This window comes from Maribacter chungangensis (genome assembly GCF_042676845.1).
GTDB classification, from domain to species: domain Bacteria; phylum Bacteroidota; class Bacteroidia; order Flavobacteriales; family Flavobacteriaceae; genus Maribacter; species Maribacter chungangensis.
Genome location: NZ_JBHTHY010000012.1, coordinates 115,344 through 173,014 on the forward strand (window position 1 = coordinate 115,344; position 57,671 = coordinate 173,014).

Here is a 57,671-nt window from a genome sequence, read left to right on the forward strand (position 1 = left end):
CTGTCACCGTTGCTAACTTTATATCGCTAGCAGAAGGAACAAGTCCATTTGTAAGCGAAAACTTTAAAGGAAAAAAATATTACGACGGACTCATTTTTCACCGTGTAATGAAAGACTTCATGATACAAGGAGGATGTCCTAACGGAACCGGAATGGGAAACCCGGGCTACCGTTTTATGGACGAGTTTAACGACTCCTTGATCCACGATAGAAAAGGACTTCTTTCCTCTGCAAACAGCGGACCGGCAACCAATGGAAGCCAGTTTTTTATCACGCACAAACCAACACCTTGGTTAGATGGTGTTCATACGATTTTTGGGGAAGTTGTAGAAGGTATCGCAGTGGTAGATTCTATTGCGAACGTACCTGTGGGTACAGGAAATAAACCTGTAGACAGCGTAAGCATGAACACTGTTCAAATAATCAGAAATGGAAAAGAGGCCAAAAAATTTGATGCCGTACAAATAATGACCGATTACTTTGATAACGAAGAAGAACGTTTGGCAGCCTTGGAGAAGGAAAAAGCTGAAAAAATGGCCGCCATGAAGGGTATGATGGCCGATTTTGCAACAGAACTCGAAGCGCAAGCCGGTAGCGCCAAACAGCTCCCTTCCGGTCTAAAAATGCTAGTTTTACAAGAAGGTGACGGTGAAAAACCAAAAATTGGACAACAAGTAGAGGTGATGTATGCCGGATATCTGCCAGATGGTTCCTTATTTGAGAGTAACTTTGAGGAAGTAGCAAAAAAATATGGAAGGTATGATGAAAGAAAAGCGCAAGGGGGAGCCTACATGCCGGCACCGATGACCTACGCAACCAATTCCGGACTCGTAGCAGGTTTTGAAGAAGGCCTGTTATCCATGAAGGTGGGAGATAAGGTTCGTTTGTTCATTCCCGCCCACCTAGGTTGGGGCGCGCAAGGTGCAGGTCCTATTCCGCCAAATTCGGACGTTATTTTTGATGTGGAGCTTACTGGCATCAAATAATAAATAGAGGAAGTATAATTATCGAAAATCTAAAAATCAGCATAGATGCGAAAAAAAACAAATGTTTTCCTGGCAGGTATGCTGATTTTTGTAACTGCATTTTCCTGTAGCGCTTCAGGTGAAGTACAAAACAGCCCAGACGAAGATCCCATATCGGAAATAGACAAGGATTCAGCAGACCCGGAACCTGAGATTTCAGGGCTTGGAGAAACCGTTGTTTCCCTGCACGGACAACTACGAATAGACGGCAACAGAATTGTTGATCAAAACAATGAAACGATCCAACTACGGGGCATGTCCCTGTTCTGGAGCCAATGGATGGGACAATACTACACGCCGGAAGTGGTTTCATGGTTAAAAGAAGATTGGCAGGTAACCATAGTAAGGGCAGCCATGGGAATTGAAGATTATGATGGCTACCTAAGCAATCCGGAAATCGAGAAACAAAAAGTATTTACCATTATTGACGCTGCCATTGAACAAGGCATCTATGTTATAGTAGATTGGCACAGCCACCATGCAGAAGATTATGAGGAAGAAGCAAAAGCGTTTTTTACCGAAATAGCCCAGAAGTATGGGAATGAACCCAATATTATCTACGAACTCTATAATGAGCCTCTAGATGTTTCTTGGACCACAGTGCTTAAACCATATCATGAAGCCGTACTTGCAGAAATACGAAAGCACGATCCAGATAATATTGTGGTATGTGGCACACGAAACTGGTCACAGGAGGTAGATGAAGTTATAGGAAACGAAATTGAGGACGACAATGTTGCTTATACCCTTCACTACTATGCCGCTACCCACAAACAGGAATTAAGGGAAAAGGCACAGCGGGCGTTGGACAACAATATTGCCATATTTGTAACGGAATACGGAACTACGGATTATAGCGGAGATGGATTTATAGATGTCGAAGAAACTGATATTTGGTGGGAATTCTTGGACAACAACAACATTTCTTGGTGCAATTGGTCGGTTGCCGATAAAGAGGAAAATTCGGCTGTTTTAAAACCGAATGCAGCTACCACCGGTCAATGGCCGAACAGCGATATTACCACCAGTGGCCTTATGGTTCGCGAAGAACTACGAAAGAAAAATCCTAAGTTCGAATAGGTGCAACAGGATAAAATTGCATGATCCTGTTCGCCTCTTCTTTTACCGGTTCACGGGTTATCGTGATTCTAATACGCCTTGTTATCGAACGACATCCGTTTATGGCGTATTCTTCAACAGCTCCAACAAAAACCGCCAAAACTTCTGCACCGATGAGATGGAAACCCGTTCATCTGGCGAGTGGGGAGCAACGATGGTAGGACCAAAACTTATCATATCCATTTCAGGATAATTCTGACCCAAAATACCACATTCCAGTCCGGCATGGCACGCCACTACCCTCGCCTCTTCCTTGAACATATCCTTATATAATTCTTTGGCAACTCGTAGTATGGCAGAATTTGGATTTGGATTCCAACCCGGATACGACCCGCTAAAAACCACATCGAACCCGGCTAGTTCAAAGGCCGATTTTAAGGAGTATGCCAAATCCATTTTCCCGGTCTCTACCGAAGAGCGCGTTAGGCATCCAATAACAATATGGCCGTCTTTAACCTGTATCCTAGCAATATTATTTGAGGTTTCTACTAAATCGGGTATTGCAGCACTCATTGCATATACTCCATTATGAGCGGCATAAACACCTTTAATAAATTTTTTTTGCGTCCCAAGACCCATTACTTTTTTAGCGGGCTCTGCCCTGCTAAACGCTATTTCCAAATTTGGCTCTACAAACCTCAATTCCTTTTTTATGGTATCCGCCATTTTGGTCATAGCCACTATGAAGGCATTTTCTTGTTCCTTATCTATATTGATGAGACACGTACTCTCTCTAGGAATTGCATTGCGTAGGCTACCCCCCTCTAAACTTCCAATACGCATGGTAAAAGTGATTCCGGAGTACAACAACCTATTCATAATCTTATTGGCGTTGCCTAGACCTTTGTGAATATCCATTCCGCTGTGGCCGCCTTTTAGACCGTTGACCTTGATCTGATACCCGATATCTCCATGAACCGAATCCTTCTGGTCATAATTCCTTTTAGCGGTTACATCTATACCCCCCGCGCAACCTATGTCTATTTCATCATCTTCCTCGGTATCTAGATTCAACAGCACTTCACCTTTAAGTATACCCCCTTTTAAGCCAAAGGCTCCTGTCATTCCCGTTTCTTCATCAATGGTAAACAAAGCCTCCAAAGGTGGATGTTCAATATCCTTACTTTCAAGAAGCGTCATAATTGCAGCAACGCCCATACCGTTATCTGCACCCAAGGTAGTGCCTTCCGCGGTTACCCAATCACCATCTACGTACATTCGAATTCCTTGAGTATCAAAATCAAAAACCGTATCGGAATTTTTTTGGTGCACCATATCCAAATGGGATTGTAGGGTCACCATTTTCTTATGTTCCATGCCTTTGCTGGCCGGTTTTCGTATAATCACGTTCCCTACATCGTCCCTAAAAGTTTCCAGACCCAGGGCCGTTCCAAAATTTAAGGTAAAAGCGATTACACGTTCCTCTTTTTTAGAAGGTCGTGGAACGGCATTCAGTTTGGAAAAGTTGTTCCAGACACTTGAGGGCTGCAATTGTAATAGTTGTTTGTTCATAGCATTAAAGTTATGGAGCGTAAAAATACTACCAGAAAAAGGATTTCGCTATTTTTGACATAATGAAGATGACCCTAAAGACAGGAATTGCGCTTTCCCTACTCCCACAGATCATATTTGTAAAATGGATAGGTTCACATACAGATTGGATCGAGAGCTATTACAGTAATGGCATCTACCCTTTTATATCCGGCGTTTTTCGATTCTTGTTCGGATGGATTCCTTTTTCAGTCGGAGACCTTTTGTATACTGCTTTAATTATACTTGCCCTTGGCTATTTGTATCGAAATAAACGTAAGATTCTGAGCCATAAAATCAAATTTCTTAGGGACATTGCCATGATCCTTTCCATCGCTTATTTTACTTTTCATTTTATGTGGGGATTTAATTACTACCGAGAGCCTATTGCCACAAAATTAAAACTGGAGGAAACCAAGGACTACAAAGAGCTGATAGATTTTACAAGACAGCTCATCAACAAAACAAACGAGATACAACTGGCAATAAGCAAAGATTCTGCCTTACGGGTGTATATTCCCTATTCGCAAAAAGAACAGTTTAACATGACTTTGTCCGGCTACGAGGACCTGATGAAAAAGCACCCGTTCCTAAGCTACCAACAACCTAGTATTAAAACATCGCTGTTCAGCAAAATGTTGACATATATGGGCTACGCCGGATATTTGAATCCGTTTACGAACGAAGCACAAGTAAACGGACTCTTGCCAAATTTTAGGTTTCCGGTGGTGGCAGGTCATGAAATAGGACATCAATTGGGCTATTCCGCAGAAAATGAAACCAACTTTATTGGATATCTGGTAACGGTTACCAACAAGGATATCTATTTTAAATACGCAGCCTATTCCTATGCGCTAGGTTATTGTTTAAATGATGTAAGAAGAGGTGATGCGGCTGTTTTCGACGAACTGCTATCTGAACTAAACGGCGGTGTAAAATTGAACTTTCAAGAAATGACCGCCTTTTGGAACCAATATGAGAATCCCTTAGAACCTGTTTTTAAATCGATATTCAATTCGTTTTTAAAAGCAAATAATCAAGCCCAGGGAATCCAAAGTTACAACGCTGTAGTGTCATTGCTCGTGGCCTATCACAAGCAGTATCCACTTTAAAACTCAAATACAAAATCAAACTCAAATTCAAACTCAAATTCAAACTCAAATCAAAACCGCTGGCAAAACGTTTCTACGACCTAATGGCGATTAACGAACATCTGCCATCAAAAAGGTGAAGGCATCTCGTTCTGCTTTTCATCATTTTTCAATGGCGTACCACCACGAAATGGTACTCGCTTACTACCTTCACTGTAATACAGATTGTGTTAAACACACCACATACATAAGCTCGAATCTACCCACTGTTGGAAAAATAAAATGTTTCCTAGTTAATTTTATCACTTCAAGCCGGGGAACACCTACATTCCCATAAGCCTTTTCATTTAGTACTTTTCACTTATCAATGTACTAATCGCCAAGACTATCCAAGAAACCTGAAACTAATGCATCCACTAGGCTTCCCCTTGTTAAAAATAACACAAACGATAGCCCATTAGTACAAGAAACTGTATTTTTAAAGCGACTAATATAAACTGACTACCAATGAAAAAAACAATGCTGACCCTATGCCTCTTTTGGTGTAGTGCGTTTTTATTTGCACAGGATTACTTTCCTGAAAACGAAGGCGTAAAGGCCAATAACAACAATTATACCGCCTTTACCAATGCCAAAATTTACGTAACACCTACAGAGGTCATCAACAAGGGCACACTACTCATTCAGAATGACAAAATAGTAAATGTAGGAAGTTCCATAAACCTGCCCTCCAACACCATAACAGTTGATTTGGAAGGAAAATCCATTTATCCATCTTTCATAGATGTGTACTCGAAATTTGGTGTGGAACAAGCTAAGAAACCAAGCGGCGGCGGTCGTTCCGCGCAATATGAGGCGGAGCGCGAGGGCTTTTACTGGAACGATCACATTATGCCGGAAAATGACGCCATCGCTAAATTTAAGTACGATGACAAAGCAGCCAAAGAACTAAGGGATGCCGGTTTCGGTATCGTAAATTCCCATATTCATGACGGTATTGCAAGAGGAACTGGCGTTCTCGTTGCTCTAAATGCTTCGGGCACCGATGCCAATAGAGTACTGGACGATCGTTCAGCGCAATATTTTTCGCTGGAGAGAAGTGTGTTAAAAAAGCAGTCCTACCCCTCTTCATTAATGGGAACACTTGCGTTGCTGCGTCAAATGTACAGCGATGCCGACTGGTACGCCAAGGGCAATTCCAATACCAAAGACCGTTCGCTAGAAGCCTTGATCGCCAATAAAGGAATGGTTCAGATATTTGAAGCAAAAGATAAAGGCCATGCGCTTAGAGCGGATAAGATCGGTGATGCCAACGGTATCCAATATACCATTCTAGGGGGCGGAAACGAGTTTGAACGTATTGCTGAAATAAAAGCAACAAACGCCAAATACATTATTCCCATAGATTTTCCCGAAGCCTACGATGTTTCCGATCCGTACCAAGAAGGATATGTATCCTTGCAGGATATGCGGTTTTGGAACCAAGCACCATCCAATCCTAAGGTATTGGCAGAAAACGGCGTTGTATTTTCACTTACACCCTACGACCTAAAATCAATTTCCAAGTTCAACGACAACCTGATGAAGGCTATTTTATACGGACTGCCAAAAACAAAAGCCCTGGAGGCATTGACTACGGTTCCGGCGCAAATTTTAGGAAAGGAAAATAAAATAGGTTCCTTAAAAGCGGGCACGTACGCTAATTTCCTTATTACCTCCGGAGACATCTTTGACAAGTCTACCACCTTATATGAAAACTGGGTACAAGGAACACAGAACATCATAAACGATAAGGACATCAAGGATATCCGAGGAGATTATTCCATAACCTTAGAAGGTCAAAGCTTTGATGCGTCCATTACCGGAGAAATCGCAAAACCTAAAATAGAGGTAAAACAGGACACGGTCAAACTTACTTCAAAACTAGCCTATGACAATAATTGGATTCAACTATCCTTCGCTACCGACAAGGGAGAGAAAACCTATAGGATGACAGGAGCGGTCACCAAAGACTCTGATAATCTATCGGGAAGACTGATCCTACCTAACGGAACCGAAAGCTTTTTTACAGCGGTGAAAAAATCCACTTTCGAGGAAAAAGATAAAAAAGATGACGAAACAGAGGCACCAAAGGTAATGCCCGTAACCTTTCCAAATGTTGGCTATGGTTATACCTCAATACCAAAACAGGAGAACGTACTCTTTAAAAACGCAACCGTTTGGACCAGTGAGGATGACGGAATTTTAGAGAACACGGATGTTTTGGTAAAAGATGGAAAAATATCCAAAATAGGAAAAGACCTTAATGCAGGTAGGGCAAAGGTTATAGATGCTACCGGAAAACATGTAACGGCCGGAATTATTGATGAGCATTCACATATAGCAGCACTAGCAGTAAACGAAGCAGGACACAATAGTACTGCTGAAGTAAAAATGGAAGATGTGGTAGACCCGGAACACATGGGAATATACCGCTCACTTGCCGGCGGCGTCACCTCCTTACAATTACTGCACGGGTCTGCTAACCCAATTGGCGGTCGTTCTGCCATCTTGAAGCTAAAATGGGGAGAAGAAGCAGACGGACTCATTTACGATAACTCCCCCAAGTTTATCAAATTCGCGTTGGGAGAAAACGTAAAACAATCCAACTGGGGAAGTAGATCTCGCTTTCCGCAGACACGTATGGGTGTGGAACAGGTATTTATGAACTACTTTCAACGCGCTAAGGAATACGACACCAAAAAGAAAAATGGAGAGGCCTACCGTTATGATGAGGAAATGGAAGTATTGGCAGAAATCATTAACGGTGAGCGCTTTATCAGCTGTCACTCTTATGTACAGAGCGAAATTAACATGATGATGAAGGTTGCCGAAAAATTCGGATTCGTAGTAAATACGTTCACACACATCTTGGAAGGATACAAAGTAGCCGATAAAATGGCAAAACACGGTGTGGGTGCCGGAACCTTCAGCGATTGGTGGGCCTACAAGTATGAGGTTAACGATGCCATTCCCTACAACGCTGCCATTATGCAGAAACAAGGCGTAACTGTAGCCATTAACAGTGATGACCGCGAAATGATAAGAAGATTGAACCAAGAGGCGGCAAAAACCATTAAATATGGTGGCATGACCGAGCTAGAGGCTTGGAAAATGGTTACTATCAATCCAGCTAAATTATTGCATTTGGACGATAGGACAGGAAGCATAAAAGTGGGCAAGGACGCCGATTTAGTCCTATGGTCCGGCCACCCCATGTCTATCTACACCAAAGCGGAAAAAACAATGATAGAAGGTGTTACGTATTTTGATTTGGAAATGGACAAGCAGCAACGCGCAGCTATTAACAAAGAACGTAACGAATTGGTGAAAATGATGCTGAACGAAAAAGCGGGCGGTAACAAAATGCAAGCACCAAAGAAAAGTGTAAAACGCGTACTTACATGCGACAGCCTTTAACCATTTCAATCTAAAAAAGTAACAAAATGAAAAAATACATAGTTATACTAACCGCAGCACTGCTCTCCTTTAACGGAAGGTCACAGCAAACCCCGGCAGCCAAACAGACCGAAGCTATTGCCATTGAAGGCGCAACCGCTCATTTGGGAAATGGTGAGGTGATTGAAAATGCCTTGATCATGTTCGAGGACGGGAAACTGACCTTTGTTGGAAGTGCCAATACCAAAATAGCCCGTAAGGGAAACCTGATCGATGCGACGGGCAAACACATTTATCCCGGATTTATAGCACCTGCCAAAACCTTGGGATTGGTAGAAGTTGATGCCGTTAGGGCAACTGATGACACCGACGAAATCGGTGATATCATACCCCATGTTCGTAGCCTAATTGCTTATAATGCAGAATCTAAAGTTGTAGAAAGTATGAGGCCTAACGGTGTGTTGATAGGACAGATCGCTCCTGAAGGCGGACGCATATCCGGTACCTCATCCATTGTGCAATTCGATGCCTGGAACTGGGAAGATGCCGCTATAAAGGTAGATGACGGCGTACACCTCAACTGGCCAAATAGCTTTAAACAAGGCAGATGGTGGGCAGGTGAAGACCCCGGCTACTCACCAAATAAGGACTACGCAAAGCAATCCAAAGCGATAGTTAGTTTTATGGAAAATGCCATTGCCTACGGAAAAGCCAAGTCAAAAGAACTAAATCCGGCATTCTTGGCCATGAAAGGCATTTTCGATGGCTCTCAAAACCTTTATGTATATGCCGATGGAGAGCGTGAAATTATTGATGCGGTTAACACCTTAAAAGCAAACGGCGCCAAAAACATTGTTTTAGTTGGCGGTTACCACGCTTATAAAATAACCGATTTTCTAAAGAAAAATGACATCCCCGTTTTGGTTCAATCCACACATAACCTTCCAGGTTTTGACGATGATGATTACGATTTACCGTACAAGCTTCCTAAATTGTTGCTAGATGCCGGTTTACTTGTAGGACTACAAAATTCAGATGCCGCTAATTTTCAAACGAGGAATTTACCGTTCTATGCAGGGCAAGTAGGTCAACAAGGATTGGACAAAGAGAAAGCATTACAGCTCATCACAGGAAATACGGCTAAAATTCTAGGTATCGATACGGATTATGGCACTCTGGAAACAGGCAAAAGTGCTACCCTATTCGTATCCAAGGGAGATGCTTTGGATATGCGGGGAAATCAATTAACACATGCCTTTATTGATGGCAGAATGATTTCTCTTGAAACGCACCAAACAGAACTTTGGAAACGCTATTCAGAAAAATACGAAGGAAAATAATGTACTTGTTATACCAATTAAAAGCCCGACTTATGTTGGGCTTTTTTTGTAGCCAAAATTTATGTACAAGAACCTCCGGTTAGCAAAAACCCGGATACACTAAATCCAAGCAGACTAAAATCCATTTCCGCTAATCAAAATAAAAGGGTAATTTTAGATGGAGAGTCATTTACACCCACAAAACCGACCTATATGAAACAGTTATTCTTCCTAAGTATCCTAATGCTTTCTTTTTCCTGCAAAAAATCACCCAATACATCAAGCGATGAAACGAAGCTGGAAGGACTCCAAGAACCGGTGGAAATAGTCCGCGACGAATGGGGCATTAATCATATTTATGCCAAAAATCAGCACGATCTTTTCTTTGCACAAGGGTACGCTGCCGCTGAGGATCGCCTCTTTCAATTCGAGATTTGGCGCAGGCAAGCTACCGGCACCGTGGCGGAAATACTAGGGGAAAGCGAACTAAAAAGGGACATCGGAACACGCCTCTTTAAATTTAGAGGGGATATGGAGACCGAAATGAACCATTACCACGATGAAGGCGTTGAGATTATTACCGCCTACACCAATGGCGTAAACGCCTACATAAAAGCGATTCTAAAAACACCGGAGCAACTTCCCATAGAATTTAAACTGTTGGATATCCTACCCCAAAAATGGACACCGGAAGTGATTATTTCCAGACATCAGGGCCTACTAGGAAATATTGATCAAGAGTTACAAATAGGTCGCGCTGTGGCAAAATTGGGCTCCGAGACGGTAAAGGAACTGTACTGGCTCCATCCCAAGGACCCCGATCTTAACATAGACCCTAAAATTAATACCGATCTACTGTCCGGTGATATTCTAGAATTGTACAACGCCTATCGCAAAACGGTTAAATTCAAAAGAGAGGATATTGTTCCGGCCTATCGCAATACGGAGGAAGCCGCAAAGGTCCTCTCACTTTACGAAAGCAAAAATGATTCCTTGTCCATAGGAAGTAATAACTGGGTAGTAAAAGGCGAACTTATGGTAGATGGCAACACGTATATGGCCAATGATCCACATAGGACAATCGCAGTCCCGTCCTTGCGATACATGGCTCACTTGGTTGCACCCGGGTGGAACGTAATCGGTGGAGGTGAACCGGAAATTCCGGGTATTTCAATAGGGCATAATGAATATGGTTCATGGGGACTTACCGTTTTTAGAACCGATGGTGAAGACCTCTATGTCTATGAACTAAATCCAGAAAATCCAAATCAGTATAAGCATAAGGGCGAATGGGTAGACATGACATTTATCACGGAAACCATCAAAGTAAAAGGGAAAGCTGACCATATTGCCAAGCTGTTCTATACCATGCATGGTCCCGTTACCTTAATAGACAAAGAAAACAATGTTGCCTATGCCGTAAGATGTGCTTGGTTGGAGCCCGGCGGATCGCCTTACTTGGCTTCGTTACGTATGGACCAAGCCAAAAACTGGGAAGAGTTCCGAGAGGCATGTACCTATAGTAACATTCCCGGCGAGAATATGATCTGGGCAGATAAAGATGGGAATATAGGATGGCAGTCCGTGGGTATCGCGCCCGTTCGTAAAAATTTTAGCGGACTGGTTCCTGTTCCCGGCGATGGACGGTATGAATGGGATGGCTACCTGCCCATTATCGAAAAACCGAACGATTATAATCCCGTACAGGGTTTCCTTGCGACCGCAAACCAGAACGTTACCCCAGATAATTATGAACATTGGGATGCTATTGGATTCTCATGGGCCGACCCCTATCGCGGAGAACGCGTTAACGAAGTGCTGGGAGCGGGAAAAAAAATGACCATGGAGGATATGAAAAGCCTACAGAACGACTACCTATCCGTTCCGGCGAGAATGCTAGTACCCTTGCTAGACAATATCGTGTTCACCGGTAAAGCTGCGGAAGCAAAAACAACACTAGCCGATTGGGATTACAGATTAGAAGCCAATTCTATACCAGCAGCGGTGTATGTGTCTTGGGAGAACCAAATTAAAGCCTTGGCCAACGAGCGCTTTATTCCCAACGCTGGAAAAGACATTGTTCCCGGCATACAATTAAAACGTATTATGGATTGGATTACCGATCCTAAGACCCGCTTTGGCCCAAACCCGATATTGGATAGAAATGCATTTTTAAGCGAAGCCTTTACTGCAGCGGTGGCGGACTTGGAAAAGAAATTAGGCCCCAATATGGAGAAATGGCACTACGGGCAGGAAAAGAACAAACATACGTACATGGAACATGCTTTGAGTGATGCCGTAAATAAGGAAACAAAGGCTAAACTAAACCTTGGTCCACTTCCTCGCGGCGGTAATTCATATACTCCTGGATCTACAGGAGGCAACTTGAGACAAAGTAGTGGGGCTTCTTTTCGTATGATCATAAATACCGGCGATTGGGATGCCGCCATAGGCACAAATGGCCCAGGACAATCTGGCAATCCGGCAAGTCCGTTTTACGATAATCTCTTTGAACCTTGGGCAAAGGACCAATATTTTCCGGTGTATTATTCCCGTAGTAAAGTTGATTCCGTAGCGGTGAGCAAGAAAATGCTCGTACCATCCAAGTAACTCTGTTCAAATCTTGGTCACGTAACCTATAATGGATACCCATTGTGCATTTTGTATGCATTTTGAAAAGGAATATTAATTCGAATTCTTGATTTTCAATCTTTTCGTTGTAAAATCAATTATAACCGATTCCTTCAGAAATATGAAGATTTCCGAATACAAGTTACTCTCAAGAACAGGTCGCTAAACTAGCTCGCGCCGATATAGGGAAACAGTCTTCCAATTAAAATCCGCAATGAATTTAGGGTTATAAAAATATACGGAAGTTGATAGGTCTGGTTTAGGACCTAATACCCATTTAAATTCTAGATGTCGCGTAACATCAGTTTCTTTTTTGACTTAGGCACTTAATAAATACTTATTATTAAGAATGGGCTAAGCCCAATGTCATTTAGCTGCCCGATTTCTAAGCTCGAGTCCGTTCCATGTTTTCATGGGAAGGACTTTTAAAGGCTCCTCTCTTGAGATCCCTGCCTCCGACGAACGAAGTATGAGTGAGAGGAAGGCACAGGTGTCCGCCAAAGGTGGACGGAGGGTTTGACCCGCAAACTTGCTCACGCCAGCTTGGTTCTTGACACGCATGTCGTTACCGACGCCAAGCTGATAGAAGATACCAAACTTCCACGGATTATGCGGGGACGCCCCATACGTGAGCAATTTTGCGGTCATATCTCCCCGTCAGCAAAGCTGCCGCCCCTCTTTTCTAAAGAGGGGAGCAAAAAAAATATGCATACATGATATAACCGTAAGCCGAAATTTAACAGGTATGACGGTAAAGCAAGCTTAATAAATTACTGAAATCCAATATTGATAGGGCTTAACATTTATTAGCTAAGTGCCTAAGTCAGTTTCTTTTTTACTCATTTGTCGTCATAAAATAGAACCAAAGCTAATGTTATACTTAGAATTCATTCCTAACCAAAGAAAAAAAAAATTCAAATTTTTAATATGGCATTTACAACTTAAATTGGTCTAACATTTTGAAAATACGGCCAGTCTCAAAAAGTTTTAAGTAGTCTTCCTTCCCAACTTGCCGCCTAAATACGCCATTGGAATATAGGCCATAGTAAGATCTAAAGCAGTGAACCATAACGGCCCACCGAGCATAGATATATTGATGCTACCCCCAATAAAAAAGAATATACCAATAATCAAGGCCATGGTCATCTTGCGCGTAGCAGCTAATTTCCCGGCCACAAAAGCTCCTACTAAGGTACCTATTGCGTGCGCCAAAAATGGAAAGATAAAATGTCTGGGTTCAAATAAGTGCATGGTAGCCTTTAAGCCCTCCATGGTGGTAATGTCTCCTCCTTCCGGAGGGGGAATCAAAGAACCACTAAGCATTATAATACCCATATTAACAATACTCCCTACAACAAGACCAGCGATGACTGCTAGTATATTTTTTACAAACGGATTCATTTTTTAGAAATTTAGTTCTTGGTTGCTTATTACAATATACTTATAATCTACTTACTACCAAATAGTTAAATTTAAAACACTTTACCTTCGTTAGGTTTAACCTCACTTACCTACTTTTACACTATGATACTAATCCTTGGTGCTGGCTTATCGGGACTTTTAACAGGCTATCGGCTAAAAAAGGCCGGAATACCATTTAGAATTCTAGAAGCGAGAGACCGCATTGGCGGAAGAATCGATACCGTTTATGAAACTAAACAGGCGCCAGTTGAGATGGGTGCTACGTGGTTCACAAAACAGCACAAACACTTAATAGAACTGCTAAAAGAACTAGAATTAGCGCACTTTGAACAATATATAGACAATAGGGTATTTTACCAAACCTCGGCTAGGGCGCCAACGCAGTTGGTAGAGATTCCAGGTCAAGTGCCAAGCTACAGGATATCCGGTGGTACTTCGCGGCTCATTCATACCCTATACGACAAACTGGATACAGATGAGATCTTATTAAATCAATCTGCGACCAAAATCACTACCCTCAAAGACACGGTGGTAGTGCATGCAAACGAAGTGTTTGAAGCTGCTGCCGTGGTACTATCCATGCCTCCAAAACTTTGGGCAAAGAGAATAGATTTTGAACCTGGTTTACCGTATGAATTAAGAAGCGTCGCAGGACAAACCCATACTTGGATGGAAGATTCGATTAAAATTGGACTCACATACACCCACCCCTTTTGGAAAGACCAAAGAATACCTGCTACCTTATTCAGTACTATAGGGCCTGTAACGGAACTCTATGACCATTGTAATCATCAAAAGACAAAATTCGCATTGTGCGGCTTTATCAATACATCCTTTAAGAGTCAAACATTCAAAGAAAGAAAAGCAAGCGTACTTACCCAACTAAAAAATGTCTTTGGCGTAAAGGCTTTAGATTATGAGACCTATCAAGAATGTGTTTGGAGTACAGAACTTAACACCTTTGAAACTTCTGATACATTTCTGTATCCGCATCAAAATAATGGAAACCCGATATTTGATTCGGTTTTGTTCGATGACAAAATATACATTTCGAGCTCGGAATCTTCCAGAGCTTTTCCCGGGTATATGGAAGGTGCTGTGTATGCGGGAAACCTTACAGCGGAAAAGATTATAAACGCAGTAAGAATTAAAGTATAAGAAGTCATTTAAACTTTTTCCGTTAGCTAAAAAATTGCTCTTTTTAGCCCATTTTTTGTCTTTTTTGAGTTCCATAGCCATACTATGCAACTCAAAAAAGCCTTCAAATGGTCATAAAATTTCTAATTTTCGCTTGAACGCGAAAAGTTTAAACTACTTCTAACAGAAAAAACCAAACTAATCAGAAAAAGCCAAATACATGAACTTAAATCAAGTCACCGTGCCATCCTTAGATGTAAATAAGGCCATCACCTTTTACGAAACCCTTGGGTTAAAACTAATTGTAAAAGCGGAGCCACACTACGCAAGATTTGAATGTCCAGACGGTAATGCTACCTTTTCGATTCATCTCACGGAAACCTTACCAAAAGGAGATGGTATTTATATTTATTTTGAATGTGAGTATTTGGATGCCTATGTAGAGGAGTTAAGGGAAAACGGAATCCAATTTGACCAATTACCTACGGACCAAAACTGGGGGTGGCGGGAGGCCCGCTTGAAAGATTTGGACAATAATCAACTTATTCTGTTTTACGGAGGTGAATATAGATTAAATCCACCTTGGCGCATCAATACTGATCCGAACAAGTAAGTGGCAGCTTGATAAAAGTAAAAAAGAGGGCTCTCACCCTCTTTTTCATTTACAAGTTACCTCGTTTTCTTATGAAAATCGTATCAATTTTAATCCGGTATGTCTTCGGTGATTTCTCCAGCTCGCATGGCGGGTACCTACTTTGGTCGCACTCACCTCGATTTTTGTATGTTGTTTTTTAGTATCTGTCATCATGTATTATTTTATTAATTATTGAACTTTGTGCAAAAACACTCCTATACAGACGTAATAAGGAGTGAAATATTACACTGTTATGACAAGCTTAACAATTCCTTAAGCCCGGTGAAATATGAAGTTTTCAATGATATATAATAAAAATTGAATAACTGGCAAGAAAACTGTTTCCACTAATGGAATGTAACCGTAAAACAATCTTAGATAATATAATATGGAAATTGCACCATACGCGATACAAATGCAAAAAAAATCAAAACGATGACATTACAAACAATAAAACAAGACTTTAAACCATCATAAATAAACTTAAACGATGAGATAACGGCATCACGGGCGCGGCACTTGCTACATCCCTATTTATGTCCTATCTTGGTTTTAAGAATCGTGTCAGGTAACGTAGTCCTTAAACCATAGTAACAGCAAAAAAAAACACCGTTTATTGTTCAGTCTAACATAGAAGCGAAGTACACAATCCGTAGAAAACACAACAGCACAAATGACAGATATAGAAATAGCTCAGAAGGTAAACCCCAAAAATATTAAGGATGTAGCCAAGAAATTGGACATTAAAGAAATGCATTTGGAATACTACGGGAATGAAAAAGCCAAGCTGCCTTTGAACTTGATAAACGAGGAACATATTGATACCAGTAACCTCATCCTGGTTACGGCCATTACCCCTACTCCTGCCGGTGAGGGAAAAACAACAACATCCATAGGTCTGAGCGATGGTTTAAACCACATTGGCAAAAAATCGGTCGTAGTATTACGCGAACCAAGCCTAGGGCCTGTTTTTGGAATGAAAGGTGGTGCTGCGGGAGGAGGATGGAGCCAAGTGATTCCTATGGTAGATATCAACCTCCATTTTACAGGAGATTTTCATGCCATTGCAGCCGCCAATAATTTACTTGCAGCACTTATCGATAATAACATACAGAGCAAGAGCAGGAACTTGGGCATAGACCCGCGTACGGTAATTTGGAAACGCTGTATGGACATGAACGACCGGGCACTGCGTAACATTATTTCGGCATTAGGTGGTAAATCCGGTGGAATTCCCCGGGAAACCGGTTTTAATATTACCGCTGCTTCCGAAATCATGGCCATCTTATGTCTATGCGACTCCTTGGAAAATCTACAAGAAATGTGTGGCAACATCTATATAGGCGATACATTTGAAGGGAAAGCGGTCTACGCCAAGGATTTGAGCGCAGCGGGTGCTATGGCAGTGCTGTTAAAAGATGCCATTAAACCCAACATGGTACAAACCTTAGAAGGAAATCCGGCCCTTATTCATGGAGGTCCTTTTGCAAATATCGCTCAGGGAACAAATTCTATCATCGCTACAAAAATGGGGTTGAGCTTAGGCGAGTATGTCGTTACCGAGGCCGGGTTTGCAGCCGACCTAGGAGCCGAAAAATTCTTGAACATCAAATGTAGAAAAGCGGGACTATCCCCTAAGGCCGTGGTTATCGTTGCAACCATTAGAGCCCTGAAGTATCACGGGGGAAAGCCGCTAAAAACCCTAACGGAGGAGGATTTGGAAGCCTTACGGAAAGGAATGCCAAATCTAGAACGTCATATAGAAAGTATCCAAAGCTTTGGATTGCCAATAGTGGTTTCCGTAAATACCTTCAGTAGCGACACTGAAGCCGAAAAACAACTGATATATGATCATTGTAAAAAGCTAGGTGTCCCCGTTGCCCTAAGCTACGGTTGGGCAGATGGTGGCAAAGGTTGTGTTGAATTGGCCGAAAAAGTAGTTGCCGCAGCACAAACCGGTAAGACAGCGTTCAAGCCTACCTACGGTTTAGAGGACACTCCCTTGGTGAAAATAGAAAAGATTTGTAAAACGATATATGGGGCCGATGCAGTAGAACTAACGGCAAAAGCAAAAAAGCAACTAAAGCGATTTGAAACACTAGGCTATGGGAAACTGCCCATTTGTATGGCAAAAACTCAAAAGAGCTTAAGTGACAATGATAAGCTGTTAGGACGACCGGAAAATTTCAACATCCATATTCGTGAGTTTGAAATCGCTACCGGTGCTGGTTTCATCATTCCCATAGCAGGCAACATGCTCAGAATGCCGGGGCTTCCTTTGGTTCCTTCATCTGAAAATATTCAAATGGACAAAGAAGGAACCATATCAGGGCTGTTTTAGCATGGATGTACTATTTGTTTAAACCGCTTCTAGCGCATCATACGTAATCATCCTCTCTTCATAAATTTCAGAAGAAAAATGCCGATGGGACTAAACACAGGGCAACACCTCGTGTGGTGCACCGGTTTTTTAAAAAAGTTCCAAGCCATTGACCAACAGCACGCGGATACCAACGATGAACACCAAAATGGCCGTGCCCCGCTTAATACCCTTTGCAGAAAGTTTGTTTAGACTGATGCGTATTCCCAACTGGCCTCCCAATAGCACCGCGGTAACCAAACATAAGGTCTCCACAAGTGGCAGTTCCAAGGCATTGGAGGTCACCAATCCAAGCAGTCCGGAAACAGAATTCACAAGTATAAAAAAACTGGCCAAGGCTGCAATTTTTATGGCCTTGTCCCATTGTAAGTGATTGAGCAAGGGTGCTAAAAAAATACCGCCACCGATACCTACCAAACCGGATAAAAAACCAATGGCACCGCCCAATACATAGCTCATATAGGAAGGATACCGCTTTGTTTCATTTTTGGGTGACAACAACGCAAAGGTCTGCCCTAACAAGAAAATGGAAGAGAGGATCAAGGCACCCCCCAATAGCATAAAAAACACGTTTTCCTGTAATCGAAAGGTAGCGCCCAAATAGGCCAAGGGAATACTGGCGATTACAAAAGGCGCAAAGTCGGTTAATTTGGCATGTCCGTTTTTAACGTAGAGATAAGTACTTCCTGAAACCACCACCAGATTACACACCAGGGCAATGGAACGTATGGCAAAGAAACTGACCAAAACAAGGGACAATAGCGCCAAATAACTGGATCCGCCACCAAATCCTACAGCCGAATATAGCGTTGCCACTGCAAAAAACCCTAGGCACAGCAGTACTAAATGATCAATAGGTATTTGCATAGGTATCGATCAAGTTCATACCGCCATCAACATTTATAAATTGGGTTGAAGGATATTTCTGCTGTAGGAGGTAAATCGCCTTTTGGCTTCGAATTCCTACCTGACAAAGGACATGAACCGGCTTGCTCCTGTCTATTTCCCCGTGCCGCCGCTCCAATTCGTCTAGCGGAATGTTTTTGGCGCCTTGTAAATGTTCCTTATCAAACTCCGCTTTTGTACGCACATCCACAACTGCTATTCGTCCGTCAATAAGCATCTTTCGTATAGGCAATCCGGAAGTACTAGGCATGGACGAGACGCAATCAAAATCGTAACCATCGGCAAGTCGGTCAATAATTAAATTCTCGGCCAGTTTAGGGAACCGCATTTTTTGTTGCTCTTGGGAAAGGCCATTATAGAGCAACAGCGTTCCTGAAAGCACCTCCCCTAGCCCACAGATTGCCTTGACCGTTTCCAAGGCCTGAAAGTTCCCAATAATTCCGGGAAGAATCCCTAACACCCCGTTTTCATTACAATCCGGCACCTCATCGGGTTTTGGCATGGTGGGAAACAAACAACGATAAGTAGGTCCGTTTTGAAAGTTGAACACACTTACCTGGCCTTCAAAACCGTGCAAGGCGCCATAAACAAAAGGCTTTTTTTGTATCACGCAGGCGTCGTTTATCAAATAGCGCGTGGGAAAATTATCGGTGGCATCGACTACGATGTCATAACCCCCTATAATGTCCAACGCATTCGAGGTCGTTAAAAATGTTGGATATAAGATGATTTGCGTTTCTGAATTTTGTCTCTGAAGTTGCGCCTTGGCGACTTCTACTTTCTTCTTGCCTACACTATCCTCCGTGTACAATACCTGCCGGTGTAGATTGGAGACCGATACCACATCGGCATCCACTATACCCAGAACACCAATGCCCATGGCGTTCAAATAACTGAGCACGGGAACGCCCAGACCACCGGCCCCCACGACCAACACTTTGGCATTTCTTAGTTTAACCTGACCTTCAGTTCCAAATTCCGATAAGGCCGTCTGCCTGGTATAGCGTTCTATATTCATCTGTTCAGTTTTAAAAGAGCTTCCTCATAGTCCAGTTTGGAGTTGGCATTGAGCAATACCTCCGCTCGGTTTGGAACAACTAAAGTAACATCGGCATCCATAAGAAATTTTCTTGGTCCCGCTTTACGTTCCGCCTTGAGATACAAAACGGAATCGGCCAGTGCCTTGGGCTCCCAAATGGCGCACAAAGGTTCCGGTAGCGCATGCGGGGCATTGGCAAAACATGTAGCCATCTTACTTGGATCCCGTTGCGAAATCAATTCCTGAAGGGTCTCTTTGTCTACAAAAGGCATATCACAGGCCACCACCAACCAAGCAACATTGGGATGGGCTTTATGGGCTGAGAGCAATCCGTTATAGGGCCCGTAAAATGCGTTAGTATCGAGAATAGTCCCATAGTCTGGATCAATTTCCTCTTGTTGGTCCACTCTAATACTTAAATAAGTCCGATCGCAAAGCGTGTCCATTACCCGATACAAGTATTCGCGCTGTGGCATCCCGTGATAGGCAATCAATCCTTTATCCCGACCCATACGCGAGCTTTTACCCCCTGAAAGCACCAGACCGAATAGACCACCTTTTGATATCATGACCTGCCTTTAATTTTATGGTGTGTACTATTCAACTTATTTTTTTTGCGTTGGTAAAAGTAGTGCGGTATTATGAAACCTTTACAACCATTTCCCTTATGGCTCTAAGCCAACCCTATACTACAACCAATCAGAATACCTCGGGTATAAAAATACAAATACTTCCACTAAACCAACGGGATTGTCTCACGTGTTCCATGGAAGTATTTTATTCCGGATTCTTTCTGTTTTTCTTTTACTTTAACGGCTGACTTCTTCCCAACCCTTCCCCGCTAATGGGAACTAGAATCCTTTTTTCAAGGGTGGCAGGAATCCTTAAAAATTGTTCCGTTGAGAACAAATCTTTGTATAGTCTGATCGTATTTTACCCGATTATCTCGGTATCCATCAAATCATTTATAAAAGGCTGTCGGTAGATGCGTTTTCCCGTTGCCTTTCTTAAGGCGTTTGAAACCGCAGCTCCGGCAGGCGGAAGTGTAGGCTCCCCTAGACCGGTGGGACTTAGGGTGTTTTCCACAAAATGGGTCTCCACCTCGGGCGCCTCCCGCATTCTTATGAGCCGGTACGCATCATAGTTCTTGGATTTTGGCGCGCCGTTCTCGAAAGAAAAGTTGCTGTACATGGCATGTCCCACCCCATCTACGACACCTCCTTCTATCTGATTGAGAGCTCCTAATCTATTCACAACGATACCACAATCTACCGCAACGGTTACTTTTTTAACGACAGGCTGATTGTTTTCCATTACCACATCGGCCACCTCCGCCACGTGGGTATTATGGCAATAGTAGGCGGAAAAACCTTGAAAAACACCAGGTTTCGGCGTGCGGTAACCGGATTTTTCCACCACTAAATTGATAACATCTTCCATTCGCTCAGCAGAATATTGAATACGTTCATCCGTTGTACCTTTCACCTTTTGCAACAAGTCCAGACGCATTTGAACGGCATCCACTTCCATGGCCTCCGCTATTTCGTCCAAAAAGCTCTGTTCTGCATAGGAAAGGAAATTGGTATACGGTGCGCGCCACGCCCCGGTAGTAATGTTACTGTTAAAAGAAGCCACATCTACTTGATAATTTTCGAGTGCTCCGGCAGGGAAAAAATTAGGGATTAATCCGTACATATTGCCCCCAACGGCCGCTTCCTTCAATTGATACCCCGTTAGCTGACCATCTTTTATGCTTGCTTTGATTCGGTATTTTATGGCCGGTCTGTATACGCCGGTGGTCATATCATCTTCACGAGAGGAAACCATTTTTACAGGTTTCCGGATGGCATCCGATATTTCTGCCGCTTCCAAAACAAAATCGCTATACAGGCGACGACCAAAACCGCCTCCCATGCGTGTCATTTCACAATGCACCTCATCTAAATCCCGACCTAGCATTTCCGCTACAGCTTCCGCGCTTGATTCCGGGGTCTGAATAGGCCCTACCAAGTGAATTTTTGAATCGGTCACATCGGCAAAGAAATTCATGGGCTCCATACAGCTATGCGGCAGGAACGGAGATTCATAAGTCCGTTCGATAATCTTATCTGCCTGTTTAAAAGCTTTTTCAACATCACCATCCTTGCGTAGGGTATTAAATTCGGTAGCGTTCAACAAGGCCAACAATTCCTTATCATGATTAGCTGTACTTTCCAATGGGGTGCCTTCGCCCCATGTCGCCTTTATAGCTTTTTTTCCCTGCATGGCCGCCCAAGTATTTTTGGCAATAACCACGACCTTATCCGTCTCTCCCAGTTTCACCGTCCAGTTTCGTTGTTCCTTGGTCAATAAGGACCAGCCTTTATCCCCAATACGGATAACATCAAGAACGCCCGGAACGGCTTTTGCCTCAGCATCGTCAAAGGATTCCAACTGTTGTCCAAAAGATGGTGGGCGAACTACACTGGCGTACACCATACCTTCAGCCTTATAGTCCATGCCGTATAGCGGCTTTCCTGTAATGATTTCATCAATATCCACATTACCGATATCCTGGCCAATGATTTTAAAATCCTTTGGATCTTTAAGGATTATTTCTTCTTTTTCTACTTCTGCATCCGTATTTTCCGCGTTTGCAGCCACTTGCGCGGCGCGTTCGGCTTCCAACTTTGCAGCATCGTTCACTACATCACCGTAACCTAAGGTCTCCCCTTTGGCGTTTGTAATGACACCTTGACTGGCAGTACACTCGGAGGCTTGAACACCCCATCTTGCCGCAGCGGCATTAATCAGCATCTGTTTTGCCAAGGCACCGGTTTCCCGTAGGGGTGTCCACCCGAAACGAATAGACTGACTACCGCCCGCAACCTGCCGTTGGTAGTTCTTTGTATCCAAAACGCCCTGCACTACGTTTACATGCTCCCAAGGCACATCCAGTTCCTCTGCAATAAGCATGGGCATGGACGTTTTTACACCTTGTCCTATTTCCGGATTTGGGGAAAATAGGGTTACCATGCCCTCATCCGAAATTTTTATAAACGCGTTGAAGTCGTTGTAATTTAATTGCGAAATATCCGCCGGCATTTTTACCGTGTCCTTGCACGCGGTAAACAGATTAAAACCGATGAGCATCCCACCGCCCGCAAGGGAGGAAGTCCTTAAAAAAGATCGTCTACTAAATTTTGTTGCTATACCCGTTGCCATTTTTTTATTTTTAAGATTAACCCAATTTCTCGGCTGCGACAGCCACGGCCTTATGAATTCTATTATAGGCCGCACAGCGACAGATATTTCCGTGCATGGCATTCTTTATTTCCTGTTCCGTAGGGGTAGGATTCTGCTCCAAAAACGCGGAAGCCGTCATAATCTGACCCGATTGGCAGTAACCGCATTGTGGTACATCTACTTCTTTCCATGCCTGCTGTACAGGATGCGAGCCATCTGGGGAAAGGCCTTCTATGGTGGTGATTTCTTTTCCGTCTAACTGAGAGACCTGTAATTGACAACTGCGGGACGCAGTGCCATCTACATGCACGGTACAGGAGCCGCATTGACCTATTCCACAGCCAAATTTGGTGCCTACCATATCTAAATCGTCGCGAAGGGCCCATAGCAAGGGCATGTCGGGTGTTGCCTCAATTTCTTGGGAAATCCCGTTGATTTTTAGTGTGTACGTTGGCATTGTTCGTAAGTGTTTAGATGTTGTTGAAAACGGGTCAGATGGCGAAAAAAATAGAAATACCCCCCAATTGCCCATCAATTCTCCTAAGTTAACTATTAAAATGAAACAATGCGAATCTTATTAAAGTCATTTAACGTTTTGTTAAGTTAAATTTGGCCAACCGATGCGACCGGATTTCATCTGTTGATCATAAAGACAAGTAACAACTACCCGACCAAAAAGAAGCCAATAGAATTTATCATAGATTAATTACCCTGTTTACTATTACCTTTGAAAGTTGCAAAATAGTAGGAACTAAAATGAAATAGACTCCCGTTTTGTAATGAAACTTGTAGTTTCTGCCCATTCTGCCAAAGTACAAAGGGATATCTATTTCTGAGGCTATTGTTGCTTCTTACCGGGTTCGCGACTAGCTACAATCTAGCGGTAGCACAGAAAACTGTTTAAATGCTAGCGCTTAATTTGTTCCAGAAACAAAAACCCCCTTCTCCGGCTTATCATAAAAACCAGCTGGTTTTTCGACAGTACTCAAAGAAACATTCTCAAAAGCAACTGTATTTCTAGGCTTAACCAAGGTAGTACCCTGGGTAATGTACCACGTTATCGATTTTGGAAGTAGAAGGCCATCAACAGCCATCCAGTCATTATAGCGAATCCATTTTACATTATGGGATTTTTCACCGCTTCTGAATGTTACGGTATATCCTAACCATTCCATTTGAAAGGTCTCGGGGTGGTAATGCAAAAAATATTCATCCTTTGGGGAGTTGCCTATTCCAGCATCATAACTGATCAACATCCCCGGATACGACGTTCCCTCAAATGCCAAGGGGGGCGTTTCTTGGTAATTGATTCCATCATCGGCCAGAACGAAGGGCATCGCATAGAAGTAAAACATCAAATTATGATAGAAAACCGCATCGCCTTCATAAGCACCCTTTTCATCTAGCAGCCAAATCTCGGAGCCGTCAAACCCAGTACTAAAATCAGGAGCGGTAATCCGTTCTTTTCTACTTTTTAAGGCTACAGTATGTGTTTCCGAACTTTCCTCTTTTGATATGGTAAAACTTAGGGTCTTGAAGGATTTCCAAGTGACCAAGCCACCATGCGCATCAAACACTTTTGTAATCGTTTCCGGATAATCGTTTTGAACTGCAGGACTGATTACCGGTACATCCTCGGGCATGGGCTGTTGTTTCGTTTTATCGGTCTTACAAGCAAACAGTACGGCTGCAAGGGCAAAAAGGGAAATTTTCTTCATTTTTAGTTTTGGTTTACTCGTAATACGTCGCCCTAAGGTACAATACTTAACATATTGGTTTATTTTTGCAGATCATGTATGCTACAAAACATATCAGCAGCGTTCAAAATTCTTTGGTAAAAAGGATACTCCTACTTAAGGATAAATCTCGGGAGCGAAAAAAAACAGGCTTGTTTATCTTGGAAGGAAAGCGCGAGCTTGGCTTGGCCGTAAAAGCAGGCTATGCCATAGAGACCCTTTGCTACTGTGAAGACCTGCTAAACGTAGATCAGTTGGAGAACTTAATTCCTTTAGAAGCAACTGTGAATCGGATTGGTCTTTCGCTTGACGTGTATAAAAAAGTAGCCTACAGGGACACTACGGAAGGCGTCATTGCCATTGTTAAGGCAAAATCGCACGAATTGTCCGACTTGAAACTGGAAAAAGAAAAGCCTTTTATTATAGTGGCGGAGGCACCCGAAAAACCGGGAAACATAGGGGCATTGTTACGCACCGCGGATGCCGCCAATTTGGATGCCGTTCTAATCGCCAATCCCAAAACGGACCTATATAACCCCAATATCATTCGGTCAAGTGTGGGTTGTGTTTTTTCCAGAAGGGTAGCCATGGGTTCTACAGCGGAAATCATTGCCTATTTAAAGGAGAACAAGGCTACCATTTATTGCGCGGCCCTAAGCGCATCCGAAAACTACACGAAAGTAGATTACACGAAGACAACCGCTATCGTGGTGGGTACCGAGGCGACCGGACTTAGCGAGGAATGGCTTGCCAATGCGGATAAAAACATTATAATCCCCATGGAAGGGGAAATAGATAGCATGAACGTTTCCGTATCTGCCGCCATACTGATATTCGAAGGAAAGCGACAACGCAACGAAAAATAACAACAAAAACAGCACTACCTCGTTAGTCAAAAGACCAAAATAACAGTTTATGGATACAACGCTTATTTTCTATTGCATTTTGGCTATTTTGATAAGCGAATACGTCCTCGCTACCGTCATCAATTATCTAAACGCAAAACGGTTTAAGGATAGCGTACCAAAAGACTTATCGGATATTTATAGCCCGGAAGAATATGCAAAATCCCAAGCCTATAAATTAATGAATTATCGTTTTGGTGTCCTTACCTCCACCTTTTCTATTCTGCTTATTCTGGGTGTTCTGGTTTTTGGTGGTTTTGGATGGATAGACAAATTTGTTTCTAGCCAAACGAGCAACACCACAATACAGTCATTACTGTTTTTTGGTATCGTTATGCTTGGAAGCGACCTCCTGAACACACCCTTTGGTTACTACCGGACCTTTGTTATAGAAGCGAAGTTCGGCTTCAACAAAACAACCTTAAGAACATTTATTACGGATAAATTAAAAGGATGGTTTATGATCCTTGTTTTGGGTGGAGGAATCCTAACCTTGGTACTTTGGTTCTTTGAGTGGGCCGGCGCCGATTTTTGGCTCTACACCTGGGGCTTGATCACTGTTTTCACCATTTTTATGAATCTGTTCTACAGCAAGCTCATTGTTCCCTTATTCAATAAACAGGAACCTCTGGAAGACGGCAGCCTAAAATCCAAGATAGAATCTTATGCCAAAAATGTAGGTTTTGAACTCCACAACATTTTCGTGATCAATGGGTCTAAAAGGTCCACCAAGGCAAATGCTTATTTCTCCGGATTTGGAAAGGAAAAACGCATTACACTTTACGACACCCTCATTAAGGATCTAGAGGAGGATGAAATTGTTGCCGTCTTGGCACACGAAGTAGGTCATTATAAAAAAAACCATATTATTTTTAATTTGGCGACTTCTGTTATTTTAACGGGTGCCATGTTGTTTATTCTATCCCTCTTTATAAACAACCCCAACATATCTTTGGCAATTGGTGTAGAAAGCCCAAGCTTTCATGCCGCGCTAATAGGTTTTGGCATGCTGTACAGTCCTATTTCCGAGATTACGGGACTGTTAATGAATTATTTTTCCCGCAAATTCGAGTATCAGGCAGATGATTATGCAAAAGAAACGTTTTCCGCTCCCCCTTTAATCTCCTCTTTAAAAAAATTGTCAAAGAATAGCCTTAGCAATCTTACCCCTCACCCCGCCTATGTGTTTATGCACTATTCCCATCCGCCATTAAAAGACAGAATAAGGAACTTAAAGGCATAATTTTTGTTGTCTAACAACTAGGATTATGGTAAATTTATTCTAGTATGACGGAAGCAGACTTAGAAATAGAAAACAAACTTATTGCCAAGCAATATAAAGAGTTGCTTCGCATCAGCTATCAGACCCTTACGGACGATGACAAACAGCTGATCAGAAGTGCTTTTGAGATTGCCGTAGACGCTCACAAGGACCAACGCAGGAAATCGGGCGAAGCCTATATCTTTCACCCTATCGCCGTTGCAAAGATCGTTGCCTCGGAAATTGGTCTGGATGCCGTCTCCATTGCAGCGGCATTGCTGCACGATGTGGTAGAGGATACCAAGTATACCTTAGACGATATAGACCGCATGTTCGGGGAGACCGTTGCCCGAATCGTTGACGGACTCACCAAGATAGCGCATTTAAAAAAGGATATGAATATATCCCAACAAGCGGAAAACTTCCGAAAGATGCTGCTTACCCTAAATGACGACGTTAGGGTAATTATCATTAAAATTGCGGACAGATACCATAACATGCTTACCATGGACTCCATGCCAGAGCATAAACAAGTGAAAATTTCATCGGAAACACTGTATATCTATGCTCCACTAGCGCATAGAATTGGACTTTACAACATTAAGAGCGAGCTAGAGGACTTAAGTCTAAAATACACAGAACCCGAGGTCTATAACGATATAAAAAGCAAAATAGAGGATAGTAAGGAAGAGCAACAAGAATACATAGACGCCTTTGCCGAGATCATACATAACTCCTTAAAGAAGGAAGGACTGGAGTACAGTATAAAAGGAAGAATGAAATCCATTTTTTCGATGCGAAAAAAAATGATGACGCAAAATGTAGGCTTTGACGAAATCTACGATAAGTTCGCCCTTCGCATCATTTACAAATCGGAAAAGCAGAACGAAAAATTCCTGGCCTGGAAAATATACTCGATCGTTACCGATCACTTTACCCCAAATCCGGTTCGGCTTCGCGATTGGATCTCTTCTCCAAAATCTACAGGCTACGAGGCCTTACATATAACCGTAATGGGGCCAAAGGGAAAATGGGTAGAAGTACAGATTCGCAGCGAGCGTATGCACGAGATAGCGGAAAAGGGCTATGCCGCCCATTTTAAATACAAACACGGCAACCAAAAGGAACAAGGCATAGAGGTATGGCTCAACAAACTACAGGAAGCCCTGGAGAATGCCAATACCAATGCAGTAGACTTTGTAGAAGAGTTTAAATTGAACCTGTACTCCAAGGAGATCTTTGTATTTACACCGAACGGGGAACTTAAGTCCTTGCCCAAAGGTGCCACACCCTTGGATTTTGCCTTTAGCATACATACAGAAGTAGGAATGCGCACCCGTGGAGCTAAAGTAAATGGCAAACTGGTACCCCTTAACACCACATTGAACAGTGGGGACCAAGTGGAAATCATTACCTCCGAACAGGCAAAACCTAACCAAAACTGGCTGGATTATGCCACAACGGCAAGGGCTAGGGCAAAAATTAAATCGGTCTTGCGAGAAGAAAAGAAGGAAATAGCCGAGGATGGGAAAGAGATTTTGAGACGGAAATTAAAATCCCAAAAAATTTCGGTAAACGAAGACACCATAAATAAACTGGTGAGCTTCTTTAAGCTAAAGACAAGCTTGGACTTATTTTACAGGGTCGGCGTTGGCTCTATTGACAATCAAATGATCAAGGAGTTTGCCTCTTCCTACAACAATGCATTTATAAGTTTCTTTAAGAACAGGATACGAAAAAATCCTGTTCCCGAAGATATTGGCAAGGACGAGATTACCTCTAAATACGATATGCTGGTGTTCGGAAAGGAGGAAGAAAAATTGGAATACAAACTTTCACAATGCTGCAATCCCATTCCCGGCGATACCGTTTTTGGTTTTGTGAGTGTGTCGGAAGGTATAAAACTGCACAAGAAAAATTGTCCCAATGCCATTTCCCTTCAATCGAACTATGCCTACCGGATCATTAGTGCCAAATGGGTAGACTCCTCACAAGAAGAGTCTAGGGCAGACATACAGTTAACAGGTATAGACAATTTAGGTTTGATCAGTGAAATTACCAACGTTATTTCGGGCAATATGCACGTAAATATGAGAAACCTGAACTTTAATACCGATGGCGGCACGTTCTCCGGAAAGATAACCCTTGTGGTTAAAAATAATGCCATCCTTAAAAAAGTAATTGAAAATTTAAAGCAAATTAACGGAATAGACAAAGTAACCAGAGTTTAGAAAAGGAATTAAAATTTAACTGTACATTTGTAAATTAACCGAAAGGCCATGGCTTTGGATAAAAATCAGGAAATTGTAAAAAACGTATTCACCAAATTCTTGGAGGATAACGGGCATAGAAAAACACCTGAACGTTACGCCATACTCCAGGAAATTTATGAAAGTAAGGATCATTTTGATATAGAATCGCTCTACATCAATATGAAAAATAAAAATTACCGTGTAAGCCGCGCAACCCTATACAACACCATAGAATTATTGCTGGACTGCAAACTGGTGCGCAAACATCAATTTGGCAAAACACAGGCGCAATACGAAAAATCCTATTTTGACCGCCAGCACGATCACGTAATCCTAACGGACACCGGAGAAGTCATGGAGTTTTGCGATCCCCGTATCCAATCCATAAAAAAAACGATCGAAGAGGTATTCAATATTAAAATAAATACGCATTCGCTCTATTTTTACGGCACCAAAAATCCGACCGAAATAGAAACGGAAAAGACAGAATAAACAACTAATTAACCAAGTACAATTATAATGGCAGTAGATTTATTGTTGGGCCTACAATGGGGTGACGAAGGAAAAGGAAAAATCGTTGACGTACTAACGGAAAACTATGATATAATTGCCCGTTTTCAAGGCGGCCCAAATGCGGGGCACACCCTAGAATTCGACGGTATAAAACATGTATTACATACGATTCCCTCTGGTATATTCCATAAAAATGCAATCAATATTGTAGGTAACGGCGTGGTCATAGACCCCGTGATTTTCAAAAAAGAACTAGATGCTTTAAAAAAGTTTGGTCTGGATATCAAATCCAAATTATTGATTTCCAGAAAAGCCCACCTTATATTGCCCACACACCGTCTTTTGGATGCAGCCTCGGAAGCGTCTAAAGGGAAAGCCAAAATCGGTTCCACACTAAAAGGAATTGGACCTACCTATATGGACAAAACCGGCAGGAACGGCATGCGGATAGGGGACTTGGAACTTAGCAACTGGAAAGAAAAATATAGGGCATTGGCCAATAAGCATGAAGCTATGATAGGCTTTTACAATGTGGACATACAATACAATTTGGCCGAATTGGAAGCCGAATTTTTCAAAGCCGTCCAAGAGCTTAAAGAACTAACATTTATAGATAGTGAGGAGTATCTGTACCAAGCACAAAAATCCGGTAAAAAAATATTGGCGGAAGGTGCTCAAGGATCGCTATTGGATATCGATTTTGGAACCTACCCTTTTGTAACATCATCAAATACGACTGCTGCCGGAGCATGCACCGGTTTAGGCGTTGCCCCCAACCAAATTGGGGAGGTAAAGGGAATTTTTAAAGCGTATACGACAAGGGTGGGCAGCGGTCCTTTTCCAACAGAACTTTTTGATGCCGATGGAGAAACGATGGGGCGCGTGGGCAATGAATTTGGAGCCACCACCGGAAGATCTAGACGCTGTGGCTGGTTAGATCTTGTAGCGTTAAAATATGCCGTACGCATCAATGGCGTTACAGAATTAATGATGATGAAGGGCGATGTGCTTAGCGGATTCAAAAAGCTAAAAGTCTGTACCGCATACAACTACAAAGGAGCTAAAATAGAACACTTCCCATTTAATATCGAAGCAAAAAATGTGACTCCGATCTATACCGAAATGGACGGGTGGGCAGAAGATCTAACAAAAATGACCAGTGCGGAGCAATTACCGGAAACACTAAACAACTACATCTCTTTCCTCGAAAAGGAATTAGAGGTGCCCATTAAGATTGTATCGGTAGGACCAGATAGAAAACAAACCATACACAGGTAATCCTATTTCCCCGGTCAGAAGGCAAATGGCGTTAAGCGAAAAAATAAGCTTAACGCCATTTTTTTATGTAAATTCATCCCTTAACAAAAGTTAAAGATGAAACACGCCGGCCTATTACTCATAATTGCTATCCTACTAGTTTCCTGCAAAACGGAGAAAAAAACAGAAACGACCGAACAACAAGAAAAATTATTGCCCGAAAACGAATGGATCGTGCTTTTCGACGGCAGCGGCACCGAAGGTTGGAGGGCCTACAACGGAGAAACGCTACCACCGGGATGGGTCGTTAAAAATGGAGAACTCACCTTCGATACAGAACTTGGCCTAGAACAGGATTATAAAGGAGGCCGGGACATTATTTATGGTGCAGAAGAGTTTGACAACTTTGAACTGTACGTTGAATGGAAATTGCCAAAAGGAGGGAATAGCGGTATTTTCTACCATATTAAAGAAGGTTATGAAAGTATACCACAAATATCACCTGAATATCAACTTATAGATGATGAAAACTACGCTGAAATCCACGACCTTACGGAATACAACCTTAGCTTAGGATACACCGAAAAGCCGGAAGAATTAAAACCCTTGCAGCAAACAGCTTCCGATTACGCCATGCATCCCGCAGATGCCTCCAAGAAAGTGCTTAATCCCGTGGGAGAATGGAATTCTTCCAAAATTGTCTTCACCCCGGAAAAGGTAGAACACTGGCTGAATGGAGAAATGGTATTGTCATTTGTTCCTTGGGACAAAGCATGGGAGGAAAAAAAGAACTCCGATAAGTGGAAAAACAGCAAGGACTATGGCAAATACAAAAAAGGATATATAGGTTTTCAAGACCACTCCAGTCCTATCTGGTTCCGTAATATAAAAATCAAAAAACTATAACCACCATCCCATGAAGAAAAGAGAGTTTTTAAAAAAATCGGCCTTACTGGCATCAACGACCGCGTTAATGCCATCGTTTCTAATGGCATGCAAAGAAGAAAAAATAGCTGCTAAAGCTACTCCGCTGACCCGACTTAGAACGGCGCACGTTGGTGTCGGCAACATGGGGGCAGAGGACTTACGTGATATTTCTTCACACAGCAAGGTAGATGTTGTAGCACTTTGCGATGTTGACTCCAATAATTTGGCAGCGGCTAAAAAACTGCATCCCAACGCAAAAACATATAGCGATTATAGGGTAATGCTCAAAGAAATGGCCGACGGTATAGATGCCGTAATCGTATCTACACCAGACCATACCCATGCCCCAGTGTCTATGATGGCGATGGAGTTGAACAAATCTGTATATTGCCAAAAACCTTTAACACATTACGTATCCGAGGCAAGGGATATGAAAAAACTTGCCGAAGAAAAAGGATTGGTAACGCAAATGGGTATTCAGGTACATTCCTTTTATGACTACAAACTGGCAACCTTATTAATACAGTCAGGCATCATAGGAAAGGTGCATACCGTAAGGGCCTGGTCTCCAAAAAATTGGGGATATGATGGACCGGTTCCCACTGGGGAAGATACTGTACCAGACAGCTTGGACTGGAATCTTTGGTTAGGAACTTCGGCGGAACGCCCATATAAAGAAGGCGTGTACCACCCCGGCAATTGGAGAAAGTTAGTAGATTATGGTTGTGGCACCCTAGGTGATATGGGCGTACATATTTTTGACACACCTTACAATGCACTAGCATTGGATGTACCCCGTACCATAAAAAATGAATGTAGGGCACCCAATGGATTTGGATTTCCTGAGAAGAATACCGTAACCTACGAGTTTCCAGGAACACAGTATACCGCAGATAGCTTAAAATGGATATGGTCCGACGGGCCAGGCGCTCCGGACATGCACGAAGACCTTATACTTCCTGGTGCCACCAAAGTGGCGGAAACAACGACCAAAGAAGCATCCGTAGAAGAAAAAATGTCTTTGGAGACCAAGGCAAGCGGACCGGGTACACTACCGGAGCAAGGTGCTATGTTTATAGGTGACAAAGGGCGTTTGTTATTACCACACTTTATGCAATTACCAACAAAAATAGTAGACGGTGAATACGTTGATATCTCTTCGGAAATTGCGGCAATAGAAAAAGCCAATAACATGGGAAAACCAATTCGAGATTATGGCTCCGAGGGGCCCAAACATTACCATCAGTTTGTAGATGCCTGTTTGGGCACCGATGAATGCACCGCACCGTTTTCTTATTCTGCAAACCTAACGGAAACCATTCTTTTAGGGGTTATAGCAAACCGCTTTCCAAACCAAACACTAAATTGGGACAGTAAGAACGCTAAATTTGCAGAAGAAGAAGCGAATAAATTTCTAGAAGGCGACTATAGGGATTTTTAACGATCGTAACCAGGAGGTAAGAATTGACTTCCACTAAATTTAAGTTTAAGCCACTCTAAAGGTGGCTTTTTTTATGGGTATGTTTAACAGTAAAGCCTTATCGTAAATGCTAATACCAATTTAACTTCTAGATGTCGCATAAAATCAGTTCCTTTTTTACTCATTTGTCGTCATAAAATAGAACCATAGCTAATGCTATGCTTAGATTTCATTCCTAAACTGAGAAAAAAATAATTCAAATTTTCAATACGACTTTCAAAACTTAAATTGGTATAATCCTCCATACAATTTTTCAAAAAACGCATTTCCCTAAACATTCGGGAATTTTTGTCCCTAATACCATTCCCCAATTGAAAATCATCCGCTAAAAAATTGCTGTTTTTCACTGCGCGCTGCAGCTGGGTCCTCATTCAAAAGCCAAATTGCAGGCTTTTGTTTCGGCCCCGTCTTTTTTCCTTACGTAGCCATGCTATGCAACTCAAAAAAGTCTTCAAATGTTCAAAAAAATCGCTAGCTATAGATCCATCAACAAAATTCTTTAGTGAATAGGGAACCGAAATACTCCTTATACCCCCTATCACACTCCGTAATCGAAAGAATGGTTTCCGATACAGGTAGTCCCTAAGAATCGAGGGCAAATTCCTCGGTTTGCCAGTTGTTTCCTATTCCAAGTGCAGAAAATATCAAAATCCGAGTGTGAACCGTTGAATACCGATTCCCAAAACAACAATTTAGATCTAAGTTACGACCCCTTAAAACCATATAAACTTTAAACTTAGACCACATGTACCATATTGGTTAAACTCCAATTCAGGTCTATACATGGTGGTATGCTTTGGATGCGGGTACGAGCACCTACTTGTGGCAAAAAACCCGTGTATAAAAGAAATGGGATATATCACGACACAGCACAATCCTCTTGATTTTAAATACTGCAAAGAAGAAAACCAACAATTTACCGCAAGCATATAATCTTAGGAAAAGAAAATATTTGCAAAGAAAAGGTGTTTGTTCAAGGCTTGATCTCACCCTCAAACCCTACAATTCCGTATATGGCAAGTAGCATCTACCAAACTTAAGATTCATACAGATACCCTAGTCGATTCCTAAAAGAATCCTAATCTTGTAGCGGCCTTGGTTAAAAATCCTATTTTTGAAAAAAAATTACCTTGTATAGGACAGTTTTAGTTATCGTATCCCTTCTTTTTACTATCGCATCGGTTGCTCAGGACGAACCAGTAGAAACCAAACAGATCAACATTGTTTATGGTGCCAATTTCACCAAAAACGAAAAGGAGTATCCAGGAGCGTCCATTTTCAGTAAGGACGACAGACAAGTACAATTTGAACATCAAGGTGCCGACCTGTGGTGTGATGTGGCCATCTATTTTCAAAAGGAAAATAGATTGGAAGCCATTGGCAATGTACTTTTAAAACAAGGCGACTCGGTAGAGATGACCAGTCATAAAATAGACTATCAAGGTGATATCAGATTGGCAAAGGCATGGGGCAATGTTGTCCTGACCAATTCGGATATGACCCTTAAAACCGATACCTTACGTTTAAATCGTGAAACTCAGGAGGCTTATTACCAAGATTATGGCACGGTAATAGACAGCGCCAATGTACTCACCAGTAAAGTTGGGCGGTATTTTATGGAACGTAAAAAATATCAGTTCTTAGATAGTGTTCACATAGACAATCCCGAGTATATTCTGGATTCCGAACAGCTGGACTACTATACGAGCTCCAAAAATGCGTACATGTACGGGCCATCTACCATTGTAGGCGCCACTTACAAAATTTACTGCGAACGTGGTTTTTATGATACCAAGGTCGAAAGTGGCTATGGCATCAAGAATACGCGTATAGATTATAATGACCGTATCATGGAAGGCGATAGCGTTTACTTTAACAAGGCTCGGGAATTCGCATCGGCCACGAATAATATTACCGTAACGGATACCATTAATAATGGCGTTGTAAGAGCTCATTACGCAGAGGTACACAAAGCCAAGGATTCACTTTTTGCAACAAAAAGAGCGGTATCCATTTTGGTACAAGAGCAGGACTCGCTTTATGTTCATGGAGACACCTTAATGATTACAGGTAAAAAGGACGAACGCATTACACGGGCATTTAGGAACGCTAAATTTTTTAAAACAGATTTAAGCGGAAAGTGCGATTCCATCCACTCCGAAGAACGAACTGGTATCACACAACTTATTACCAGACCTATACTCTGGAACGCTGAAAACCAAATGACAGGAGATAGCATCCATTTGATATCCAACAAAAAAACAGAGCAACTAGACTCCTTAAAAGTTTTGAACAACGCTTTTATAATTTCCCTGGACAGTATAAGCATGGAAGGCTATAACCAGGCAAAAGGAAAAGATCTGTTTGGAAAATTCATAGAAAATGAACTGAAGATAATAGATTTGGTGAAAAACACAGAGGTTATTTATTACATGTACAATGACGACGACGAACTTATTGGCATCAATAAGACCATCTGTAGCAAGATCCGTATTACCATGGAGAACAACGATGTAGACGAACTTACTTTTTTCACCAATCCCGATGGTGACATGTTCCCGGAGAAAGACCTCCCTGAAAATAGCAGAATCCTAAAAGGTTTTGTTTGGTACGGTGATGAAAGAATACGCACCAAGGATGATATTTTCGATGAAGATGACAATAATTTAGAACTGGTAGTCATTAAAGGTCTCAATAACCCTATAGACATAGATGCAGAGGAAGAACAACGGAACAAGAACGAAACAGATCCAATAAACGCAGGAAATTCAAAAGCAAGAGACCCAAAAGAGCCTAAAATCCCAAGAAAAGTAAAATAACTACTTCAATGACCTCGGATTTTTTAAAATATCAAGCCCAAACCACGCCTCACCCCTTGGGAATGAAAATCTCCCATGCGAAAGGTAGTTATATTTACGACACGGACGGTAACGCGCACTTAGATTTTGTTGCAGGGGTATCCGCATGTGGTTTGGGACATTGCCATCCTAAGGTGGTAGCAGCCGTGCAAGAACAAGCAGCCAAATACATGCACGTAATGGTCTATGGGGAGTACGAACAAGGGCCCGCGGTGAAATACACTAAACTATTGGCCAAGAACCTACCCAAACAATTAAGCACTACCTACCTCGTAAACTCTGGAACAGAAGCTATAGAAGGAGCGATTAAATTAGCAAGAAGATATACCGGTCGGACCGAAATTATGGCAGCGTACCATGCCTACCATGGCAATACTATGGGAAGTTTAAGCCTTATGGGCTATGAAGAGCGCAAAGCAGCTTTTAGGCCCTTGATACCCGATGTTGCTTTTATACATTTCAATATAACCGCGGAGTTGGACCGTATTACCGAAAAAACCGCCTGTGTTGTTATAGAGACCATACAAGGCGGAGCAGGTTTTCTTCTACCAAAAAACGGGTATCTGGAGAACGTGAGAAAACGCTGTACGGAAGTAGGCGCGTTATTAATTTTGGATGAGATACAGCCCGGATTTGGACGTACAGGTAAACTTTTTGCTTTTGAACACTTTAATTGTATACCAGATATCCTTGTCATGGGAAAAGGTATGGCTTCGGGACTACCGGTAGGCGGGTTTACCGCAAGCAGCAAACTCATGAAATCCTTTCAAAACAGCCCTAAACTTGGCCATATCACTACTTTTGGAGGCAACCCTGTCATAGCCGCCGCTTGTTTGGCTACCTTAAACGAATTGCTGCAAACCAAATTGATGGAGGAAACCTTAGTAAAGGAAAAGCTATTTAGAACACTTTTGGTACATCCCGCTATAAAAGAAATACGAGGAAAAGGACTTATGCTTGCGCTTATCATGGAGGATGCGGAAAAAGCGAACGAACTAGTATTGTCCGCAAAAGAAAACCAACTCATTCTGTTTTGGCTCTTATTTGAGCCAAAAGCTGTCCGTATATCCCCTCCCCTAACCATCACTACGGCAGAAATCGAAAAAGGCTGCACCTTGATACTTTCCATTTTGAATAGGAAGCAACAATATCCTGTTAACTAATTTGTTAATAATATAGGCCTGGTCGGTCAACAATAACATCGGCAAAGCCTTACTTTTATTCAAAGAGTTTAACCAAAATGTTTCTATGGCGTTAGAATCTAGCGAAAGACCTGACCGGCCCATTACCAAGTTTGAATCCATGTTAAAGACAGATGATGTCTATTTCTTTGATGCCGAAGACTTTGAGGATATCATACACCATTACCTTAACAACGGTAAAATAGCCTTGGCTAAAAAGGGTATTAAGATCGGATTACAGCAACACCCCGCTTCTATAGAGCTTAAACTATTGAAGGTAGAAGTAATGGTATTCGAGAACAACCTCGTTGCTGCAGAAAAATTACTGGACGAACTACAACTGTTGGATGCCAACAACCAAGAAATTTATATACAACGCGCCAATATTTATAGCAAAAAAGACAACCACGAAGGTGCCGTTTGCCTTTTGCAACAAGCCTTGAACCTCTCTACGGACGGTGTAGATATTTATTCGCTGCTGGGAATGGAGTACCTGTTCATGGACAACTTTAAACTAGCTAGGGAAAGTTTTATGAAATGTGTGGATTTTGACGAGCACGATTATTCATCCCTTTACAACGTAATCTACTGTTTTGAATATTTGGAGGATTTTGACGGTGCCATAGTTTACCTAAATGACTACCTGGAGCACAATCCCTATTGCGAGGTAGCCTGGCATCAATTAGGGAAACAATACTACTCCAAGCAAATGTATTCGGAAGCCTTAGCGGCGTATGACTTTGCCATAATATCCGATGATTCTTTTATAGGTGCCTATTTTGAAAAAGGAAAGGTTTTGGAAAAGCTGGGAAAATATACAGATGCCATAGAAAACTACGAGACGACCATATCCATAGAAGACCCAACCTCCCATGCTTTTTTAAGAATTGGAAAATGCTATGAAAAGCTACAGAACAGTGAGATGGCCAAGTACTACTTCTATCAAACCGTTCATGAAGACCCCTTGCTGGACAAGGGTTGGCTTGCTATAACAAATTTTTACTACAGGATAAAGAACTATGAAAAAGCACTTTTCTACATCAACAAAGCGTTGAACATAGACGGTGGCAACCCTGTTTATTGGAAAAAATGTGCTAGAATACATGTAGCGCTCAAGGACTACAACCAAGCTTATTTTTCGTTTAAAAACGCGGTAGACCTAGGTGATTATGAATTGAGTACCTGGCTAAAGTGGGCAGAGGTTGCACAAAAAAATAATGATATCGAAGGTGGTATCCAAATTCTGAAACAAGGAAAAGCATTTTATCCGAACAACTTAAAAATTCTTTATACGATGGTTGGATTACTGCTATTGGCAGGGGATCGTATAAATGCTAGAATTTACTTATTGGACGCACTTAAATTGGATAGGGAAACAAAAAAAATACACCTGTTCCAGAAAAAATTTCCTGAATTTGGGAATTCCGATTGGTTAAAAACTATTATAACCAGTTCCAAAAAAGGGTAAAAATCGCTCCCATTATCTATGGAAAAAAGAAAACTGAAGCAGCATATCTTTATTATGCTAAAAGGGATGGCTATGGGCATTGCGGAGTTGGTTCCCGGTGTCTCCGGAGGCACCATTGCGTTTGTTACCGGTATCTATGAAGAGTTTATTTCTTCGATCAACAATATTCGTCTAGACACCTTTAAGACCTTAAAAACAAAAGGGGTCAAAGCTTTTTGGGATACATTGAACGGTAATTTTTTAGTGGTCCTTTTTGGTGGTATGGTCATAAGCATGCTTTCCTTCTCCAGACTGATTACATGGTTATTGGAATTTCATCCTATTCCTATTTGGGCATTTTTCTTTGGTCTCGTGTTTGCCAGTGTTATTTTTGTAGCAAAAGCGATAAGCAAGTGGAATATAGGGGCAATTATCCTGTTTGCCCTAGGAACCATTACCGCATTTTATATCACCACACTGCCACCCTCGGCAAATACGGACAGTTTACCGTTTTTATTCTTCTCGGGAGCCTTGGCTATTTGCGCTATGGTAATGCCTGGAATTTCCGGAGCTTTTATCTTGGTACTTTTAGGGTCTTACAAAACAATATTGGATGCCGTTAACAATTATGACTTTAAAATTGTGACAACGGTTGCACTGGGAGTTATTTTTGGAATACTAAGCTTTGCCAGAGTATTAAAATGGATGTTCGCCAATTACAAGAATGCTACATTAGCCGTACTTACAGGCTTTATCTTAGGCTCCTTGAATAAGATTTGGCCTTGGAAAAAAATTATTGAAGTTATCCAGATAGGTAAGAAAGAGATTATCATAGACGAAAATATTTCTCCCTATGCTTTTGAAGGCGACCCACAATTAACCCTCGCTATCGTGACCGCTTTAATCGGTTTTTCCCTTATTTTTATACTGGAAAAAACAGCTTCTAAAAAGTAAGCACCCAGCTTCATGAACGCACCTAGAACCCTTACGGATAAAATATTACTCGTAGTAAAGGGGCTTTGTATGGGAGCAGCAAATAAGGTCCCCGGAGTATCCGGAGGAATTGTAGCTTATGTAGGCGGCTTTTATGAAGAATTCATCTATTCCCTCCAAAAAATAAATGGAAAAGCCTTTAGACTATTATTGAACGGCAGGTTTAAAAGTTTTTATACCTACATAAACGGTACGTTTTTAACGTTGCTTCTTTTTGGGATGTTGGTCAGTTATTTTAGTGTTTCAAAAGTATTGGACTACTTTTTGGAACACAAGGAACTCTATGTATGGTCTGCCTTTTTTGGGATGATCCTAGGCTCTATTTACTACATAGGAAAGGATTTCGACCATTGGACAAAGAAAACAATATCTTTAGCAATGATTGGCCTTGCGGTTGGGATAGCTATCAGTTATTTAAATCCGGCAACGGAAAACGACAACTTAATCTTTATTTTTATCTGTGGCATGATCAGTGTATCGGGAATGACCTTACCAGGACTATCCGGCTCGTTTATTCTAATACTGTTGGGCAATTATGTACTACTTCTGGTAGATTCCGTAAATGCACTTTATGATACATTTTCCGAACTCCTACTGGGTGATCTTAGTTTTGTGAACAATCCTGAACGCTTGGCAATTTTAACTATACTAGCCGTTTTTACGGCGGGGTCGGCAACCGGTCTTGTTACCTTGTCCCACATTCTCAGCTTTGTCCTAAAACATTATAAACATAGAACTACAGCGGTAATACTAGGCTTCATTACCGGCTCTTTGGGTGTGGTTTGGCCTTGGAAGAGAACCGTGTATAAATTGGGAAAAGAAGGCACTATTCTTTTGGACACCAATGAAAATCCTATCATAGTGAACTATGAACGTTTTTTGCCAAACTTTCAACTATCCGAAACCTGGTGGGCACTGTTCTTTGTTGTATTCGGAATAAGCATTTTATTACTTTTAGATTGGTATGGAAAAAACAGACGAAAAACAATTTAGGTTCGGTTTGCTAGGGAAGAATATTTCCTACTCTTTCTCTAAGGGCTATTTTACAAAAAAATTCTCCGAGTTGGATTTACCCAATTATAGCTATGAGAATTTTGACATGGCCCATATTTCGGAATTTACAGAGGTAATACAAAAAACTGCGCACCTTTCCGGGCTAAATGTGACCATACCTTACAAACAGGAAATTATTCCATATTTAAACGAGTTAGCGCCATCTGCATTGGAAATTGGCGCGGTAAATACCATTAAAATAACTCCGACCGGACTCAAGGGTTTCAATACGGATGCATACGGGTTTCAAAAATCCCTCGAACCCTATTTAAAACAACACCATAACAAGGCACTTATCCTAGGAACCGGCGGAGCTTCAAAAGCAGTTGCCTATGTACTAGATCAGCTAAAAATCGAATATTCATTTGTTTCGCGCACAGGTAAAAACAATGGATACACCTACGGGAACTTGGACCAAAATAGTATTGAAAGTCACCGTTTACTAATTAATTGTTCCCCACTTGGCACCTTTCCGAATATAACGGATAAACCAAAAATACCCTATGCGTTTATCGGCCAAAAACATCTACTGTTCGATCTAATATACAATCCGGAAAAAACAGCCTTTTTAGCACAAGGGGAAATACAGGGAGCAACCATATTAAACGGCTTGCGCATGTTAGAGCTACAAGCAGAAAAAGCTTGGGAAATATGGAACACCTAACCGACGGAAACCCTTCTCCACTGCTATTTTGACAGCTATTACACAGATTTTCATCTTCCATCAAAATCAAAAAGAAGGTATATATTCTTTGCCGTTGTTTAGGTTGTTACTATCTTGTAAAAACCTAACACAAACAAGATGTCAGAAGACAACGAACAAAAAATACCTAAAGACGAGGTAACGGAAAACACGGCGGAAACTACCGGAACGGAAAAAGAAGTTCTGGAGAAAAATACCGACGACATTAAAACTGAAGTAGCTAACGCAACACCGGATAGCACCATAGCATCCAAAAAAAATGAAGCGGTTAAATCCGAAAAATCGGACAGTGCTGAGCAAAAAGAAGAAAATGAATCCGAAGCTCAGGATGGCAACCCCTCCACTGATGCCCAAATTACGGCACAAAAGGAATCGGAAAATACCGTTGAATTAAGTGATGACAAAATAGCGGGGGCATCGGAAAAGGAACAAAAAATGGCATCTGGGAAAGAGCCTAAAGAAGATACGGACGGTGTAGATGAGATAGACGAGAACAATGCCGAGGATGCGGAAGATACGGATACGGTCAAAAGACATGAAATTCCTGTTTTGGACTACCATTCCATGTCTATGGAAAATTTGGTAGGGGAGCTACAACGGCTTGTAAAAAACGAAAAAATACAGGCCATTAAAAAACATGTTGATGGCATACGGGATGAATTTAATTTGAAATTTCAAGAATTTATAGACGAGAAAAAAGAGGAATTCATTTCAGGTGGTGGAAATGAAATAGATTTTAAGTACAATTCGGTTACCAAAAGACAATTCAACGAAGTATATGCCGAGTACCGCGAAAAACGAAATCAGCATTACAAAAGTCTTGAAAAAAGCCATAAGGAAAATTTAACCCATAGGCTGGAACTTATAGAAAATCTAAAGGCCTTGGTAAACGTAGAAGAAGATATAAATACCACCTATGCCAGTTTTAAAAATATCCAAGAACAATGGAAAACTGCCGGGCCGGTTCCTAGAGCCGATTACAACAATGTTTGGAAAACGTACCAGCACCACATAGAGATTTTCTATGATTTTCTACACTTGAACCGAGAGTTGCGCGACCTTGATTTTAAACACAATTTAGAAGAAAAACAAAAAATTGTTGCACGAGCGGAATCCTTGGCAATAGAACCGGATTTAAACAGGGCATTTAGGGAACTACAGGTTTTACATAAAATTTGGAAAGAAGATATTGGCCCTGTAGGCAAGGAACACCGAGAAGAAATTTGGGGCCGTTTTAGCACGGCAACCAAAATAATTCACGGAAGAAGGCAAGACTATTTCAAAGAGCTAGATAAGGCACATGAACAAAATCTAGAAAGAAAACAGCAGATTATAAATGAAATAAGCACCTTATCCGAAAATGTCTCCAACAACCATGGCACATTACAAAAACAAATAAAACAGCTTGAGGCCTTACGGGAATCGTTTTTTAAAGCGGGCAAAGTACCTCAGAAGGACAACGAAAAAACCTGGAACGATTTTAAGGCAGCTGTACGGACGTTTAATCGGAACAAAAACGCATTCTACAAAAACCTTAAAAAAGATCAAGACGAGAACTTGACTAAAAAAAGAGCCTTATTGGATATTGCCAATTCGTTAAAGGATTCCGAAGATTTTGAGACCGCTACAGGGGAAATGAAGCGTATACAACACGAATGGAAGAGTATAGGGCATGTACCCCGCAAGTATTCGGATAAAATCTGGAAGGAGTTCAAAGCCGCGTGCAACCATTATTTCGAAAGATTCCATGCGCTAAAGAACCAAGAAAATAACGAAGAAGTTGAAAACCTAAAGGGAAAAAACGCGATTTTAGTACGCTTAAAAGAGTTTCAATTGAGCGATGATAGGGATGAAAACCTAGCCGCAATAAAGTCATTTATCGAAGATTGGAAAAAATTTGGACATGTGCCATTTAAACAAAAAAACATTAACCAAAAGTTTAATAAGATCATCGATGCCCTGTTCCATAAAATGGATGTTAGCAAACAGGAATCGGAACTATTGAAATACGGAAACAAAATCCAACGTCTTAAAGAAGAGGACAATCAAGAAAGGGCCATACAGAACGAACGTAGCTTTATCCGTAAGAAAATAGAGGAAAGTAAGGACGAAATACGACAATTGGAAAACAACCTACAGTTTTTCTCCAATGCGTCAGAAGATAATCCTATGGTACAGGATGTCATTAAAAAGGTAAATACCCATAAAGAAGCGCTTGATTCTTGGAAGGCCAAACTTAAAAAATTGAATATCCTAAGAAATAATCTACTTAAGGAGGCGGAGGATGAAGCCACTTCTACCGAGGGCGAGGAAGAATAAGATTATCAAACGAATCAAAGCCCTGCGTATTTTTTGTATGTCAGGGCTTTGTTATTACCGGAGTTATGGTTGTGAGGTAGGTTTATTTGTTACGAACTAAACATACAGAATTAAAAACCACTGGAAGCACTATAGATAAAAACTACACGATCCATTATGGCAGTGCTGAAATTACAATGCGGTATTGTGTTACTTACTTATTTCTTCCAATTGACTCAATAGTCGTCCATAACCCATCCTCTTATTGCCAAAATATTTCTAGAAACCAATCCCACATCAATCGGAAACAATACACTAAAGGACCGGATGTTACACTTTAACTGGTAAATAGATTCCGAATTGTTCGTCACCATGCACCGCACATAACTAAAAAAGAGCCCTTGTTCGGGGCTCTTTTTAAAATCTCATCTAACTTTCACCGCGCTTATTTTGCTACGTTGACAGCTCTGGTTTCCCTAATCACTGTTACTTTTACCTGGCCGGGATACGTCATATCCGTTTGTATTTTTTGAGAAATCTCAAACGATAGTTGTGACGCTTTATCATCACTTACTTTTTCACTTTCTACGATTACGCGAAGCTCTCTACCTGCTTGTATGGCGTACGCTTTTTGAACTCCTCCGAAACCGAAAGCGATTTCTTCCAAATCCTTTAAACGCTGAATATAAGAATCCAGTACTTGTCTCCTTGCCCCTGGTCTAGCACCGCTAATGGCATCACAAACCTGCACTATGGGCGAAATAAGTGTTTTCATTTCAATCTCATCGTGGTGTGCTCCAATAGCATTACAAACATCTGGTTTTTCACCATACTTTTCTGCCCATTGCATCCCTAATATGGCGTGTGGCGTTTCCACTTCTGCTTCTGTATTGGGGACTTTACCTATATCGTGCAATAGACCTGCTCTTTTGGCCATCTTAGGGTTGAGCCCTAATTCGGACGCCATTACACCACATAATTTGGCAACCTCTCTGGAGTGTTGTAGTAAGTTTTGACCATAAGAGGAACGATATTTCATCCTACCTACAGCCTTTATGAGTTCTGGATGCAGTCCGTGTATTCCTAAATCTATGACCGTGCGCTTTCCTATGTCTATAATTTCCGCCTCTATCTGTTTCTCCGTTTTCTTAACGACTTCCTCAATGCGGGCGGGATGAATACGCCCATCTGTCACCAACTTATGAAGTGATAAACGAGCTATCTCCCTACGTACCGAGTCAAAACAAGACAATATAATCGCCTCAGGCGTGTCATCTACAATAATCTCTACACCTGTAGCGGATTCCAAAGCCCTTATATTTCTTCCTTCCCTGCCAATGATCCGTCCTTTTACGTCATCTGACTCTATGTTAAAAACAGAAACACAGTTCTCTACCGCTTCCTCGGTTCCGATGCGCTGTATGGTATTGATTACGATTTTGCGCGCTTCTTGGTGGGCCGTCAATTTTGCCTCCTCAACGGTTGTTTGAATGTACCCCATGGCATCTGACTTGGCCGTTTCGCGCAGACTCTCGATAAGTTGGTTCTTGGCCTCATCTGCAGAAAGTCCGGAAATGACCTCCAATTGCTGAATTTGGCTATTGTGCATTTTCTCTACTTCTGCCTGCTTTTTTTCATAGAATTCCTTTCGGTGCTCCACATCTTTTAGCTTGTCATCTAACTGGGCATTAATTTTTTTACTCTTCGCCAATTCACTACTTACCTGGGATTCCTTGTCCCTAGTACGTTTTTCGGCCTCGTTGATCTTTCTATCCTTGTTTACGATTACTTTCTCATGCTCTGCCTTTAACTCCAAAAACTTCTCCTTTGCCTGTAGGATTTTATCCTTTTTTATACTTTCCCCTTCTACCTTGGCCTCCTTTAGAATCTGGGACGCCTCTTTTTTGGCATTTAAAATGGTTTTGGAGGCTTTCCCCTTTTCCATAAACTTCGCAATTCCGAAGCCGATCGCCAACCCTACGATGGCGGCTATAATAATCATTGTACTGTCCATAGTTGTTTGTGTTTAATAAAAAAGCCCACATTGGAGAAGTTTTGTACAAACTCCGAAAATCAGGTTTAGGGCTAACAGACTGATCAAGGATCCCTATACGAGTAGGGCCTGCTTTTACAATCTAAACTCACCCTTTTTAAAAAAATAAATGTTGAGTTCGACAAAAGGTATTACCAATGTGGGCAGTAACTTTGCTTATTTTTAAAGAACGTTTCTATTGTGAAGCTAGCTTTGAATGCACCAAATCGCTTAACGCCTTTAGACGTTGTTCAGCTTCCTGGGTACCTTCTGTCTGTTCTATACCTTTTTGTTCAATTTTGGAGGCAAACTGCAGGGCACACATGGCCAATACATCTTGTTTGTCCCTTACGGCATAGTTCTGCTCAAATTTCTTGGCCAACTGCTCTATGTTCTTAGCGGCCTTTCGCAAGCCTTCCTCTTGACTTGGATCTATCGTTAAAGGATATACCCGATCTGCAATGGAAAGCTTTATTTTGAGCTTTTCTGACATAGTATTATTTTACATTATTCCGAAAGTTGTGCAATGCAATGATCTAACTCCCGTATCAACGTATTTATTTTAAGCTTTGCTTCTGTTTTATTGGTATTACTGCCTAGCATTGAACTTGCAAGTTTGAGCGAGTTGTATTTTTCTTCCCAATCCGAGACCGATTTATCGGCTTGTTGTTGAACGGACCTTATGGAAATCAATTCGTTTTCCAGTTCGGTATTAGCCCGTCGCATCACCTCTAACTTATGAAGCAACTTACTAATCCTATTTTCTAAGGAATCAACGATTTGTATTAATTCACTCATACAAAAAATTCCATGCTGTTTACACAAAGTTAACATTCATCCGAAGACTTAGCAATACTTTTTACAAATATTCTTTTAAGTATTTCAGGGAGGCAATAAAATGCCCTGGACTACGGGGCTCTACAGATTTACAGCAAACCTTTTAAGAATTGGCTTGGTTTAATTATTTTCGTAGCAACTTTGAATACTTATGAAGAACACTATCCTGGTATCCCTACTCCTATACACTACTCATATCTTTGGTCAAGGCCCTTATCCAACAGATGCATTTAGACCACCATTGGATATCCCGATTATTTTGGCAGGCACCTTTGGAGAGCTAAGGTCCAATCATTTTCATGCCGGAATCGATATTAAAACACAACAACGGGAAGGTTTACCGGTGTACGGTATCGGAGATGGAACCGTTACCCGCATAAAGGTTGCGCTATGGGGCTATGGTAAAGTATTGTACGTGGCACATCCCAACGGGTACACATCCGTTTATGGGCATTTACAAAAATTTTCTCCCAAAATAGAAGCGTACATTAAAAAAATACAGTACCAAAAAAAGTCGTACGAGGTAGAAGTTTTTCCGGACTATGGAGAACTAAAAATCGACAAAGGCGAACTTATCGCCTATAGTGGCAATACAGGTGGTTCTTCCGGGCCGCACGTTCATTTTGAAATACGCAGCAGTGTATCCGAAAAACCCACAAATCCCTTGCTTTATGGTATAGATGTGGCCGATGCCACAAATCCTATTTTAGAGAAACTATACCTATACCCATTAGCGGAAGATTCTCAAGTGAACAAAAGTGCAGAACGTATAGAGGTAAATTTCACGAAACAAAGTGATGGTACTTTTTTAGCGAACAAGGTGATTGCCCTTGGTAAAATAGGTGTCGGTTTTATTGGTTTCGACCGTCAAGATATGGCGGCCAATAGAAATGGGATTTACGCTGCTTCACTTTCCGTAAACGGAAAAACCTATACGTCTTACGACTTTGAATCGTTTTCCTTTGGCGAAACAAGATACATTAACACGCTTATCGATTATGATTATTTGGGACGGTACAGAAAACGGATTCAAAAACTATTTAAATCCCCTGGAAATAAATTAAGCATCTATAACGAACTGTACAACAACGGGGAAATTGAAATCAGGGAAGGTTTAACCTATGCAATTGAGCTAAAGATCAAAGACCTTAAAGGAAATAACGTGACCTTGAAAATTCCTGTGGAAGGTAAGAAAGAAGCGCTGAAGATACCAAGAACGGAAACAAAGACAGAAAACTACGTTATAGCAACAAAACCTAACAATTACGATCTAGGAGGGGCAAAAGTATACTTCCCTGCCAATACGTTCTATGAAGATTTTTATATCGACCTTAAAAAAGGACAGGATACCGTTGGCATTCACCGGAATACGGTTCCGGCCCACCGCAACTTCACCATAACTTTCGATGCATCAAAATATAGCAAGGAAGAGCAAATGCAATTGTTCATAGCAAGATTGGACGATAAACTAAGACCCAGCTACGTGAGCACGTACAAACGAGCCGGCACCTTTACGACAAGAACACGATATTTAGGAACCTACACCTTGGCAAAAGACTCTGTTGCCCCTAGGATACGTGTCAAGAATTTTAAGGAAAAACAATGGTTGAACAACTATAAATATCTAAGCCTGGCAATTTCCGATGACCTTAGCGGTGTGGACACCTATTCCGCAACTTTGAACGGAAATTGGATCTTAATGGAGTACGAGCCCAAAACAAATACGCTTACCTATAATTTCGATGATAAAATTTTGAACCAAAAGCAATGTGTTCTCGAAGTTACCGTTACGGATAATGTAGGCAACAAGAATACATTAACAACCACATTTTTTAGAAAATAACCTGTTTGAAATTTTGTAAAGCTACTCTCACCCTTGTTTTACTGTGCCAATTTTATAGCCTGGCGCAAACGGCTACAATTACGGGGATAGTACTTAACGAAGCCAATACGCCCCTATCCAATGTTAACATTTCTTCCGGTACATCCGGTACCGCTACGGATGCCAACGGATTCTATGTCATTACGATATACGCAGATACGGAAACACAACTTACCTTTTCGCATCTAGGCCATAAAGACCTTGTTTTAAAAGGATTACTTTTATCTACAAACGAAACCTTTGAATTTAGTCCTATACTTAAAACCAACGTTGTGCAAGTGGCCGGGGTAACCGTTTCACCTAGGGGAAGAAAAGAAGTAACCGGTACAACCTCCGTATCACCGGAACAACTGTTAAAAATACCAGGAGCCAATGCGGGCGTTGAAAATATTCTAAAACTATTGCCGGGGGTAAGTTCCAATAACGAACTCAGCACACAATACTCCGTTAGAGGTGGAAATTTTGACGAAAACTTGGTCTATGTAAACGAAATAGAAGTGTACCGCCCCTTTCTGGTCCGCTCCGCTCAACAAGAAGGCCTAAGTTTTGTAAACAGCAGTATGGTGCAAGGTGTTTCCTTTTCTGCCGGTGGATTCCAGGCCAAATACGGAGACAAGCTTTCCTCTGTCTTGGACATTACCTATAAAACTCCCGCTACTTTTTCCGTCGAAGGCGATTTTAGCTTCTTGGGCGCCAGCGCAACCTTGGAAACCCGTTCCAAAAACAAAAAGCTAACTAGCATAAACGGACTACGGTACAGAAATAATGCCTTACTTTTAAATAGCCAACAAACCCAAAGTAATTTTAATCCCTCCTTTACGGATCTGCAAAGTTATTTCACCTATCGTTTTTCGAATACGTTCAACCTAAGCTTTCTAGGCAATCTTTCGGTAAACAACTATACCAACGAACCGTTAAACAGGCAAACGAATTTTGGAACCCTACAAGACCCAAAAGCATTTACGGTATTCTATGAAGGAAAGGAAGTAAACCGTTTTGCGACCGCGCTAGGGGCATTTAAAGGCACGTATCAAGTAACCGAAAACACCGCCTTAAAGCTCATTGCGTCCCTCTATCATACCACAGAGGAAGAATACTCCGATGTTATTGCATCCTACCAACTGGGTAGCGTGGATAGCAATCTTGGGAGCGAAACACTAGGGGCAACCGTGAATCCAAGAGGTGTAGGGTCCCAGTTCAACAGGTCTAGAAATGACTTGGATGCATTACTATTAAATCTAGACCATAGGGGAAATCACAAAAAAAACGACCTTGTTCTGGAATGGGGACTCAAATATACCCACGAGGACATCCGTGATCAATTAAGAGAATCGGAGTTTATTGATTCCGTAGGGTTTTCAGTACGTCCTCCTAGGTCAGATTTTATGAACAACCAACCGGAAGTACCATTTAACCCACCACTGGAAGCTTTTGAAAGTCTAACGGCTACGAATTTTGTAAAGACCAATCGGTTTTCCGGATTTTTTCAATTGGGAAAACAGACAACATGGGGCGACCATGACATATATTACAATTTAGGGGTCCGTTCACAGCACTGGACAGTCAGCGGAACCGGAGTAGAAAAAGTATCACAGACCGTTATAAGCCCAAGGGCACAAGTTGCAATAAAGCCAAATTGGGAAAAGGACATGCTGTTTAGATTATCGGGAGGTATGTATCATCAGCCTCCATTTTACAGGGAGCTACGGGATAGTCTTGGAACCATAAGGCCCAATGTAAAAGCGCAAAAATCCATTCATATAGTTGGAGGTAACGAATATAGTTTTTTACTCTGGGAACGCCCATTTACTTTAATAAGCGAAGCCTATTACAAAAAACTAACCAACGTAAACCCATATACGATAGAGGATGTAAGAATACGATATTCCGCCACCAACGATACAAGAGCATACGTATACGGTGCGGAGATGCGACTTAATGGCGCCTTTGTTCCGGGAACAGAATCTTGGATTAGTTTAGGCTATTTAAAAACAGAGGAGAATAGAAACGAACGTGGCTATATTTCACGACCTACAGATCAGCGGCTCAAAATAGGGATTCTGTTCCAAGACTATATCCCCAACATACCGGAACTAAAAATGTATTTGAACCTCGTGTACAGTACAGGGGTGCCAGGTGGATCGCCGAGTTATGCAGACCCCTATAGTTTTCAGAATAGATTAAGAGATTATAGGCGCGCAGATCTAGGAATTTCCTATATTTTTGTAGACAAGAACAAAAGGTATGGTACAGCCCATTGGTTAGGCTCCTTTAAGGCTTTGAGTGTTGGTTTTGAAATTTTCAATCTTTTTAACAATCAAAACTCCATTACAAATACTTGGGTAAGGGATGTGGATAGTAAAAACGAATTTGCAGTTCCCAATTTTTTAACCTCCCGCGTGCTTAACCTTAGATTGCAAATGAGACTTTAATAAAACAACATGTACAAATTTCTTTTTTTTATTACCTGCTTCACCGTGGCTACCCTACAAGGACAAAAGAACATTTACGAGAGCCCAAGATTCGATGTCCTTAGCGACAGCCACAGAACCTTGGCCATTTTGCCCTTTCTCACCAACTTGGACCTAAAGAACATAGTAAGTGCAGCCGATTTAAAATCATTGGAAGAAAAGGAAGGCTACGCGGTACAAAATGCGCTGGAGACCTATTTTTCCAAACGTGGAAAAAAGAAAAAACTACCTGTTGAATTTCAGAATACCAAAAACACGAAGGCTATTTTATCCCAAAAGGGAATAGATTATGGAAATATTGACGTGTATACCATGAAGCAGCTTAGCGAAATGTTAGGGGTAGACGGTATCATAAGCGGTACATTAGACCTTAATGTTTTACTTTCAAAAGGCGTTTCTACGGATTTTAGCTTTACGGATTACTTCTCCGGCAATTCCAATTACGGTCGTATAGGTGTTAAAATAAGTGATGGGGATACGGGAAAACTATTATGGAAGTACGAGAAGGAGATCAACAAGAAAACGGGTAAAAACACAACAGACCTCATTGATAGAATGATGAAGCTCGCCATTCGTAAATTTCCTTATGAACGGGAACGAAAGAAAGATAGAAAAAATTGATATCCCAAGCCTAGGTTGACGGCATTAGAAAACCTGGCTAAAACCTACGGATCCACTTGATGGAGCCATGTAAAAAGGTTAAAAGAATCAGATACCATAAGTTTTAAAAAATCTTAGGTTACTGAACCATGAATTCCTTTAATACCATGACCGTATAATCAATTTCTTCCTTTGTATTATAAATCGAAAAAGAAAAGCGCAACGAAGGTTTCTTTTGCTCGTCCTCCGTCAAAATTTGAGATAGTACATGAGAACCTTTATCGCTACCGGATTGGCAGGCACTTCCTTTAGAACAGGCAATACCCTTGATATCCAAATGAAACAGTAACATCATCGCTTTTTCGGGTTGTACTGGCAAGCGTACATTTACCAAGGTATAGGTACTATGATCCATATTTTCGGACAAGCCATTAAATCGTGCACCGGGAATTTCCTTCTTAACTTGCTGTATAAAATAGTGTTTTAAATCGGCCACGTAATTCTGCTCTTCTTCTAGATTAGCGTAAGCACTAACAAATGCTTCCTCCAAGCCAACAATATTATGAAACGACTCTGTCCCCGCCCTAAAACCACGCTCTTGTGATCCACCGGAAATCATACATCCCATACCGGAATTCTTTCTAATGAACGCAAAACCTATTCCTTTTGGCCCATGAAACTTATGGGCTGCGGCAGCCAGAAAATCCACCGGTGTCTCCTTAACGTCCCATTTATAATGTCCAATAGACTGAACCGTATCCGAATGCACCAATGCACCATGATTTTTTGCCAACACCGCTATGGCGTGTATATCTACTTTATTTCCGACCTCGTTATTGACATGCATGATACTGACCAGTTTTTTGGAATCGTCCTTGGCCAACAACCGCTGCAAGTGCTCCATATCCGGATTTCCATCCTCGTCCAAATTAACAAAGTGCAGGTTCACCGATCCCTTTTTATGCAATTCCTCAACAGTATGAAGTACTGCATGGTGTTCTATTCTGGTCGTAATAATCGTTTGGACACCTAAATCACTAACCGCACATCTAAGAATCATGTTGTCTGCCTCTGTTCCGCCGGATGTAAAAATAATCTCCGAGGGAAAAGCGTTCATCTGTTTGGCAATTGTTTTTCTAGCGCTCTCTATAGCTGTTTTTGCAGTTCTACCAAAACTGTGCGTAGAGGATGGATTACCGTACGAATTGGCCAAAGCCTCTTGCATTTTAAGTATTACCTCTTTTCTTACTTGGGTAGTTGCTGCATTGTCCAGATATACACTTTTCATTCTTTGTACACAATTAGTTTAATGGTTACCTATATATAGTAAGTATCACTCTCCTTAGCATTGTCATGGTTACGCATACCAAAGGTAATCCAGTTGCAACCGACCAAATTATGGTAAGTAATGTCACCTACGCTTCAAAAATAATTCAAATAAAGTTAAATATCTTGTAAATGGTTTTTAATCGCTCCGAGCATATCCAATATTTGCAGTAAATTTGATGTATGAAAAAAGTATGTAGTCTTATCATTTTCCTAAGCTTACTTTCCTGTGATGATGGGGATTTAGCCATAGAAACGGTAGATTTTGATAGTATTACCACCGTGCAAACCTGTGGCTCCGTTTCTGCCACGGCATCTAACCTTCTTTTTAAGATCAATGGTTCCGAAGCCCTTATTTTAGAATTACCGTCCGGAACCATTAAAAATGAAGTTTCATCGGAAATAATAAAACGGGAGATTTCTTCTACAACGAAATTGACATATCGTATTTTTACGGATGACGTCTCAAAGAACTATTTTTGCGACCCAATACCGCCCACCAGTCCTACCGTATCGGAAGAAGTAATCGCAGAAGAGGGAAACATATTTATTACAACGACATCTGCGGATTCCGAAACATTCAGCCATTTAATAGAACTCAGCGGAATTTCTTTTATTACCGCGAACGGGAGTAGGATCACCGACCTTCAAATAGATGCATTCGGCACAGTTACCACCAAGCTTTAAAAAACGTTTACGCGTTCTGATAGATATAAACTTCCGTTGCCCCTAAACCATATTTTTGGTAGTCGGCGTCATAATGTTTTACATTTTCATATTTATTGAACAAGTACCGCAACTCTTCTTTTAGCACGCCTTCCCCTACCCCATGTATGAAGACCACTTTTTGTATACGTTTAGAGATGGCAAATTCCAATTGTCTTTTTGCAGTATCCAATTGCAGGTTCAGCATTTCGTAATTCCCAAGGCCTTTTGAATTCTTTACGAGTTGATTGATGTGTAAGTCGACTTCCATTTTAGGAAGGTTTCGCTCTTTGGGCTTTGGAGGAGCGGGCCTTCGTTTCTTAGGAAGCTCCTTTTCCTTTTTTACCTGGGCAACTTCATAGTTGCTTACGGTTATATTTCCCGTAATAACCACCAGTTCCTTGGCATCGAAAACCATAGAAAAATCATCATCCGTATCTACGGTAACAGAAGTACCGTTAACATCCGAAACAATACCACTAATAACATCATCAATGGCCTCTACTTTATCACCAATCTTAAAAACAGCCATAATTTTATTTTGATTACTCAAAAATAGTAGTAATTTTCATTTCTGAACCGTAAATTAAAATGCAGCGTATTATCCTCTCTTTTTTTTTAGGCATAGAAAGCTTTATGTTACCCTGTTTCACAAAACAGTTATGGGGTTTCGATTGTCCTGGATGCGGTATGCAAAGGGCTATCGTTTTTCTATTGAAAGGCGATTTTGGGGCTGCTTTTCAGATGTACCCTGCCATTTACCCTATGCTGTTGCTCTTTGGCTTTTTGATCATGGATAAACTAGTCTCTATTAGATACGCAAATAAAATCACCAACGCACTAATGATTAGTACCGTTGGATTTATACTCACCAATTATATTTTAAAATTCATCTAAATAAACAACCAAAATTATGGAACAACAAAAATTACCCAATGTTACGATTGCAATGATACTCAGTATTGTGTCATTCCTATGTTGCTGTGTTAGTGTAGGAATAGGTGGAATTTTATTATCTGGGATTGCACTATTTTTAGTTAATAAAGATGCCAAACTTTACCAACAAAATCCCGAGGACTATTCTAATTACAGTACCTTAAAAACGGTAAAAACTATAGCCATAATAGGTTTGGTATTAGGTGTTGTAAGTCTAGCGTGGAGTATTTTTTCTATTGTCTCCATGGGAGGATGGGAAGGATATATGGAACAAAACAAAGAACTTTTTGAGCAATTAGGTGTACCATCAGAATAACACACAAATGAACCAACCCTTACCAGGCGCAAGCAATGCCCTAACCTTTGGAATTTTATCCATAGTCCTAACGCTGTTCTGTTGTGGGCCCTTTGGAGCTATTTTTAGTTTTATTGGCTTAAGCAATGCAAAAAAAGCGGAAAGACTCTATGAAATGGATAGTGCTGGTTATAGTGGCTATGAAAATGTCAAAACCGGTAAAATCCTCTCTTACATTGGACTTGGTATTGCCGGAGTATTACTAATACTAAGTATTGTTTACTTTGGCGTTATTGGTGCCATTTTCTATTCCGCAATTCAGGAAGGTGGATTTCAATAACCTTCATTCTGGAAACAAAAAAGTCCCGTTTCAATTTCAAGAAACGGGACTTTTTTTATTATGGTTTTAAACTTTTTACCTCTTAAACTCCGCCAAGGTACGTTTAATTATTCCTACACAGTCCAGTAGTTCTTCTTTGGTCATAACCAAAGGCGGTGCAAAACGAATGATATTGCCATGGGTGGGTTTTGCCAAAAGTCCATTTGCCTTTAACGCCATACAAATATCCCATGCCGTGGAACTATCCTGTGTATCATTGATGAGAATAGCATTTAAAAGTCCTTTGCCGCGAACACTGGTAACCAGGTCACAACCCGGAATAAAGTCATTGAGTTCATCCCTAAAAAGTTCTCCTAGTTCAGATGCATTCCGCGCCAATTTCTCTTCTTTCACAACCTCCAAAGCTGCCATACCTACGGCCGAGGCGATAGGATTGCCACCAAATGTACTCCCATGGTTTCCGGGGCGTATGACGTTCATGATGTCATCGTTCGCTAAAACGGCCGATACAGGATATGCACCACCGGACAATGCTTTGCCCAATATCAAAATATCGGGTTTTGTTTCGGGCATACCGCTGCAATGCTTGTCCGAACAAGAGCAGTTTCCACAGGTTGCCAATAAACGACCGGTTCTAGCTATTCCCGTCTGCACCTCATCGGCTATAAAAAGCACATTGTGTTTTTCACATAGGGCTTTTGCCGTGCTCAAATAACCTTCAGAAGGAACGTAAACGCCTGCCTCGCCCTGTATGGGCTCCACCAAGAAACCTGCAATATTCTTATTTCCCTCCAGCGCGTGCTCCAAGGCAGCAAGGTTATCATATTCTATTTTTATAAATCCCTCCGTAAACGGACCAAAGTTCTCTCTTGCTACCGAATCATTGGAAAAAGAGATAATAGTGGTAGTACGCCCATGAAAATTATTTTCACAAACTACGATCTGGGCCTGATTTTCTGGAATCCCTTTTTTCTCGTACGCCCATTTACGACATATCTTCAACGCGGTTTCAACGGCTTCCGCACCCGTATTCATAGGCAAGAGCTTATCAAAATGAAAGGTCTCGGTAGCGTACTTCTCGTACTTACCCAACATATCGTTATAAAAAGCCCGTGATGTTAAGGAAAGGGTCTTTGCCTGTTGTACCATTGCATCAACTATTTTTGGATGGCAATGGCCTTGATTTACTGCAGAATAAGCGGATAAAAAGTCATAATACTTTTTTCCCTCTACGTCCCAAACGTGCACGCCTTCTCCCCTGCTCAATACTACGGGCAAAGGGTGATAATTATGGGCTCCGTGTTTTTCTTCCAATGCAATAGCATCTTCAGAAGTGATGTTTTCTAAAACTGACATGATAAAAATTACGTTTAATAAAACTTTAGCAATTCCTTCTATACCTTTATCCTTTCGAATCCCAATGGTTATCGGGAGAAAATTCAGCGTAGGAGAGAAATCATCCTTGTAGTGTTACAAAATTACTAAAAAATACGATGCCCTAAAACAAATTGGCTACGGCGTTCCTTTTTGCTGATGATACGCCAGAGCTGATACATAGAATACTATTCGTTTAACTTCCTATTTTTAACAGTAAGCCACAAGCTTTGTAACCATGCTCATTGTTTCCATGACCAAATCTATGTGAATCATCTTACGGTAATTATAGATAGTTGCTATGAATAGACCCAAGAATTTTAAAAAGGTCCATTTATATCACAACTAGTATCCTCATTGAAATTATCCAAATAACGATCTAGTACTTTAAAGGTATTTGAACTACAATTGACATTAACAGAACGGTAGTTTCAAAAGGGTGATGATTAGCCAAAAAAGATTAGAGGACAGCAAAATAAGTGACTACTTAGAAAATAGTGTGTCACAATTATAACACTAACAACTAAATATTTAAGAAAATGGAAATAATTGAAAATATGCTAAAAAGCATTAGTAATTCTGCAGGAGAGTTTTTGCCAAGCACAATTGGGGCTTTGCTAATCCTTATTATTGGTTGGTTTATTGCAGGATTTTTAAAACGGATAATCACAAAATTAGTGAGAAAAACAGGAGTAGACCAGCGCATGAAAAGTGATAAAATAACCATTTCCACCTTTATGGGCAAGCTAGTCTATTTTTTAGCAATGATTTTTGTCTTTATGCTTGTTTTGGAAAAATTAGGCATGCAAAGTGTTCTAGATCCTGTTAAAAATTTACTTAATGGTTTCTTAGCTTACATTCCAAACATTATCGGGGCTGGCTTAATCGGTTACATTGGCTATATGCTTGCTACCATGGTATCCGAACTTGTTGGACTTTCTGGAGACACCATAAAATCTTTTGTCCCAAAGCTGGGTATCTCCGAAGGTTTTGATTTAGTAGGAATCCTTAAAAAGGTAGTATTCATCTTTATATTTATCCCATTACTGATTTCAGCATTGAACATTCTTAATATGGATACTATATCTGCACCCGCAACAGCGATACTCACAC

Annotated in this window: 45 protein-coding genes and 1 other RNA gene (2 of these 46 cut by a window edge); 31 read left to right on the forward strand and 15 right to left on the reverse strand. The window is 41.3% G+C overall.

The genetic code is table 11. The annotated features are described in order from the left end of the window. Positions 1 to 986 carry the 3' portion of a peptidylprolyl isomerase gene (locus ACFQZJ_RS14035; RefSeq protein ID WP_379935425.1) on the forward strand. The gene continues 151 nt to the left of window position 1, outside the view, so only the last 986 of its 1,137 coding nucleotides appear in the window; its start codon lies beyond the left edge, outside the window; it ends in the stop codon at positions 984 to 986. Between the two features lie 45 nt (positions 987 to 1,031). After that, positions 1,032 to 2,105: a glycoside hydrolase family 5 protein gene (locus ACFQZJ_RS14040; RefSeq protein ID WP_379935426.1), complete on the forward strand. Its 1,074-nt coding sequence runs from the start codon at positions 1,032 to 1,034 to the stop codon at positions 2,103 to 2,105. Positions 2,106 to 2,204: 99 nt separating this feature from the next. On the opposite strand, the gene ACFQZJ_RS14045 is transcribed toward ACFQZJ_RS14040, so the two are convergent. Continuing rightward, entirely contained in the window at positions 2,205 to 3,656 is a 1,452-nt protein-coding gene (locus tag ACFQZJ_RS14045; RefSeq protein WP_379935427.1) for an aminoacyl-histidine dipeptidase, read from the reverse strand. Between the two features lie 68 nt (positions 3,657 to 3,724). Here ACFQZJ_RS14045 and ACFQZJ_RS14050 point away from each other — a divergent pair, with 68 nt between their 5' ends. The 4 genes from ACFQZJ_RS14050 to ACFQZJ_RS14065 all read left to right on the forward strand — a co-directional run bounded on the left by ACFQZJ_RS14050 (position 3,725) and on the right by ACFQZJ_RS14065 (position 12,132). Beyond that, the gene (locus ACFQZJ_RS14050) at positions 3,725 to 4,786 is read left to right on the forward strand and encodes a DUF3810 domain-containing protein (RefSeq protein WP_379935428.1); all 1,062 of its coding nucleotides are present in this window, start codon (positions 3,725 to 3,727) and stop codon (positions 4,784 to 4,786) included. 486 nt (positions 4,787 to 5,272) lie between these two features. Beyond that, complete coding sequence (locus tag ACFQZJ_RS14055; RefSeq protein ID WP_379935429.1) at positions 5,273 to 8,224, forward strand: amidohydrolase family protein; 2,952 nt, start codon at positions 5,273 to 5,275, stop codon at positions 8,222 to 8,224. Positions 8,225 to 8,250: 26 nt separating this feature from the next. Continuing rightward, positions 8,251 to 9,543: an amidohydrolase family protein gene (locus ACFQZJ_RS14060; protein WP_379935430.1), complete on the forward strand. Its 1,293-nt coding sequence runs from the start codon at positions 8,251 to 8,253 to the stop codon at positions 9,541 to 9,543. Between the two features lie 192 nt (positions 9,544 to 9,735). After that, on the forward strand, positions 9,736 to 12,132 hold the full coding sequence (locus tag ACFQZJ_RS14065) for a penicillin acylase family protein (RefSeq protein ID WP_379935431.1): 2,397 nt from the start codon (positions 9,736 to 9,738) through the stop codon (positions 12,130 to 12,132). A 1,008-nt stretch (positions 12,133 to 13,140) separates the two neighbouring features. Here the strand turns inward: ACFQZJ_RS14065 and ACFQZJ_RS14070 are convergent. Continuing rightward, on the reverse strand, positions 13,141 to 13,554 hold the full coding sequence (locus tag ACFQZJ_RS14070) for a hypothetical protein (protein WP_379935432.1): 414 nt from the start codon (positions 13,552 to 13,554) through the stop codon (positions 13,141 to 13,143). A 123-nt stretch (positions 13,555 to 13,677) separates the two neighbouring features. On the opposite strand from ACFQZJ_RS14070, the gene ACFQZJ_RS14075 reads away from it, so the two are divergent. From ACFQZJ_RS14075 to ACFQZJ_RS14085, 3 genes are all read left to right on the forward strand, one after another. Continuing rightward, entirely contained in the window at positions 13,678 to 14,733 is a 1,056-nt protein-coding gene (locus ACFQZJ_RS14075; protein ID WP_379935433.1) for a flavin monoamine oxidase family protein, read from the forward strand. Between the two features lie 199 nt (positions 14,734 to 14,932). Further along, positions 14,933 to 15,325, forward strand: coding sequence for a VOC family protein (locus ACFQZJ_RS14080; protein ID WP_379935434.1), 393 nt, complete (start codon positions 14,933 to 14,935; stop codon positions 15,323 to 15,325). A 694-nt stretch (positions 15,326 to 16,019) separates the two neighbouring features. After that, positions 16,020 to 17,687 carry a formate--tetrahydrofolate ligase gene (locus ACFQZJ_RS14085; RefSeq protein WP_379935435.1) on the forward strand — a complete coding sequence of 556 codons (1,668 nt, stop codon included), beginning with the start codon at positions 16,020 to 16,022 and terminating at the stop codon, positions 17,685 to 17,687. 129 nt (positions 17,688 to 17,816) lie between these two features. Here the strand turns inward: ACFQZJ_RS14085 and ACFQZJ_RS14090 are convergent, their stop codons facing one another. From ACFQZJ_RS14090 to ACFQZJ_RS14115, 6 genes are all read right to left on the reverse strand, one after another. After that, positions 17,817 to 18,593 carry a sulfite exporter TauE/SafE family protein gene (locus ACFQZJ_RS14090; RefSeq protein WP_379935436.1) on the reverse strand — a complete coding sequence of 259 codons (777 nt, stop codon included), beginning with the start codon at positions 18,591 to 18,593 and terminating at the stop codon, positions 17,817 to 17,819. Next, a complete protein-coding gene (locus tag ACFQZJ_RS14095; protein WP_379935437.1) occupies positions 18,577 to 19,650 on the reverse strand; it encodes a ThiF family adenylyltransferase in 1,074 nt (357 codons plus the stop codon). Before ACFQZJ_RS14095 ends, ACFQZJ_RS14090 begins: the two co-directional genes overlap by 17 nt. Beyond that, positions 19,647 to 20,240: an NTP transferase domain-containing protein gene (locus ACFQZJ_RS14100; protein WP_379935438.1), complete on the reverse strand. Its 594-nt coding sequence runs from the start codon at positions 20,238 to 20,240 to the stop codon at positions 19,647 to 19,649. The genes ACFQZJ_RS14095 and ACFQZJ_RS14100 overlap by 4 nt, the downstream gene beginning before the upstream one ends. Before the next feature lie 364 nt (positions 20,241 to 20,604). Then, positions 20,605 to 22,875 (reverse strand): xanthine dehydrogenase family protein molybdopterin-binding subunit, encoded by a 2,271-nt coding sequence (locus tag ACFQZJ_RS14105; RefSeq protein WP_379935439.1) that lies wholly within the window; start codon positions 22,873 to 22,875, stop codon positions 20,605 to 20,607. A 16-nt stretch (positions 22,876 to 22,891) separates the two neighbouring features. Beyond that, entirely contained in the window at positions 22,892 to 23,353 is a 462-nt protein-coding gene (locus tag ACFQZJ_RS14110) for a (2Fe-2S)-binding protein (protein WP_379935440.1), read from the reverse strand. Between the two features lie 457 nt (positions 23,354 to 23,810). Beyond that, positions 23,811 to 24,614: a hypothetical protein gene (locus tag ACFQZJ_RS14115; RefSeq protein WP_379935441.1), complete on the reverse strand. Its 804-nt coding sequence runs from the start codon at positions 24,612 to 24,614 to the stop codon at positions 23,811 to 23,813. A gap of 74 nt (positions 24,615 to 24,688) precedes the next feature. Between ACFQZJ_RS14115 and ACFQZJ_RS14120 the strand changes: the two genes are divergently transcribed. The 14 genes from ACFQZJ_RS14120 to ACFQZJ_RS14185 all read left to right on the forward strand — a co-directional run bounded on the left by ACFQZJ_RS14120 (position 24,689) and on the right by ACFQZJ_RS14185 (position 43,781). Then, a complete protein-coding gene (locus ACFQZJ_RS14120) occupies positions 24,689 to 25,498 on the forward strand; it encodes a TrmH family RNA methyltransferase (protein ID WP_379935443.1) in 810 nt (269 codons plus the stop codon). A 49-nt stretch (positions 25,499 to 25,547) separates the two neighbouring features. Next, positions 25,548 to 26,780: a M48 family metallopeptidase gene (locus ACFQZJ_RS14125; RefSeq protein ID WP_379935444.1), complete on the forward strand. Its 1,233-nt coding sequence runs from the start codon at positions 25,548 to 25,550 to the stop codon at positions 26,778 to 26,780. A gap of 44 nt (positions 26,781 to 26,824) precedes the next feature. Continuing rightward, the gene (locus ACFQZJ_RS14130) at positions 26,825 to 29,029 is read left to right on the forward strand and encodes a RelA/SpoT family protein (RefSeq protein WP_379935445.1); all 2,205 of its coding nucleotides are present in this window, start codon (positions 26,825 to 26,827) and stop codon (positions 29,027 to 29,029) included. Positions 29,030 to 29,077: 48 nt separating this feature from the next. After that, complete coding sequence (locus ACFQZJ_RS14135) at positions 29,078 to 29,542, forward strand: Fur family transcriptional regulator (RefSeq protein ID WP_379935447.1); 465 nt, start codon at positions 29,078 to 29,080, stop codon at positions 29,540 to 29,542. 27 nt (positions 29,543 to 29,569) lie between these two features. Continuing rightward, entirely contained in the window at positions 29,570 to 30,841 is a 1,272-nt protein-coding gene (locus ACFQZJ_RS14140) for an adenylosuccinate synthase (RefSeq protein WP_379935448.1), read from the forward strand. 96 nt (positions 30,842 to 30,937) lie between these two features. After that, complete coding sequence (locus ACFQZJ_RS14145) at positions 30,938 to 31,726, forward strand: 3-keto-disaccharide hydrolase (RefSeq protein WP_379935449.1); 789 nt, start codon at positions 30,938 to 30,940, stop codon at positions 31,724 to 31,726. Between the two features lie 10 nt (positions 31,727 to 31,736). Next, the gene (locus ACFQZJ_RS14150) at positions 31,737 to 33,188 is read left to right on the forward strand and encodes a Gfo/Idh/MocA family protein (RefSeq protein WP_379935450.1); all 1,452 of its coding nucleotides are present in this window, start codon (positions 31,737 to 31,739) and stop codon (positions 33,186 to 33,188) included. A gap of 1,169 nt (positions 33,189 to 34,357) precedes the next feature. Next, on the forward strand, positions 34,358 to 36,046 hold the full coding sequence (locus tag ACFQZJ_RS14155) for an OstA-like protein (protein WP_379935451.1): 1,689 nt from the start codon (positions 34,358 to 34,360) through the stop codon (positions 36,044 to 36,046). Between the two features lie 8 nt (positions 36,047 to 36,054). Then, entirely contained in the window at positions 36,055 to 37,248 is a 1,194-nt protein-coding gene (locus tag ACFQZJ_RS14160; protein ID WP_379935452.1) for an aspartate aminotransferase family protein, read from the forward strand. Positions 37,249 to 37,333: 85 nt separating this feature from the next. Further along, positions 37,334 to 38,734, forward strand: coding sequence for a tetratricopeptide repeat protein (locus tag ACFQZJ_RS14165; protein ID WP_379935453.1), 1,401 nt, complete (start codon positions 37,334 to 37,336; stop codon positions 38,732 to 38,734). A gap of 18 nt (positions 38,735 to 38,752) precedes the next feature. Continuing rightward, the gene (locus ACFQZJ_RS14170; protein ID WP_379935455.1) at positions 38,753 to 39,667 is read left to right on the forward strand and encodes a DUF368 domain-containing protein; all 915 of its coding nucleotides are present in this window, start codon (positions 38,753 to 38,755) and stop codon (positions 39,665 to 39,667) included. Between the two features lie 12 nt (positions 39,668 to 39,679). Further along, a complete protein-coding gene (locus ACFQZJ_RS14175) occupies positions 39,680 to 40,699 on the forward strand; it encodes a DUF368 domain-containing protein (protein ID WP_379935457.1) in 1,020 nt (339 codons plus the stop codon). Next, positions 40,671 to 41,423, forward strand: coding sequence for a shikimate dehydrogenase family protein (locus ACFQZJ_RS14180; RefSeq protein WP_379935459.1), 753 nt, complete (start codon positions 40,671 to 40,673; stop codon positions 41,421 to 41,423). Before ACFQZJ_RS14175 ends, ACFQZJ_RS14180 begins: the two co-directional genes overlap by 29 nt. A gap of 138 nt (positions 41,424 to 41,561) precedes the next feature. Continuing rightward, positions 41,562 to 43,781 (forward strand): DUF349 domain-containing protein, encoded by a 2,220-nt coding sequence (locus ACFQZJ_RS14185; protein WP_379935461.1) that lies wholly within the window; start codon positions 41,562 to 41,564, stop codon positions 43,779 to 43,781. A gap of 424 nt (positions 43,782 to 44,205) precedes the next feature. On the opposite strand, the gene rny is transcribed toward ACFQZJ_RS14185, so the two are convergent. The 4 genes from rny to ACFQZJ_RS14205 all read right to left on the reverse strand — a co-directional run bounded on the left by rny (position 44,206) and on the right by ACFQZJ_RS14205 (position 46,590). Further along, positions 44,206 to 45,774 (reverse strand): ribonuclease Y, encoded by a 1,569-nt coding sequence (gene rny / locus ACFQZJ_RS14190; RefSeq protein WP_379935463.1) that lies wholly within the window; start codon positions 45,772 to 45,774, stop codon positions 44,206 to 44,208. Positions 45,775 to 45,821: 47 nt separating this feature from the next. Further along, positions 45,822 to 45,931, reverse strand: a non-coding RNA gene (gene ssrS / locus ACFQZJ_RS14195) — 6S RNA. A 57-nt stretch (positions 45,932 to 45,988) separates the two neighbouring features. Further along, positions 45,989 to 46,285: a cell division protein ZapA gene (locus tag ACFQZJ_RS14200; protein WP_379935465.1), complete on the reverse strand. Its 297-nt coding sequence runs from the start codon at positions 46,283 to 46,285 to the stop codon at positions 45,989 to 45,991. Between the two features lie 14 nt (positions 46,286 to 46,299). Continuing rightward, positions 46,300 to 46,590 (reverse strand): hypothetical protein, encoded by a 291-nt coding sequence (locus tag ACFQZJ_RS14205; RefSeq protein WP_379935467.1) that lies wholly within the window; start codon positions 46,588 to 46,590, stop codon positions 46,300 to 46,302. 190 nt (positions 46,591 to 46,780) lie between these two features. Between ACFQZJ_RS14205 and ACFQZJ_RS14210 the strand changes: the two genes are divergently transcribed. The 3 genes from ACFQZJ_RS14210 to ACFQZJ_RS14220 are packed head-to-tail and all read left to right on the forward strand — an operon-like array spanning position 46,781 to position 51,603. Further along, entirely contained in the window at positions 46,781 to 48,472 is a 1,692-nt protein-coding gene (locus tag ACFQZJ_RS14210) for a M23 family metallopeptidase (RefSeq protein WP_379935468.1), read from the forward strand. A gap of 5 nt (positions 48,473 to 48,477) precedes the next feature. Further along, positions 48,478 to 50,943, forward strand: coding sequence for a TonB-dependent receptor (locus ACFQZJ_RS14215; protein WP_379935469.1), 2,466 nt, complete (start codon positions 48,478 to 48,480; stop codon positions 50,941 to 50,943). A 9-nt stretch (positions 50,944 to 50,952) separates the two neighbouring features. Then, positions 50,953 to 51,603, forward strand: coding sequence for a hypothetical protein (locus ACFQZJ_RS14220; RefSeq protein WP_379935470.1), 651 nt, complete (start codon positions 50,953 to 50,955; stop codon positions 51,601 to 51,603). Positions 51,604 to 51,721: 118 nt separating this feature from the next. Here the strand turns inward: ACFQZJ_RS14220 and ACFQZJ_RS14225 are convergent, their stop codons facing one another. Continuing rightward, positions 51,722 to 52,870, reverse strand: a complete 1,149-nt coding sequence (locus ACFQZJ_RS14225; protein ID WP_379935471.1) for a cysteine desulfurase family protein — start codon at positions 52,868 to 52,870, stop codon at positions 51,722 to 51,724. Between the two features lie 221 nt (positions 52,871 to 53,091). Between ACFQZJ_RS14225 and ACFQZJ_RS14230 the strand changes: the two genes are divergently transcribed. Next, entirely contained in the window at positions 53,092 to 53,595 is a 504-nt protein-coding gene (locus ACFQZJ_RS14230) for a hypothetical protein (RefSeq protein ID WP_379935472.1), read from the forward strand. Positions 53,596 to 53,602: 7 nt separating this feature from the next. Here the strand turns inward: ACFQZJ_RS14230 and ACFQZJ_RS14235 are convergent, their stop codons facing one another. After that, entirely contained in the window at positions 53,603 to 54,145 is a 543-nt protein-coding gene (locus ACFQZJ_RS14235; RefSeq protein ID WP_379935473.1) for a Smr/MutS family protein, read from the reverse strand. A 59-nt stretch (positions 54,146 to 54,204) separates the two neighbouring features. Between ACFQZJ_RS14235 and ACFQZJ_RS14240 the strand changes: the two genes are divergently transcribed. The 3 genes from ACFQZJ_RS14240 to ACFQZJ_RS14250 are packed head-to-tail and all read left to right on the forward strand — an operon-like array spanning position 54,205 to position 55,184. Beyond that, positions 54,205 to 54,510 carry a DUF2752 domain-containing protein gene (locus ACFQZJ_RS14240; protein WP_379935474.1) on the forward strand — a complete coding sequence of 102 codons (306 nt, stop codon included), beginning with the start codon at positions 54,205 to 54,207 and terminating at the stop codon, positions 54,508 to 54,510. A gap of 16 nt (positions 54,511 to 54,526) precedes the next feature. Continuing rightward, entirely contained in the window at positions 54,527 to 54,865 is a 339-nt protein-coding gene (locus tag ACFQZJ_RS14245) for a CCC motif membrane protein (protein WP_379935475.1), read from the forward strand. A 7-nt stretch (positions 54,866 to 54,872) separates the two neighbouring features. After that, positions 54,873 to 55,184, forward strand: coding sequence for a CCC motif membrane protein (locus ACFQZJ_RS14250; RefSeq protein ID WP_379935476.1), 312 nt, complete (start codon positions 54,873 to 54,875; stop codon positions 55,182 to 55,184). A gap of 75 nt (positions 55,185 to 55,259) precedes the next feature. Here ACFQZJ_RS14250 and rocD read toward each other — a convergent pair whose 3' ends face one another. Further along, on the reverse strand, positions 55,260 to 56,540 hold the full coding sequence (gene rocD, locus ACFQZJ_RS14255) for an ornithine--oxo-acid transaminase (RefSeq protein WP_379935478.1): 1,281 nt from the start codon (positions 56,538 to 56,540) through the stop codon (positions 55,260 to 55,262). A gap of 557 nt (positions 56,541 to 57,097) precedes the next feature. Here rocD and ACFQZJ_RS14260 point away from each other — a divergent pair. Continuing rightward, positions 57,098 to 57,671 carry the 5' end (the start) of a mechanosensitive ion channel gene (locus ACFQZJ_RS14260; protein ID WP_379935479.1) on the forward strand. The gene runs 596 nt beyond the window's last position, so only the first 574 of its 1,170 coding nucleotides appear in the window; the start codon lies at positions 57,098 to 57,100; its stop codon lies off the right edge, out of view.

What these genes read in the sequence shown, in the direction of transcription:
- ACFQZJ_RS14040 (WP_379935426.1), top strand. Translation starts at nt 1,032, where the DNA reads ATGCGAAAAAAAACAAATGTTTTCCTGGCAGGTATGCTGATTTTTGTA.
- ACFQZJ_RS14045 (WP_379935427.1), bottom strand. Translation starts at nt 3,656, where the DNA reads ATGAACAAACAACTATTACAATTGCAGCCCTCAAGTGTCTGGAACAAC.
- ACFQZJ_RS14050 (WP_379935428.1), top strand. Translation starts at nt 3,725, where the DNA reads ATGACCCTAAAGACAGGAATTGCGCTTTCCCTACTCCCACAGATCATA.
- ACFQZJ_RS14055 (WP_379935429.1), top strand. Translation starts at nt 5,273, where the DNA reads ATGAAAAAAACAATGCTGACCCTATGCCTCTTTTGGTGTAGTGCGTTT.
- ACFQZJ_RS14060 (WP_379935430.1), top strand. Translation starts at nt 8,251, where the DNA reads ATGAAAAAATACATAGTTATACTAACCGCAGCACTGCTCTCCTTTAAC.
- ACFQZJ_RS14065 (WP_379935431.1), top strand. Translation starts at nt 9,736, where the DNA reads ATGAAACAGTTATTCTTCCTAAGTATCCTAATGCTTTCTTTTTCCTGC.
- ACFQZJ_RS14070 (WP_379935432.1), bottom strand. Translation starts at nt 13,554, where the DNA reads ATGAATCCGTTTGTAAAAAATATACTAGCAGTCATCGCTGGTCTTGTT.
- ACFQZJ_RS14075 (WP_379935433.1), top strand. Translation starts at nt 13,678, where the DNA reads ATGATACTAATCCTTGGTGCTGGCTTATCGGGACTTTTAACAGGCTAT.
- ACFQZJ_RS14080 (WP_379935434.1), top strand. Translation starts at nt 14,933, where the DNA reads ATGAACTTAAATCAAGTCACCGTGCCATCCTTAGATGTAAATAAGGCC.
- ACFQZJ_RS14085 (WP_379935435.1), top strand. Translation starts at nt 16,020, where the DNA reads ATGACAGATATAGAAATAGCTCAGAAGGTAAACCCCAAAAATATTAAG.
- ACFQZJ_RS14090 (WP_379935436.1), bottom strand. Translation starts at nt 18,593, where the DNA reads ATGCAAATACCTATTGATCATTTAGTACTGCTGTGCCTAGGGTTTTTT.
- ACFQZJ_RS14095 (WP_379935437.1), bottom strand. Translation starts at nt 19,650, where the DNA reads ATGAATATAGAACGCTATACCAGGCAGACGGCCTTATCGGAATTTGGA.
- ACFQZJ_RS14100 (WP_379935438.1), bottom strand. Translation starts at nt 20,240, where the DNA reads ATGATATCAAAAGGTGGTCTATTCGGTCTGGTGCTTTCAGGGGGTAAA.
- ACFQZJ_RS14105 (WP_379935439.1), bottom strand. Translation starts at nt 22,875, where the DNA reads ATGGCAACGGGTATAGCAACAAAATTTAGTAGACGATCTTTTTTAAGG.
- ACFQZJ_RS14110 (WP_379935440.1), bottom strand. Translation starts at nt 23,353, where the DNA reads ATGCCAACGTACACACTAAAAATCAACGGGATTTCCCAAGAAATTGAG.
- ACFQZJ_RS14115 (WP_379935441.1), bottom strand. Translation starts at nt 24,614, where the DNA reads ATGAAGAAAATTTCCCTTTTTGCCCTTGCAGCCGTACTGTTTGCTTGT.
- ACFQZJ_RS14120 (WP_379935443.1), top strand. Translation starts at nt 24,689, where the DNA reads ATGTATGCTACAAAACATATCAGCAGCGTTCAAAATTCTTTGGTAAAA.
- ACFQZJ_RS14125 (WP_379935444.1), top strand. Translation starts at nt 25,548, where the DNA reads ATGGATACAACGCTTATTTTCTATTGCATTTTGGCTATTTTGATAAGC.
- ACFQZJ_RS14130 (WP_379935445.1), top strand. Translation starts at nt 26,825, where the DNA reads ATGACGGAAGCAGACTTAGAAATAGAAAACAAACTTATTGCCAAGCAA.
- ACFQZJ_RS14135 (WP_379935447.1), top strand. Translation starts at nt 29,078, where the DNA reads ATGGCTTTGGATAAAAATCAGGAAATTGTAAAAAACGTATTCACCAAA.
- ACFQZJ_RS14140 (WP_379935448.1), top strand. Translation starts at nt 29,570, where the DNA reads ATGGCAGTAGATTTATTGTTGGGCCTACAATGGGGTGACGAAGGAAAA.
- ACFQZJ_RS14145 (WP_379935449.1), top strand. Translation starts at nt 30,938, where the DNA reads ATGAAACACGCCGGCCTATTACTCATAATTGCTATCCTACTAGTTTCC.
- ACFQZJ_RS14150 (WP_379935450.1), top strand. Translation starts at nt 31,737, where the DNA reads ATGAAGAAAAGAGAGTTTTTAAAAAAATCGGCCTTACTGGCATCAACG.
- ACFQZJ_RS14160 (WP_379935452.1), top strand. Translation starts at nt 36,055, where the DNA reads ATGACCTCGGATTTTTTAAAATATCAAGCCCAAACCACGCCTCACCCC.
- ACFQZJ_RS14165 (WP_379935453.1), top strand. Translation starts at nt 37,334, where the DNA reads ATGGCGTTAGAATCTAGCGAAAGACCTGACCGGCCCATTACCAAGTTT.
- ACFQZJ_RS14170 (WP_379935455.1), top strand. Translation starts at nt 38,753, where the DNA reads ATGGAAAAAAGAAAACTGAAGCAGCATATCTTTATTATGCTAAAAGGG.
- ACFQZJ_RS14175 (WP_379935457.1), top strand. Translation starts at nt 39,680, where the DNA reads ATGAACGCACCTAGAACCCTTACGGATAAAATATTACTCGTAGTAAAG.
- ACFQZJ_RS14180 (WP_379935459.1), top strand. Translation starts at nt 40,671, where the DNA reads ATGGAAAAAACAGACGAAAAACAATTTAGGTTCGGTTTGCTAGGGAAG.
- ACFQZJ_RS14185 (WP_379935461.1), top strand. Translation starts at nt 41,562, where the DNA reads ATGTCAGAAGACAACGAACAAAAAATACCTAAAGACGAGGTAACGGAA.
- rny (WP_379935463.1), bottom strand. Translation starts at nt 45,774, where the DNA reads ATGGACAGTACAATGATTATTATAGCCGCCATCGTAGGGTTGGCGATC.
- ACFQZJ_RS14200 (WP_379935465.1), bottom strand. Translation starts at nt 46,285, where the DNA reads ATGTCAGAAAAGCTCAAAATAAAGCTTTCCATTGCAGATCGGGTATAT.
- ACFQZJ_RS14205 (WP_379935467.1), bottom strand. Translation starts at nt 46,590, where the DNA reads ATGAGTGAATTAATACAAATCGTTGATTCCTTAGAAAATAGGATTAGT.
- ACFQZJ_RS14210 (WP_379935468.1), top strand. Translation starts at nt 46,781, where the DNA reads ATGAAGAACACTATCCTGGTATCCCTACTCCTATACACTACTCATATC.
- ACFQZJ_RS14220 (WP_379935470.1), top strand. Translation starts at nt 50,953, where the DNA reads ATGTACAAATTTCTTTTTTTTATTACCTGCTTCACCGTGGCTACCCTA.
- ACFQZJ_RS14225 (WP_379935471.1), bottom strand. Translation starts at nt 52,870, where the DNA reads ATGAAAAGTGTATATCTGGACAATGCAGCAACTACCCAAGTAAGAAAA.
- ACFQZJ_RS14230 (WP_379935472.1), top strand. Translation starts at nt 53,092, where the DNA reads ATGAAAAAAGTATGTAGTCTTATCATTTTCCTAAGCTTACTTTCCTGT.
- ACFQZJ_RS14235 (WP_379935473.1), bottom strand. Translation starts at nt 54,145, where the DNA reads ATGGCTGTTTTTAAGATTGGTGATAAAGTAGAGGCCATTGATGATGTT.
- ACFQZJ_RS14240 (WP_379935474.1), top strand. Translation starts at nt 54,205, where the DNA reads ATGCAGCGTATTATCCTCTCTTTTTTTTTAGGCATAGAAAGCTTTATG.
- ACFQZJ_RS14245 (WP_379935475.1), top strand. Translation starts at nt 54,527, where the DNA reads ATGGAACAACAAAAATTACCCAATGTTACGATTGCAATGATACTCAGT.
- ACFQZJ_RS14250 (WP_379935476.1), top strand. Translation starts at nt 54,873, where the DNA reads ATGAACCAACCCTTACCAGGCGCAAGCAATGCCCTAACCTTTGGAATT.
- rocD (WP_379935478.1), bottom strand. Translation starts at nt 56,540, where the DNA reads ATGTCAGTTTTAGAAAACATCACTTCTGAAGATGCTATTGCATTGGAA.